We start from the raw sequence: 55,104 nt of genomic DNA, 5'->3' as shown, positions 1-55,104 counted from the left end.
GACCACGCTGCAGGAGTTCTTGCCCAGATCAATTCCAAGAATAGCAATAGACATTGGCTCGTTCCTTTCGCTTTCCGAATGCCAGCACTGTACTCGATGCTGGGTGAAAGGGCGGGCCATCCCATAAGTCCGCACATACATTGGAGCAGGATCGACCGGATGTCTTGAAGCGCCGGCGAGCCTGGTTTGATGGCCAGCTCGATCTCGATCCGGAGAAGCTGATCTTTATAGACGAGACCGGTCTGTCGACTAAAATGGCGCGCCTGCGAGGGCGTGCCATTCGAGGTGAGCGTTGTCGAGCAGGCGTGCCGCATGGCCATTGGAAAACAACGACATTTACAGGCGCTCTACGCCTCACGGGCATGACTGCCCCCTTCGTCTATGATAGGGCGATGAACGGCAATGTCTTCCTGGCATATGTCGAGCAGGTGTTGCTGCCAACCCTTCAGACCGGGGTCATCGTGGTGATGGATAATCTGCCGGCACACAAAACAGCCGGTGTGTGCGATGCCATCGAGCGCGCCGGCGCTAAACTCATGTTCCTGCCGCCCTACAGTCCTGACTTCAATCCCATTGAGAACGCATTCTCGAAATTGAAAGCCATGTTGCGGGCTCGCGCGGAGCGAAAGATCGATGCTTTGTGGGATGCGGTGGGCGCCTTGATGCCCCGCTTCACGACGGCAGAATGCGCCAACTACTTCAAGGCCGCAGGATATGACCCAGATTAAACAGGATCTGCTCTAGATCCGCGAATGCTTACGATCGGGCGAGCCCAAACGTCTTCCTGATTCCGCTATCCAATGCCTTGGCTGGAACAAACCGCTTCAGGCGGCTCAGAAGCGTGGCCTGTTTTCCAACCGGTCTGCGCATTTTGTGAGGACCTGTGATTGCTGCCATGATTTCGGCAGCAACGGTCTGCGGACTGCTTGCCGTCTTAATGGCGGAAAGAACGGCTTCATTGGATTTGGCAAATTGGTGAGCGTAATCGTCGATACGCGTCTCCGTCTGTTTCGCATTGACATCGAGACTTGTCCTCGTGAACGTTGGCTCGACCAGGACGGAGCGAATGTTGAATTGCCGAACTTCATGGTCAAGCGTTTCAGACAGTCCCTCCAGGGCATGCTTGCTGCTGGCATAAAGGCCCATATAAGGTGCGGGGAGGAAGCCGAGGACCGAACTGACGTTGACGATCAGACCGGAGTTCTGCTGCCGCATCGCGGGCAATACCGCTCGTATCATGCGCAGTGGGCCAAAGAAATTGGTTTCAAAAAGGGCCTTCGCCTCATCGTTCGACGTGCTTTCGACCGGCCCGACAAGAGAGACGCCTGCATTGTTCACCACGACATCAATCCGGCCTGAACGGGACAGAACCCAATCGACGAATTGCCTCACCGACTCGTCGTTGTCCACATCGAGACGTCCGTACTCGACACCGGGAACCGATCCACTTTTGTCCGGATTGCGCGATCCTGCAAACACCGTGAACCCGTTCTGTGACAGCAACCTCACGGTGGCCTGCCCTATGCCGGAGGATGCTCCGGTCACTACAACAATCTTGTCTGTCGACATCTACGCTCTCCAAAAGTAGCGTTGGATTAGGAATCAATATAGATTTCATATGTAATCTATAATTGCGTTAGATTGCAAGCGAAATAAAACGTATTTGCAGAAACTGAGGAGGCAGATAGTCAGCCCACACGACACTTGGGGTGAGTCGTCTCGACGCAGGAAACATCGGTCGAATTAATGCGGCGGTTCTTGCCTGAGGAGTGACAGGTGTGACGGATGCTTATGCCGTCAAGTCACGCCGTTCGCCTGTCCGCTGGTGGATTGCCCAGCGCACGCTGGAACGCGGATCGTTTCTCGCCTCTTTCAACGTAATCCTGCAAGCCAGGACTATCCAGCAGAATATCAGAGTGCTTGAGCGGCCGCAGTACGCTCACCATCATGAGATCACCGGCGCTGAACTGAGCCCCCTCAAGCCACTCTTTCCCTCCAAGCGTATCGCCCAGTTGCTGGAGCCGCTGACTGAGATGACCCACGCTGCCGGAGGCGATACAGGGTTCGATCGTATTAACCGCTGCAAACATCCACATGATGGAACGCGAGCGCGCATTCGCTTCATCGGGAAGGAGGCTGGCGAAACGCTGTGCTATGTGAAGCACAATAGCACCGGATTCGAAAAGAATGAGATCGCCCTCCTGGTAGACCGGCATCTGGCCGAACGGCTGCATTCCCAGATATTCGGAGCGGCGCATCTCGGAAAAAGTCAGGTGCCGTAGAGTGTAAGGCTGGCCGACTTCCTCGAGAGCCCACCTGACGCGCATATCCCGGTGATATCCTCTACCCCCGTCCGGAGGATGTTTGAAAATGGATACGACGGGGTTCATGTAAAGACTCCTCATTGGCAGGATTGAAGCGGGGGGCTTCCGAAACGGCCCTGTGGGCACACAAAACACACGCCACTCTCGCCAAAGCAGTATGACCCCTCCGCAGCATCATCTGCTGCGGAGGTGCGGGTTGGCTATTCCGCAGCAAGCGAATGTTGAGCTGTTTCCATATTCCCGTGCTCCGTTGGATGCATTTCTGCCTTGGGCGGCTTGACGCGGAACCATGCAGCATAGAGTGCCGGCAGGAAGAGCAGGATGATGAGCGTGCCCACCGCCGTTCCGCCGATAAGCGTGTAGGCCATAGAACCCCAGAAAACCGAATGCGTCAGGGGAATGAAGGCAAGGACCGCGGCAAGCGCCGTCAGGATGACGGGCCTCGTTCGCTGCACCGTAGCCTCAATCACGGCATGATAGTCGTCCAGACCCGCAGCCTTGTTCTCCTTGATCTGCTCGGTGAGGATCAACGTGTTGCGCATGAGGATGCCCGCCAGGCCGATAAGACCCAGGATCGCGTTAAACCCGAAAGGCTGGTTGAACAGGATCAGGGTCGGCACGACGCCTGCAAGACCGAGCGGTGCTGTCAGCATCACCATCGTCATCGTCGACAGGCTGCGTACCTGAAGGATGATGACGATCAGGGTCGCTGCGATCATCAGTGGGAACACCTTCACCAGAGCAGTATTCGCCTTGAGGGACTCCTCGATATTGCCGCCCATCTCGATTGTGTAGCCAGCAGGCAGAGATGCAACGAGTGGCTGAAGAGCGGTCATCACCTGTTGCGAGACCTCCGGTGGTTGTGTCGCCTCGTTAATATCGGATCGGACCGTCACCACAGGCGTTCTGTCACGACGCTTGAGGATCGGCTCTTCGAAGCGCACCTCCGTGTGGCCGATCTGATCGAGCGGGATCGCACGACCGTCTCTCGTCACGAGCGAGAAGTCCCCGAGTCTGGCAGGATCGAGGCGGATTTCGCCCGCACTTCTGGCCACGACAGGAACGTTTCGGATGTTCTCACGGACTTGCGTGACGGGAACACCACTCAGCAGGAGCTGTATCTGCTGGGCAGCCTCGGCGGACGACATGCCTATGAGGTTCAGGCGATCCTGATCAGGAACGAACCGGACAACGGGTGTGCGGCTACCCCAATCACGGTTGGCATTTCTGACGTCAGGTACCGAGCTCATGAGGGCAAGGGCCTGTTCGGAGATTTTGTACAGTTCTTCGGCGTCCGGTCCTTTGATCCGAAACTCGACGGGGAATGGCGTGTAGGGGCCAAAGACGAGTTGCGTCACGCGGACGAATGCCTCGGGCGCCAGCCCCTGCGCAATGGCTTCCCGCAGACGCAGTTTCAGTACCTCACGCTCATGCGCGTCAGATGTCAGCACAACAATTTTCGCGAAGGCAGGATCGGGCAGTTCGGGCGACATGGCGAAGAAGAAGCGGGGGGCGCCCTGGCCGATGTAGCTGGTGGCTATCTTCGCTTCGGGTTGCTGCTTCAACCAGGCCTCAAGTTTTTTGACCGTAGCTGTCGTGGTTTCGATGCTTGTGCCTTCAGGCATGCGCACTTCCACCAGCACTTCGGGACGATCCGATGTCGGGAAGAACTGCTGCTTCACCGCACCCATCCCGACGACCGAGAGCGCCATGACGACGCCGACAATGGCGCAGGTCAGGAATTTGTGCTTGACGGTGAATTCGATCGCACCGCGCAGGCGTCTGTAGTTCGGCGTATCGTAAATCGCGTGATGCCCGCCTTCCACCGGCTTGATATCGGGCAACAGCTTCACGCCGAGATAGGGCGTAAAGATCACCGCCACGAACCAGGACACAATCAGTGCGAAACCGACGATCCAGAAGATGTTGCCCGCATATTCACCCGCCGCAGAGGCGGCAAAACCGACCGGCATCAGGCCGATAATGGTCACAAGCGTGCCCGACAGCATGGGTGCAGCGGTGTGGCTCCATGCATAGGCGGCCGCCTTGATGCGGTCCATGCCCTCTTCCATTTTCACGACCATCACCTCGATGGCGATGATTGCGTCATCGACAAGCAGGCCAAGTGCCAGGATCAATGCACCGAGCGTGATGCGGTCAAAGAAGCGCCCCGTCTCGAGCATGATGAGAAAGACGACAGCGAGCGTCAGCGGAACGGCCAGAGCCACGACGATGCCCACCCGCCAACCGAGCGCAATGAGGCTGACGAAGAGCACCACGCCGAGGGCCATGGCGAACTTCACCATGAATTCACCCACCGCCGCGTCAATGTTGACGGCCTGATCGCTGACCTTCGTCAGTGTTATGCCAAGGGGTAACGACTGTGCGATCCGGCCGGAGCGTTCCTCAAGAGCCTTGCCAAGCTCCAGGCCATTCCACCCCTGCTGCATGACAACACCGAGCATGATGGCCGGCTCGCCGTCATGACGGATGACATAGCTTGCCGGCTCCTGATAACCCCGGCGTACCTCAGCAATGTCGGAAAGCTTCAACGAACGGCCGGAAGCGACGATGGGCGTATCAGCGATAGACTGAATACTGTCATAGGCACCGTCGAGACGAATGAAGACCTGCGGACCCTGGGTATCTATCGAGCCAGCGGGCGTAACGGTATTGCGCCGTTGAAGAGCTGCGGCAATGTCCTGAGAAGATATGCCGAGGGTGGCGAGCTTCTCATAGGAGAACTCTACGAATATCTGCTCGGGCTGTTCGCCGAGAATGTTGATCTTCTTCACGCCGGGAACATGAAGCATGTCCTGCCTGATCTTTTCGGCTTCCCGGACGAGATCGCGCATCGGCATGCCCTTCGCCTTGAGAGCGTAAAGGCCGAAGCTGACGTCGGAATATTCGTCGTTCACGAATGGTCCCAGAACACCCTGCGGCAGGTTTCTGGCTTCATCGCCGAGCTTCTTACGCGCCTGATAAAATTCTTCGGCGACCGCGTGTGGCGGCGTATTGTCCTTGAGCGTGACGGTAAGATAGGCAAAGCCGGGGCGCGTCGTTGTCTCGACCCGGTCGTACCAGGCCAATTCCTGAATACGCTTCTCCAGCGGCTCGGCAACGAGATCCTGCATCTCGCGTGCGGTTGCACCCGGCCAGACAGTCGTAACCGTCAATGTCTTGATGGTAAAGGAGGGGTCCTCAGCGCGTCCCAGCTTGACGAAGGCATAGACGCCGGCAAGCGACAGAAGGACGATAAAGAACAGCGTAACGGCGCGTTCGCGAACCGCAAGGGCGGACAGATTGAGGTTCATCAGTTTGCCGCCTCTTTTGTCCCAACGCTGGTGCGAACTTGCGCTCCGTCCTTGAGAAGATGTGCGCCAAGCGCAACGACCTCTTCTCCCGGCTTGACGTTAGTGACGACCACATTCTCTTCGCTCACCCGCTCCACGTTCACATCACGAAACTTCACGAGGGACGATTGCTGATCGATCACCCAGACGCCTGTCCGCGTCCCGTCATCCAACAGCGCGCCTATCGGCAGTTCGGCATGATTCTGCGCATCCCTGTTCTCCATTTCGATGGTGACGGTCGCCCCCAGGGGCGCATTTGCAGCGCCCCCTTCAAGCACCCAGCGCGTTTCATAGGTGCGGGTCTGCTGATCGGCAGAATCGGAGATCTGGCGAAGCCTGGCCTTTTCCGCATTGTTTCTGCCATAGACAGATGCGGAAGCCTGAGCTCCAATGGCAGGACGCATGGTTTCGGGAAGCCAGACAATCGCTTCGCGCGGACCAGACTTCGCAAGCCGCACAACCGGCTGCCCGGCGGTTACCACCTGGCCCGGCTCCCCGAGCGTCTCGACAATGGTTCCATCTGCATCGGCGACAAGAACCGCATATTTTGCTTCGTTTTCCGCGACATCTGCGTCGGCCTGAGCGGCGGCCAACTGTGCCGTCGCCGTATCCAGCAGGGCTTTCGATCGTTCATATTGCTGCGTCGAGGCAGCAGAGGTCTTCACCAGCACGGCAAAGCGTTTCTCATCGGCTTTCGCTTGGACAAACGTCGCCTGTGCCGCAATGACGGCGTTTCGCTTGGCGGTCAGAGCAAGGCGAAGATCAGTCTCGTCAAGCCTCATCAGTGGCTGCCCAGCGCTTACCTGCTCCCCGACATCGACAAAACGTTCAACGATCTTGCCGGGAACGCGAAAGCCGAGATTGCTCTGGACCCGGGCACCAACGGTTCCGGTGAAGCTGCTGCTCGAATTGCCAGGAAGCCTGGCCGTCGCGAGATTGACCAATGGCGCCAAGGTCCGGGGGTCGGCCGCCTTTGCCTCGGGCGCCTGCGCCGGAAGCAGCAGTGCCGCGGCTCCGCCCGCGGCCAGCGCCAGCACTGCTGCTGCAGTGACAACAAGTTTCCGTTTCATTTCATCGCCCCTTCTTGACGGCAAGTTCAAAAATATTAGATTGTACTCTAACTCTAAAAGACATATAGATGTCAAATGAAATCTAATTGGAGGTCCCACATGAGAGTGAGCCGCGTACAGGCAGAGGAAAACCGCGAGAGGGTGATAAACGTCGCCAGCCGGTTGTTTCGAGAGCATGGGTTCGACGGGATCGGTCTGAAAGACCTGATGAAGGGTGCAGGCCTCACCCAGGGTGGATTCTACAAACAGTTCGCATCGAAAGACGATCTTGCGGCGCTCGCATCACGGCGTGCTCTCGAGAGCGCCACGAGGAGGTGGTCTGATGCCGCAGCAGACACGTCAGATCCCCTGGAGTCGATCATCAGCTTCTACCTCTCCAAAGACCATAGCGGCGAAAAGGCAGAAGGATGCCCGCTTGTTGCTCTCGGCTCCGACGCTGCGCGTCAAACTGCCGAAGTTCGGCGCCCGTTTGAGGATGGTATCCGGGCGCATTTCCAGGTGCTCGAAGAACTCATCGGAGATGGTGACGATAGGGCTCGAAGCGGAAAGGCCATGGCAATATTGTCGATGATGATCGGTGCGGTGACGCTGTCCAGGATTATCGAGGATGAACTGCTGTCGACGAGCGTACTCGATGCGGCAGCGAGCGAGGTCCGGCGCATTGCTGGCCGCGATGGCAGCGACTAACGGACAGTTTTTGGATATTCGTCGCCGGTAGCTGGCAGAGTTCAGCCGAATCCGAACGCCTATCAAAAGAGAATAGCGCGAACCGCATGTCCCAAGTTCACGACCAGTCATTCGGTCGGACGCCGAAGGCATGCCAAATTTTTGATCGTAAACAGGTGGAAATGCAAATGCGTCGTGTCGTTGTCACAGGAATGGGGGCCGTCAGCCCCCTTGGTACAAATGTCGATATCTCCTGGTCCCGGCTCCTGGCTGGCAAAAGCGGGATCCGGCGACTGGGTGATGACATTGTCGGGGATTTGCCTTCAAAAATCGGAGGCGTGGTCCCTTCCCGGGCTGAAGATCCTGAAGGAGGATTTGATCCTGACAGGACTCTGCCCTCGAAGGATCAACGTAAGGTCGACCGCTTCATCATCTTTGCGCTGGCAGCGGCGGAAGAGGCTCTGGCGCAGGCGAACTGGAAGCCAGCTTCTGAAGAAGAAAAACTGAGAACGGCGACAATCATCGCATCGGGCATCGGTGGCTTTCCCGCGATAACGGAGGCGGTGCGTACCGTCGACCAACGCGGCGTCCGCCGCCTTTCGCCCTTCACCATTCCATCCTTTCTTGTCAATCTCGCCGCCGGACAAGTCTCCATCCGACATGGCTTCAAAGGTCCGCTTGGCGCGCCTGTAACGGCATGTGCCGCAGGCGTTCAGGCGATCGGCGATGCCGCACGGCTCATCAGGTCCAATGAAGCTGACATTGCGGTTTGCGGCGGAACGGAAGCCTGTATGAACATCGTCAGCCTCGGCGGTTTCGCTGCAGCAAGATCGCTCTCCACCGGTTTCAACGACACGCCCAGCAAAGCATCGCGCCCCTTCGATACGGCGCGTGACGGCCTCGTCATGGGCGAAGGCGCAGGCATCCTCGTCATTGAAGCGTTGAGCCACGCCCTTGCTCGTGGTGCGACGCCGATAGCAGAACTCGTTGGATATGGAACGACCGCCGACGCCCATCATATTACCTCCGGGCCGGAAGATGGAAGCGGCGCCCGCAGGGCAATGCAAATCGCCATCGCGCAGGCGGGTATCGCGCCGCACGAAATCGGCCATCTGAACGCGCATGCGACTTCGACCCCGGTTGGAGATCTCGGAGAGCTCAGAGCAATCAAGAGCCTGTTCGGCCAAAAGAAGTCGATCGCTGTCAGCGGGACGAAGTCGGCGACGGGACACCTGCTGGGGGCCGCCGGCGGCCTTGAGGCTATTTTTACGATCCTGGCGCTCCAGCACCAGATCGCGCCCCCGACCTTGAATCTCAGTTCACCGGACCTTGAGGCCAATGGCATCGACTTTGTCGCAAACGATGCCCGACCCCTCGATGTTGAATATGCGATATCCAATGGCTTCGGCTTCGGTGGCGTCAATGCCAGCGCAGTGTTTCGACGCTGGCCGAGGAGAGGCAATCGTACGCCATTAGCTGATTAACCCCCGCGCGTGGTCCCCTTTGAACAAAGTCTCCACCAGGACGCTCCCCACTATGCAACCAACGACTGTCGTTTCACCGCCCGGCATAACGCTCCTCAAGCCAAGGATTGCCGTCATCGGCGTCGGCGGTGGCGGCGGCAATGCTGTCAACAACATGATCATGCAGGATCTCGAGGGCGCGGAGTTTATCGTTGCGAACACCGATGCCCAGGCTTTGTCCATGTCAAAAGCGCCACGCCTTATCCAGCTTGGCCCGACCGTCACAGAGGGGCTTGGCGCCGGATCATTGGCCGATATTGGACAGGCGGCAGCCGAAGAGTCGATCGGCGAGATCATGGACCATCTCCACGGAACGCACATGTGTTTCGTGACGGCGGGCATGGGAGGTGGAACGGGAACAGGTGCCGCACCCGTTATCGCCCATGCTGCGCGCAAGGCAGGCATACTGACGGTCGGCGTCGTCACGATGCCCTTCACATTCGAAGGTACCCAGCGAATGCGAACGGCGCGGCAGGGAATCGAGCGTCTCAGCGAATGCGCAGACACGGTGATCGTCATCCCCAATCAGAACCTGTTCCGGGTTGCCGATGCGAAGACGACCGTCGCGGATGCATTCAAAATGGCAGATCATGTGCTGCATGCCGGGGTCAGTTCCGTCATCGATCTGATCGTCAAGGAAGGATTGATCAATCTCGACTTCGCCGACGTAAGGTCAGTCATGCATGACATGGGCCGTGCTGTCATGGGCACGGGTGAGGCAACGGGAGACGCCCGCGCCCGACATGCCGCCGAGGCAGCGATTGCCAATCCGCTGTTCGATGAGGCACCCGTCAGGGGAGCGAAAGGCCTTCTCGTCTCGATCTCCGGCGGACCGGACATGACCCTTTTTGATGTCGACGAAGCTGCAACATGTGTTCGCGAGGAAGTCGATGACGACGCCAATATCGTCGTCGGCGCGACATTCAATGACGCGCTTGAGGGGCGGCTGAGAGTCTCTGTTGTCGCCACCGGATTGAGACAACCGGCAGAGGTGATCCACCTTTCGGAGCGAATGGCGTGATGCTCGCTCATACTGTGGGGCCTGCAAGCGCCGATTTGTAAAATTGATGGCCATGGAGATTTGAAATGTTAAAGCGTTTTCGAGAAAAATGGCGATCGTGGGAAGATGCCGTCCTGGGTATCGACGATCCGCAGGGGGACTACCTCGCCGCGCTGGAAAAACGGCTGGCCCGGCTGGAGACCGAAGTGGCTGGATTAAGCGCTCAGACCCGCGGAAAGGTCGTGCGTGAAGAAGGTTCCGAAAATAGAGGGTGATGGCTGTATCCTTGCAGTCAGTTGCCGGTGTCGGCTGCGCGCGGCCTAGGTCAAGCGCACGCTGTTGATAACTCGCCAAGCATCCGGCACAGGCCAAGAGTATTCTGCGCCCCGCCAACCTTCTTCACCAGCGCATCTTCAAGTTCCTGAAGACGTTCAGATGCCATTCCAAGCCGCGCTCTCCCGTTGGCGGTGAGCAGAAGTCTTCGCGCCCTGCGATCATCGACATCCATGGACATCCTTACCCAGTTCTTCCTCACGAGGGGTTTGAGATTTGAAACGACGGTTGAATGGTCAAGACCAAGAAGACGCGAAACCTCCGATATGCGAGGGGAACCTGCCTCGCCAATCGCTGCCAGAAGAAATATCTGCTCTGCGGTTAGTCCTATCGAACACAATGCATCGTTGACCTGGCGGGAAATGATGCGGTTTGTCCGCTGCACGGCAAAGCATAGATCCCCGGCAAGCGGGTTTTCCACTATTTGAGCATTTAGCGATCCTTGAGCGGAAACATGGGGTTTGAACACCTGGTAAGGGCTCCGGTCTCACGCTGAGATGAGATATTTTTAGATTGCGTTTGAACTCTATATAATTTAGATTTCAAAAACAATCTTTTTTCAAATTCTGTGAACCGGTCGCGAGCCCGTGGCTTTGGGATCGGAGCAGCCTCGGAAAACTTTTTAGGATCATCCATGGCTGAGATGCCTGACAGCAAAAATTCTCATGTCTCAACAGTTTGGCAGAAGACACCACATGGAATTCTTTATGGACCAATCACACCCACGCTGTTCCGGCTTGCCTTGCCCACGGTCGTCGTTCTCGTGGTCCAAACCTTTGTCGGGGTCGCGGAAACCTACTTCATCAGTTTCCTTGGGACCGAGGCTTTAGCGGGTGTGACCCTCGTCTTTCCGGTCCTGATGCTGATGCAAATGATGTCGAATGGCGGGATTGGAGGCGGAGTTTCCTCGGCTGTGGCGCGAGCGCTGGGTGCCAACCGCCACGCTGATGCGGATGGGATTGTCTGGCATTCGATTGTTTTGGGTACGGCATGCGGAGCCATTTTCTCAGTCGCTGCAATCTTCTTTGGACCTCTGCTCTACCGCTCAATGGGAGGGACAGGAGAAACTCTAAGGGCCGCCCTCATCTATTCAGGAATTGTATTTGCAGGCTCCATTCCGATCTGGATCACGGCTTTGCTTTCGGCAGCCCTGCGGGGCGCAAGCAACGTGAACGTGCCTGCCCTCGTCATCATCTCAGGCGCGGTCCTTCTCCTCGTCCTGTCGCCGCCGTTGATTTTCGGCTGGGGCCCCTTCCCGGAACTCGGCGTGGCAGGCGGAGGCGCTGCGGTGTTCATTTACTATCTGATCGCGGCACTGGTGCTTGGCCTTTATCTGCGCTCGTCTAGCAGCCCGCTAAAGTTCAAAATTGTTCCGCTGCAAGGTCGACTGTTCAAGGACATTCTGGGTGTCGGCCTGCCTTCCGCTGTCGGCACGATCCAGGTCAATCTGACGGTTACTTTCGTAACGGCATCCGTCGGCCACTTCGGCGCTGATGCCATTGCGGGGTTCGGCATCGCATCGCGGCTTGATTATCTCCAAATTCCCATCATCTTCGGTCTTGGAACCGCTATAGTCACCATGGTCGGGGTTAATATCGGAGCGGGCCAGATTGAGCGCGCGCGCCGGGTCGCCTGGGTTGGAGCAGCCATTGCTTTTGGCATCACACAGACCATCGGCATTCTCGCCACTCTGTTCCCCATGCTTTGGATGAGATTGTTCACGGCGGACCCGGACGTGCAACAGCTAGGCTCGCAGTATCTGCAAATTGTCGCACCGGCCTATGGTGCGGTTGGATTGGGACTGGCACTTTATTTTGCGAGCCAGGGACTGAAGCGTGTTCTTCTCCCGGTTCTTGCCGGAACAGTAAGGATGATCCTGGCAGCTTTCGTCGGGTGGGCTTCGGTGATCTGGTTTGAGGCGAGCCTCAATTCCCTGTTCCAGATCTTGGCGGTGGCGGCCACCGCATACGGGGGATTAACGGCCGTCGCCGTCCTCCCCCGCCGGATGTTCCATCCTGGCAGGCAACAGGGCGTTCAAACTGCCCGGTAGAGACGTCGAGTGCCCGTCCAGAAGATCGCTTTCGCACAGGCCTCAACCGGTTGGTTCTCACCGCTGGCTTCGAAAATCGTATCAAGATAAACGGAATTTCACCGCCGATGAACTGTCGACGACACGTGCCACCCCAGTCAACGAGCTTGCCTGTACTGCTCCGCCTGCGACAGGCAAGCCGTTATGTAGTTGTAGTTCAGAAAGACGATCGCACGATAAGCGCGAAACTGTTCTGGAACGAGTTGCAAGCGCTTTTGGCAATGGGGATACCCAACGAACTCTGGCCATACGTCCGAACGGAGGTGCTCTCAATGGTTCACCACAGCGACCTACCGCCTGGAACGGTCTTCTTTGCCAGAAAAAACAGGCGTGGGGACATCCTAAGCGTCGTCTCGTGGCTCGCTGAAGGCATCGATACTGAGATCTACACGTCGATTGAACAGGCTTTGGCTGCCGTGAATGCCAAAGATGCCTCGAAGAGGCCCTACGCTCAGACTTTGGCCGGCGAACAAAACGGACGCGAATGACGCCGACGGGTCGGCACGCCTGGCGGAAGTAGGATTCTTTCGAGAGGTGCGCGTGAAAGGCTTCGACAGCATGTTTGCCCGCACACTTGTTGCGGCCCGCACTCGGCTAGTCCATATGACCACCGAACTCTCCCAATCAGATCCGCGGCATCATGAAGACGTTCGGCCTCGTCGTTCCGGCCGGCAAAGGAAGCGTGTTCGAGAAGAACGTTCGAAATCTTCTTTCCAACAATGATGGTCTTGCTCACATCGTGCTACCGCTTCTCGATGCCTGGAAAGGTCTCCGCGCTCGTGCTGCGGACCTCGGTCGCCATCTGGTCGCTGATGCCCGTCAGAACCAGGCCTGCCGCATCCTCATGTCCATCCCCGGCGTGGGAGCAATCACGGCAAGCTCCTTCGCTACTGCCATTGAAGAGCCGGGAAACTTCAGGAAGTCCCGGTCCGTGGGCGCGTGGATCGGCCTCGCCACGCGCCGCTACCAATCCGGCGAAGTCAATTATGACGGACATATATCCCGACGCGGAGACCGCCATCTGCGTGGGCTTCTCTACGAAGCGGCGTCGGTCATTCTCACACGCAGCTCCGCGCAGAGTTCCTTGCGAACATGGGGGCTTCAGCTCCGGGAGAGGATCGGCTTCAAAAGAGCTGCCGTGGCTGTTGCGCGAAAGCTGGCTGTCATCATGCACACCATGCTGAAAACCGGAGTTCTTTAATCTGACTGCGGGACTGGCGGCATAGTATCTGATAGCGCTCAACAGCCGAGCGCAAGAAGCGTCCCTGCCGGGACGTGAGCCGAGCCCATTCCGTTGATGGGGTTGCATCGCTGTCTCAGCTGAATGCGTCGTCCACAATGAAGGCTCGTGCTGCGAAGCTCCATCATGCGGCGCCTGATGTCGACCGCGAAGACAACCATGCACCCGGCAGCGATCTTCAGGGAAATTCTCTTGACGCCCCAGTTGGGATTAGACAACCCCATCAGTACATATTGCCGATTCAACGACTTCAAATGCACCTTTCAAACCACTGCAATTGATTAGTTGCCAAACCTGCAGAACAGGTCCACTGTAATCGCTCCAGCAGCCATTTTACGGGCGCTGCTGTTTAAGGGTTGAATACCCTGGCCCTGACAAAGGAGGACGCCATGTCTTCCATATTTCACCAACCCACGAAACATGATCTCGCAACTGTGGCTGGCTACGTCTTGTCTGCGGCAAGCCTTGCGCTGATCGTTTACATCCTCTTCGGAGCATAGTTGCGATAACCGGCTGCAACTGCCGGTCTACAACGCAGCGGAAAACGGTGTTCGAAATGATCGAAAAAACAACAGAGACCGAAATCACATTCAAGCATCCGTTCCGTCTGGAGGCCCTTACGGAACTCTTGGGAGCGGGCACATATCGCCTGGTCGTAGACGAGGAATTGATAGAAGGGTTGAGCTTCACGGCATATCGCCGGGTGGCAACCCATCTGGAGATACCCGCGATTTCCATCGCGGTGGGCCGGCGCCAGTTCCTGCAGGTATCATCAGCCGAGATTGATGAGGCATTGGCGCTTGACGGCGCGAGCGAAGACGTCAGCCCGCGCGTTGTTCCGTAACGACGCCACAATCGAGCATTGCCAGCGCGTTCTGGATTGCGGCGCCGGAGGCCGTGTTGTCGAACACGCACCAGGAGCCGGCGGAAAGGCGTTTTTCAAAAGAGTGGATTTCTTCCGCGCTGTAGTCCGAATAGTACATCCTGGGCGCACCGTGCAGACGGACATATCTTGGCGGCTCTGAAAAATCACTTGCGCACCAGACCGGTGCCGGATCGGCGAGAACGCGATCAACGGCATATCGTGTTAAAACCTCTTCCGCCGGGGGCGTGGCCCAGCTTGTGTGGCGCGGCTCGATCACCAGCATGCCTGGAAAAACCTCGCGCATGGCTTCGAACGCGGCTGTGGCCTCATTGCCATCGAACTCAAGGGTGGATGGCAATTGGCACAATAATGGGCCGAGCTTGCCATTCAGCGCCACGAGCTCTTCAACGAATGTCTTGAAAATTTGGCCGACGGCATGCAGCCGATGCTCGTGCGTTATCTCGCGGGGCAGTTTCACGGCGAAGCGGAAGTCATCCGGCACCGAGTTTGCCCAGCGCTCGAACGTCGTCATCCGGTGGGGGCGATAGAAGGTGGAATTGATCTCGACACCGTTGAAAACAGCGGCATAACGGCTGAGCCCGCTTCCCGTTTCGGGAAAAAGGTGGGCCACGGTCCTGGGGATGGACCATCCAGCTGTTGCAATGACCGGCACTCTCGTCCGCCCTCTTGGATTTGAAAGAAAGGCCGGCATATGCCGGCCTTTCTTCGTTGCGAGATCTAGCGTCTGTAGCGCAGACGCTCCTGTTCGATTTCAGCTGGTTCATAAGGATCCAGCGTGTCGTCAAAACGTGACCAGCCTTCTTTGGCATAGGCCTCACGGCGCTGATCGGGATCGACCCAGTTGGACTGGCGCAGTATGTCCTGCGCGTCCGCATAAAGGCTGTCTTCCACTTTCGCGGTTACCAGCGTGCCGCCGCGGCGAACGCCTTCCGCATAGACATGGGCATGGTCTTCCGGCACGCCGGACTCCGTCAGCGCGCCGATAAGCCCGCCAGCGGTACCGCCTGCCACGGCACCGGCCACTGCGCCCGCCGCCGTTGCGGCAAGCCAGCCTGCGGCAACCACCGGCCCGACGCCGGGAATTGCCATGATGCCAAGGCCGGTCAGCAGACCGCCCACGCCACCGACGGCGGCGCCGATGCCGGCACCTGTGCCGGCGCCTTCAGCGGCATTTGTAGACTTGCCGTGGCGTTCATCTGCATTGTTGGACACGATGCTGATATCCGAGGATGGCACACCGCGAACTTCGAGCGCGCTGACGGCCGCGCTGGCATCGGAGTAGTCGTCGAAAAGTCCTGTAACGGTCTTCATAGGATTCTCCCAAAGATTGAATTAGTTAGCGATAATGTTGCCCTGATAGTCGAGCGCCAGGCTTACGGGCTTGCCATCTTTCGAGGCCTTGGCCCGCCAGACGCCCTTGTCATCCTTCATAAGGCCGGTGACATCGGTATATCCGGCCTCCGTGAGGCGCGTTTTCGCCTGTTCCTCGGTGAAGCTGTTGGCGCCTTCGACAGGCGCTGTCGGATTCTTGGTCTCGGGCGTGGCCACGGCGGGCATTTTCCCATCAGTCGCCGGGGCGGGGGTGGTCTGTGCGAAGGCGGCAAGCGTCGACGCGCCGACAAGCGCTGCGGCTAAGAGAAGTTTTTTCATGATTTTTTCCTCGTTGTAGCCTTTCGAGCAGGCTCCCACAGCAAACACTATGCTCGCCGCATGGTTCCGCCGTCTTGCAAATAGAATTGGATGGTACCCACGTCATCGTGACGGTGGATGGCTTCCCGACGTATTGCGCGGGCAGGCATTGCGGCGGAATGAAAATTATTTTGCCGCCGCAGGAACGTCGCCACGGTTCGAGGGTTCTCCAAGTCCAGCACTCAAAATTTGATCGGATTCCCAGATGCCTGCGCAAAAGTCATTGCACGACGTCTTGCCTGACAGGCTCGAGGACATCGGCTTTTCCGCACTGAAGGCCCGGTCGAAAATGGCGTGAGCCGCCCACTCTGTTCGGGCCGCCTTTCAGGGCTGCTTTTTCGTTTCCGGGCCGCGATAGGCCCCTTCCAGTTCAGGAGCCACACCATGGCCAAGACCAGAACCCCGGCCTTCGTGAGGTTCTCGACTGTTGCCGGCAACAAGGGCTCGGCCGACCTTGCGCGGGATGTGCGCGGTTTTGCCCTCCCCGGGGAGGAGGGTCTCGCCTGCTTCGTATCGAACCTCGGCAAGCTGCGTATCTGGGGTCGGGAACCTTCGGTAAAGCTCGGAAAGGCTTCACCACCAGTGAAATGAAATCACCAGCGGGCGCGGCAGCGATGCCGCGCTTGGTGGCGCAGGTACTTTCGGGAAAGGAATATCCGCAGCGACAGGTTAGCCAAGGTCGGAGGCTGTCAGGATATTCATATTGCGACGCGATTTGGCGTAGACCTTCTGTGCCGCGGCATAGATGGCCGTGCGCATCGTGTCGAAAGAGGATAGGCACTGGGCTTCCGACATGCTCATTGCGTGTCCCCGGCCCTTGGCGAGCGCCTCGGCCTCGACAAAAAACCGGATTTCGAACATGCCGTCATGGCCGAAAAAGCGAACCGCTTTGCGTACCTCGTCAAAACTGCGGGCCGTGTTGGGGAAAGCGAGCGTCATGACTTGCTCCCCGTGCGCTCTTTCCTGCGCAAGGCGTTACGCCGGTTGAGGGACAGCATGCCGTCGGTCGCTTCCGCTATGCTGAGATGGGTCAGCCTGCGGCCGCCGATACGCACAGGCACGCCGGTGAAGACATGGTATATCGTCCAGCTCTGATCCCTCTCGATCCGTCTTCCATATTGGGTCTCGAGCGTATCGGAGACGGGAGCTCCGCCTTCGTTCTCCCAGGTCTCTATCCTGAGCGCCTGGCGCCGGTGTTCGTTACACGTTTCCATGGTGTTGCCTTTCATATGGAACTCGCACGCGGATGTCGTCCCCGTGGAGCCCGTTTCATTCTACGCCGCTATTGCCATGTTCCGCCGGACGAACGTTACGCGGAGGCATAAAGAAATGGCTGATGGTGTATGATCGCCCGCTATCCGGCACGCGCCTGCGCAATGGGTAAAACTTCACGGCATCGTCAAAAATGACACCGAAACGCTTGCGCAAACATTTGCAATCGGACGAAGAAAAGAAGACGGCGCCTCTCTGACACCGCAGCGCCATGCGGCCAGCATGACGAAGCCTGATCATGCGCCCGGATTGCGCGGAAAACAAGGCGATGAGCGGCCACACGCCGTATAGGAGAGCACAACTTTTTGACGATGTTAAGTGTCGTCAAAAACCAATAGTTGACACTACGGCAGAGGCAGGATATAAGGGGCAATCGAATTTGCTTGCTTAGCTTTGCTTGTCACGCGTCTGGCACCGCGTTCTGAACGAACCTTTCCTTTCAAAATCGCTATCATCATCCGCAGCGCACGAGTGCTGTGGTTTCTCTATTGCTATGAAAGGGTTCATCATGACCACTGGCACAGTTAAATGGTTCAATTCCACCAAGGGCTTCGGCTTCATTCAGCCTGACAATGGCGGCGCCGATGCGTTCGTCCACATCTCCGCCGTTGAGCGCGCAGGCATGCGCGAACTCGTCGAAGGTCAGAAGGTCGGCTTCGAGCTTGAGCGCGACAACAAGTCGGGAAAAATGTCGGCCTGCAATCTGCAGGCTGCCTGAGGGTCTGTGCTTCCCTTTGACCACGGATGTACTGGCACTGCCGGAAGCACGCCAACCCAATCAAGGCCAGGCAAATTGCCTGGCCTTTTGTTTTTTTCGCTCGCTCTTCGAGCATCATCACCGGAACACCCATGACAGAAAAATACAGTATTTCCCGCCAGAAGGCCGAACTCGCCTTCAGCCACATCCAGACACCGTTCTTCGCCAAGGAAAAAGCGCTTGAAGAGCTCGATTCCATTGCGCAATCCCGCGATGCAAAGACCCTGCGCCTTCGGGAAGCCCGTCTTGCCAAGGAATTGTCGGATCGTACCGCCGCAACATCCGCTCTCCTTGCCAAACGCGCCCGCGCGCGCTGATCGATATCCGCGCCGTGATAGACCTGCCTTGACAACCTGATCACCGGCCGGAACGTCGCGAGCGTTAAAGCGTTGCAGACTGAAGGACATGACGATGGCTCTTTCAGGGACAGTGCTGCATGAAGATACGCGCCGGGTTCGATATTGCCTATGAATGCGAAAATGAGACGGCGATGCTGCTGGTTCTCAACATCCATCCCGGCCGGCGCGCGGATTTGCTCACCGAACAGGTCCTGACCTTCGACCGGCCGATCGAGGCCTGGGGTTATCTCGACATCTTCGGCAATGCTTGCAGCCGCATATCCGCACCGCCCGGATTGACGACGATCTCCACGCGCTTCGACATATATGACGGCGGCCTGCCGGATCCCGTTCCTGAAAACGCCTTCCAGCACGATATCAAGGATTTACCAGACGATGTTCTGGTGTTTCTGCTGGGCAGTCGCTACTGCGACACCGACCGGCTGGCGGGCTTTGCCTGGAAAAACTTCTCCGCTACACCGCTCGGCTGGCCTCGTGTTCAGGCGATCGTCGATTTTGTCCATTCCCGTATTGTCTTCAACTACGAGAAAGCCGATCCGCTCAGGACGGCTTTCAGCGGTTTCAACGACAGGACCGGCGTCTGTCGCGATTTCGCGCATCTTGCCATCACCCTCTGCCGCTGCATGAATATTCCGGCCCGCTATTGCACCGGTTATCTTGGTGATATCGGCGTGCCCAAAGACCCCAACCCGATGGATTTCAGCGCCTGGTGCGAAGTCTATCTCAGCGGCCGCTGGTATACGGTCGACGCCCGTCACAACACGCCCCGCATCGGACGCATATTGATGGCGACAGGACGTGATGCCACAGACGTCGCGCTGTCCACCGCATTTGGACCGGCCATACTTAAGCGGTTCGAGGTGATCACAGACGAACTGGTTGGATAACGACCAATACGGGGGGAATCGCAACGTTTTCGCTTTGACCTCAACAGACGCGACCTGAATGACCTCGGGAGCCGACCCGTATCTCGACTTGTTCTGCCGGTGAAAGACGATGAATTCTTCGGCGGGAAGCGGTCTGGAAAAGAGCCAGCCCTGACCGAAGTCGATACCATGTTCCCGCAGACAGACAGCCTGCTCTTCCTTCTCGATGCCTTCCGCAACGGAAAACAGCCAAGCTCGCGCACCATCAGGACGCTATGGCCGCTCTGTCGATATGGTCAGGGTCGTACGACGTCGAATCGGACTATTGTTCACTTTGTCGGCGGGATGAAATATTTCCATTCAGACGGGAAAACACGAATGAGGATCAAGAATTTGAAGGTCATCACAGGAACCGGATTTGCCGTTGCTGCCCTGCCTTGGTGGAACCTGCAAGACGATCTCGCGCACGCAGAGCGGCTTTGAAGAACAATGCCGGTCTGGACAGGAGCCAGTATCGAGACCTCCGCACAGGGAGCTGACGGCACGGCGCATCTATGGCGCCTTGGCGAAGCGTTCCAGTTTGCCCAGCGTTTGCTGACCCAGCTCCACGGCACCGAAGCCCTTTGCTTGCTGGAACTCGGCCTCCGTGCTGAACACCATGCCCAGCACGACTTTCGTCGCGCCGTCCTGATCTTCGAAGGAGGCCCAGGCGTCGGCATGTTTCGACCCGTTCTCGCCCCATAGCAGCGTATAGCCGATCCTCTCTTCGGGCCGGACCTCGACATAACGATGATGGTTCGGGAAGACTGTGCCGTCAGGACCGATCATGTCAAAAACCCATTCCCCGCCGGTTCGCAGATCAATCCTCTTCGTGCGGCAAGAAAACCCTTCAGGTCCCCACCATTGCGGCAGCGTCTTTTCGTTCATCCAGGCTTTCCAGACAATGGTTCGCGGTACCTTTATCGTTCGCTCCAGCACCATGCTCCGCCTGGCCACGTTGGCCAGATTGTTGAGACCGGCGCTGAAACCTTGTTGATAGCCATCGCGCATATCCTCGGCCAGGGAGGAAAGCTGCACCGTTACAGTCAAGCGGCTACGCTCTTCCGTGGCCTGAAAATCGGCAGTTACCAGCGCTGCCGACCGCGTTACGCCGTTGGATGAGACCACCTCGTAATTCACGCTGCGGCGGGGTGGCTGCAGCTCCAGCCATCCGCATTCACAGCGAATATCCGGTTGGCCGGCGACCTTGCAGAGCGAAACTTCGCGACCGCCCAGCCTGCTGTCCGCCTCCAGGAACTCCACTGTCACCGAGGGCGAGGGAGAGGCCCACACCGCCCGGGCGGCGGGTGAGAGCCAGACCTGCCAGAGAGCCGATAGCGGAACGGCAATCTCCCGTTCGAAGCTGAGCGTTGCAAAACGCTCTTGCGGCTGATGCGGTTCAGCGTGTGCGCTTTTTTGGCCGGGTTTCGTTGTCATTCTGAATCCTCCTTCATGGCCTGCATTGCAAATGCCTCCAGCCGGTCAAGCCGGCTCTCCCACACGGCCCGTTGCTCATCGAGCCACGTGCTGACCGGCTCCAGCGCTTCGGGCACGATGGCGCAGGTGCGCACCCGCCCATCCTTGGCGGTGATGATCAGCCCAGCCTCCTCCAGCACGGAAAGATGCCGCATCACCGTGGGCAGACGCAGCCCCGTGGGAGCGGACAACTCCATGACCGGCGCGGGCCCGCCGCCAAGGCGCGCCAGAATCGCCCGTCGCGTCGGATCGGCCAGAGCCTGGAAGATCAGTGAAAGTTCCTGATGATGCTTAGTCATGTTGCTAACTATCATGTTTCACCATGACCGAGCAAGGAAAACTTAGCAGATTAACTAAGTTTTATGAGGAATGGCCTTGGGGATGAATTGCCAATGCGTCGCCCGACCGTTTCGTTTGGGTGACGGAACCCTTCCCCTTCATACGCCTGGCGTTCGGCAACGGGCGGCGGATGCAATTGCCGGGCCGGAAACGGGCCATCAAAAGTTGCAGAAAAAGATTGACTCTCGCTGCCGCCTGAGTGAGCTTCGCCGGGAAAAGACGGGGAAAAAATCAAATCATCATGTCACCAGAACGCTTTAATCAATGCCTGCGGGTGATCCGCTGGACGCCGATCAATATTGCGTCCGCGCTGCAATGCGAACTTTCATGGATCGAGGCGCTGGAAGCGGGCAACGAGGAGGTTCCCGCTGGCCTGGCGACATGGCTGGAAACGCTGGCGCAAGCCCATGAGGCTCTTCCGCCTCCGTCCACCTACAGAGGAAAACGGTCGACATTCTGACGCGGCCGGCAGCTTTCAGCCTTTACCAACGATTGGATTATTTGAAATGAAATATGTCATAGCAGCTCTTGGCCTGATCGCCTTCTCAAGCCCCGCCCTCGCGGCATCCTGCGAAAAGAACTTCACCGTCTCAGGCGTACCGATGGTGACGGCTGTCTCCTACAAGTCCTGGCAGGAACTGCCCAAGGCGAAAGCGCCCGCTGTGCTTCAAAAGCTCGCTCAGGCCGTGGCGGCGGAAGGTTTCTCCGGCATCCAGATCAACAAGGCGCTGTCTTCCATCGACGCGCACCAGGAGACCAGCGGCAGCGGCAGAATTCAGACGCTGCGGGTCGTGGCCCGGCAGAAAGGCGCCGCGGTGCGAATTGATGCTGTCTTCAACATTCAGGCAGGACAGATCGCGGACAAGAACGTCATCCGCGGGGGCATCTGCAATATCATCAATGGCGCGTGACGCACGGTGAATAAACTGCCCCTTCGCAGTCTCGACGCCGGCGCAAGCTGACATCGAAAAAGGGAGCGGCAGAGCGGGTGCGGCGCATCTGTGGCGGAACGACCGCGCCGGCTGGCCCGGCAGGGGCGGCGGACATATGCGGGCTCATGCCGTTGATGGCGGTGCTTATGGCATGGCGGGCGACCCCGGAATCTGCGATGGGTGCAGGCAGGGATAGTATCCGCGGCCGGTGCAGGCTGTGAATCGACGGGGAAAACATGCCGATCTATGAACTGGCTGCCGTGGGCGCCGCGACGTGCTGGGCGATAACCGGGCTTCTTGCCGCAGGCCCGGCGGGGCGGCTTGGAGCGCTGGCCTTCAACAGGACGCGGCAGCTTTTTGTCGCCGCTTTGCTGGGGGTCTATGTGCTCGCGTCAGGCTCCTGGCGGGAGCTTCAGCCCGAGGCATTGTCGTCGCTTCTCCTTTCCGGCTTCATCGGCATTTTTGTTGGCGACACACTTCTCTTTACCTGCCTCAACCGGCTGGGGCCGCGCCGTTCGGGAATCCTGTTTGCGCTGAATGCCCCGATCGCCGCACTGCTGGCATGGGCGGTGCTTGGCGAGCAGCTTACCGCAAGCGCCATTGCCGGCATAGGCCTGACACTCAGCGGCGTACTGCTGGCAATCCTCTTTGGCAAGCGCAAGGCGCAGTTGCATGAGTGGGAGAGCGTGAAGGGGCCTCTCTGGCTCGGCGTGCTCTTCGGGCTTCTGGCAGCGCTCAGCCAGGCGGTCGGCTCGCTCATCGCACGGCCCGTGATGGCGACCGGGATCGATCCTCTTGCCGCTTCGATGCTGCGTGTCGGGGTGGCCGCCCTTTGCCTGACTGCGCTTACCATGCTGCCTATCGACGCGGTTCGGCCCAAGCGCCCGATGACCCGAAGCCTGTTCCTCCAGACGGCGTTCACGGGCATCATCGCCCTGGCTTTCGGCATGACGCTGCTTCTTTTTGCCCTTTCCGGCGGCAAGGTCGGCATTGTCTCGACACTGTCGGCAACCACGCCGGTGATTATCCTGCCGCTGCTGTGGCTGAGAACGCGGGAAGTGCCGGCGCCCGGCGCATGGGCCGGCGCCGCACTTGTCGTGACCGGTATGGCGCTCATGTTCTGGAGATAAGTTCAACCCGATGGGAAACGGGTGCGGAAATACCTCATCCACGTCGAGACTTTTCACGCCGGGATTCAGACAGCAATGACCACTTGCTAAGCAACTTTTGCGTGCTTAAAAGGCGGCTAATATCAGTTCGTTAGAGAGGACCAACTTCGTGGAACAGGAAAACATCCAGACCGGCAAGGGTCGGCGCCGGGCGCTTTGGGCGGCGGTGGCAATTATTGCCGTTGCTGCCGCAGGCGTCATCGGCGGCAAGACCTTCTACGAAGCAAAGGTCAAGGAACTCGTTGCCCGCAGCGGCGCGACCGCCACTTCCATCGAGGTCGATTTTCTCGGGAAAATTCATGTTCGCGATCTGACGCTGCCGCTTGAAGACGACAAGCATTTCAAGATCGCGGCTATCGACGGACGTCCGAAACTTCCGTTTCTGGACGGCGCACTTGATATGACGACCATCGATATCGATGTGCCCACCGGAAAGATTTCGATGGCGCAGGCCCGCGTCGAGAATGCCGCTTTCGAGGAGCCGGGACAGTCGAAAGAAAACGGCAACTCCCTGCCCCGGCGCATCGAGCGCTTCGCAGCGGCGCGTATTTCCACGCCGGAGGTGACGTTTACCCAGTCCGTCGCGACCACCGAGCAGAAGACAGTTTACAAGAACGTCGCTCTCTCCGACATCGCCGGCGGTCGCATTGCCCGCTATTCGATCGACAATGGCGGCTACGATATCAAGATGCAGCTTCCCGACAGCGACGGGGCGATGAAGGACAAACATATGGTCGTCTCGACCGGCGTTATCGCCGGCGAGAACATCGATGTCGCTTATCTCGCCCGGCTGTATACGGAAAAGGCCGGTCCTGAAGACAAAGAAGAAAAACCGCTTTACGGGCCGCTCTCCGTCAAGGCTGTCTCCTTTTCTGACGGAGACGGTCATTTCAGCTATGATGAAATCCGCAGCGACGGCTTTACCGCCCGCATGCCGTCTGAACCGCTGCTGGAGACCCTGAAAGCGCTGACGACCACGCAAAATCCTGACGAGCTTTCACCGGAAGCGCGCCAGGCGCTTTTCGCAAAGGTCGTGTCCATTCTCGACATGATCGGCAAAAGCAACATGCAGCTCATCGGCTTCAAGGTCGACGCGCCGGATGAAAAGGAAGGGGCGGCTGGCAAAAGGGTCAAGGCCACCATCGACCGCATCGACATGCAGATGGACAGCCGCAAGCTCGACTTCGGCTTGAATGGCATGTCGATCGGAGACGGCGACGGCAAGATCGAAGTCGCGGAAGCAAGCCTCAAGGGCTTTGACTGGAGTTCGACGATCAAGGGAATTTCCGAGATCATCGCGCTCGACGAGACGCAGATCGAGACCTTCCAGTTTAACCGCCTGATACCGGAACTTGGCCGGGTGCGCGTCGGCGGCATCAACGTCGATATGGCCGCGCCGGAAAAGCCGGAGGAAGAAACGACGGGAACGCCTGAGCGTATCAAGTTCTCACTCAAGAATTTCGAGATGGGGCTGACCAAGCCCTTCAACGGCATCCCCACCGATATCGAGATCAGGCAGGACGAGCTCACGCTTCCGATCCCCGCCGACTCGGAAGAGGAGGTTTTCGTCGAAGCCCGCAAACTGGGTCTTGAAACGCTCGCCTTCTCTTATGGCCTTGCGGCCGGCTGGGACGAACCGAACAGCAACCTGGTGATCCGTGACATCTCGCTCAGCAGCAAGGATTTCGGCAGCGTCAATTTTGCCGGTCTGGTAAGCGGCTTTACCGAAGAGTTCTTCTCTTTTGACGTCAATCGCGCGCAGGCCGCGCTCTTCGGCCTCGCCGGCCGCGAGGTGAAGCTCACGATCAAGGACGAAGGTTTGATGGCCAAGGCGATCAAGCTTTATGCCCTGCAGAACGATATGACGGAAGATCAGGTGCGCGCCACTTTGACACTGGTGGCGAGCATGATGCTGCCGCAGGTGGCAGTTGAACAGCCCAAGCTGCAAAACGCGGTGGAAGCGCTCGTCCAGTTCATCAGCAAACCCGGGACCCTGACGGTAACGGTCAAATCTACGGGCGCAAATGGCCTCGGTATTTTTGACCTGGTTGCCGCCTCCGACAATCCGATGGGTCTCCTCGACAAGGTCGACATTCAGGCGACGGCCGAATAAACCGGCCACTCCTCCGGCAGTCTCAAGCTTGGTTTTCCGAGTTTGAGACCGCCGGAACTGATATTCTCATGAGATTATGACCTGAACCTCTGAGAAGCCCGCCCTCCCGCGACCAAGGCCATGAGGAGCATCAACATGAAAACCGAGCAACTCACTTTCGGCCCCGGCGAGCAGGTTCCCAACAATCAGACCTTTGCCGTCGTCATTTATCGAAATGTCGGCACAGACTTTCATTCCGCGGATTTCGAAGCGATATTTTCCCGCAACGGATGGAGCGGCATCTGGCGCAATGGCGTGTTCGACTACCACCACTACCACAGCGGCGCACACGAGGTTCTGGGCGTGGGGCGTGGTGAGGCGACATTGCAGATCGGCGGGCCGGAGGGGCAAGTCCTTGATGTCACGAAGGGTGACTGCCTGATACTGCCCGCCGGAACCGGCCATATGAAGCTGACGTCCTCTGCGGATTTTCAAGTGGTCGGTGCTTATCCGCCCGGTCAAAAAGCCGATATTCAGACATCTGCACCAAGCGCGGAAATGCTTGAGCGGATAAAATCCCTACCAAAACCTGAGACAGACCCAGTGCATGGCGCCTCAGGCGGCCTGATGGAAATATGGCGCTGAGGGCCAGCCCGCCGATCTACCCTTATACCCGGCAGGCATGGGCTTTCAGCCCAAGATTTTACCCAAGGGCGGCGTGCCGTAGCTAATGCAGCCACTCGCAACTATAAGCGAGGACGGGCTCGGCAAAGCCCTTCAGCCTGTAACGATCGCCATGCACGAGGACATCAGCGTCGCCATATTCCTGGAAGGTCTTGTCCGATATCAGGATCTGATCGCTCCCAGCGGCCGCGCAAAGCCTTGCAGCCAATTGCACGGTCGTGCCGAAGAAGTCATTGCTGTCTTCGATTGGCTCACCACAATCCAGTCCAATGCGGATGTGGATGGGCTCCCCTTTGTCACTGTTGTAACGATGGAACTCGCGCTGGATATCAATGGCGCAGTCCACGGCAAACGGCGCGGAGGAGAACACCGCCATTATGCCATCACCGGTATGTTTGACCTCCCGTCCCGATCGTCGCCCCAGACAACCACGTACGAGAGCATCGTGCGCCCGGACGAGTTCCGCCGCCATACGATCACCGAGGCGGGCCGTCATCTCGGTTGAACCGACAATGTCAGTGAACAGGATCGCACGGTGGCCGGCATCCATATCTTTCGAGACAGCCCCAACCGCCACCGGATCCTGTATTCGCCCGAGAAATGCTTCCACCGCCGACAGCGCCACTTCCACCACTTCACTGGCGACAAACCCGTGCGCTTCGCGATGCACGCACTGCGCGGTTGCGGCGTCCGGGGCATCCATAAGGCAAAAGGCCGTGCCACGTCTTTCATCAAACCAGTAGGTCAAGAACCTGACTCCATACTGATCCTGGATATTGAGATCTTTAAGGTGTGCCGCGGCAATATCCGCGGCGGAAACGCCAGCGAGCTCGTGCCGGTCCATGAAGATAGGCATTGGTTCCTCCCAAGAGTATTTCGTTGCCTCCTCTGCAAGCCATTCTATGACGTCACCGCATGGTCGTCTATCGTTCTTACGGGTGACTCCGGACAAGGCGGGAGCACCGGAAAGGGCGATATTCATTCGCGTTAGAATTTCGGGCACTGACGACCTCTTACCTGCGCTTGACCATACGCCGCAGCAGCGAGCCGGATCGCGCCTTGCGGGGGATGAGGTGGACGTCGCTGACCAGCTTTGCGCCGCCTTCCCGACGTTCCAGCGTTATCTTTCGGCTATGGAAGGCCTCGAGCTCGGCACGATGCGCCACGCTGATGATCGTGGCGTCTGGCAATTCATCGATCACCGTCTGCATCATCCTGTCCTGGCTTTTTTCGTCGAGAGCTGCTGTCGCCTCGTCCATGACGATGATGTCAGGATTATTCAGCAACAGGCGGGCAAAGGTCAGCCGCTGTTTTTCACCGCCTGACAGCGTCTGGTCCCAGGGCGCTTCCTCTTCCACTTTGTCCTTGAGATGGCCAAGACCGACCTTGTCGAGAGCCTCCCCTATCTCTTCGAAAGTCCAGCTCTCGGCCGCCTGCGGGTAGCAGACCGCCCGGCGAAGGGTGCCAGAGGGGATATATGGCCGCTGCGGTAACATGAAAAGCCGGCTGTCGGCGCGAAAACTGACGCTGCCCCCGCCCCATGGCCACAGCCCCGCGATTGCCCGCACAAGCGTGCTTTTGCCGGATCCGGATTCGCCTGCGACGAGCACTCTTTCTCCCCGCCCGATTTCGACATCGGTCTCTTTGACGACAGCCGTACCGTCGCCGAGCGAAACCGAAACATCCTTGAGGCTCAGCATCGTTTCGCCTTCCGTTTCACCACGGACGATCCGGCCAAGCTTTTCGCTCTGTTCGGCCCGCTCGAGCCCGTCAAGCGACATCATCAGGGAGGCGACGCGGCGTGCGCAGGCATTCCAGTCCGCCAGCCGGGGATAGTTGTCGACCAGCCAGCCGAAGGCGGATTGAACGATGGTGAAAGCGGATGCCGCCTGCATAACTTGACCGAGTGACATGCTGCCGTCGAGAAATTTGGGCGCGCAGAGAAGAAGCGGAACAACGGGCGCAATCAACATCGATCCATGCGACACGACAGTGGTGCGCATATATTGCTGCGCCATCTGCTTCCACTGCTGCCGGACATTGCGGAACCTCCTGTCGAGGTCGCTTCGCTCCTCCTCTTCGCCGCCGAGCAGGGCGATACTTTCCCCGTTTTCTCGGACGCGGGTCAGCGTGTAGCGGAATTCCGCCTCCAGCTGGTTCTTGACCTCGGAAACCCTGACGAAGTTCCGGCCGATCAACGCGATGGAACTCGATGTGATGAGCGCATAGATCACCGCCGCAATCACGAGAAAGCCGGGTATCGTGATCCATGCCCCGCCGATCGGCAGCGTCAGGGCACCGCCGATCGTCCACAGGACAACGATAAAGGTGGAAGCCGACACGAAGGCGGCAATGACGCCCGCCACGAAATCCACGGGTGCTTCGGTGGCGATCCGCATATCCTCCGACAGCCTCGCCTCCGGATTTTGATGGTCACCATCGATCAGGTTGAGCTGGTAATAGCGACCATGGCCAATCCATCGGGAGACCAGCACCTTGGTCAGCCAGGAGCGCCAGCGCCGCTGGATGCGCATTCTGACGTAGACCTGTGAGGTCACGATCATAACGCTTCCGAGAACCAGCGGTGGGAAAATGGAAGCGAGAAAATAAACCGTGGATGCATCCCGCTTTTCAATCGCGTCGAAAATCCCGCGATTCCAGACGTTGATGCCATATTGGAAACCGACATTTATGCCGATCATCGCCAGGAGCCCGATGGAGAAAGGCCATGCCAATGCATCGCCACGACGGCTCCAGAAACCCCGCGCGCTGATCCAGAAACGTTTCAGAAGATATTTCTTGCGGGCCTCTTCGGCCTCCTCTGGTGTCAGACCCGAAGCAGGTTCCATTTCCTCCGGCGGGAGGGGATCATCCGGGGTATTGTTAGCATGGATATTTTCTGCACCATTCTGGCCGGTGCCATCGACTGGTTGTGGTTTTGGTTCAGCATCGGTCATGGACGCTTAAACGGATGGCGGTTTGAAAGGTTGCCGATCCTGAATGATTTGCCTTTGGCCCAAGGCGGCCGTGCTAGCGACCTCTGGTTTTTCTCCACTTCAGCAGATATCCAAATCCCGGTCCGAGCAGAGCGCCGGCAATGATCCATTCCATCAGGCCTAGTGGGCTTTCATCGGGATCGTGCCCGGTCAGATAGAGAAAGAGGAAAAAAGCCGCCAGGCCGCCGATGATGAGTGTGGCGGCGATAATCAGGTCCCGCGAAGAATTCGACATGGCAGTCGTCTCCAAAATGGCTGTATCTGCAGTTCATGTAGCACACTCAGGCCGAGTTGATTCACGCCTTTGACTTTGAAGCGAATATTTTCGCTTCACTCGGCAGGACCGTCGGCTTCAATATCGGGATCATAGCGCTCGAGAACCGTCATGACAGCCTTGTTCCCACTATACTGCCGCTTGAGGCGTGCCAACCCGGCGTCGCTTCCGCGGCACAGCCGGTTCAGTGCTTCTTCTATCTGGGCACGGCGATCACTGTCAGTGGCTTCCTCACCACGGAAATGATCACAGCCATCGCGGCGGATGACGAAAGCGCTGACATCATCAGGAAGTGAGGGTTGCTGAGCAAATGACGGCGCTGCCAAACCTATCAGCGCCAATGCGACGCCGGCACGTTTCCCCCGATGACACCCCATCATCATTCGACTTGATCCTCCAGTCGCTTCGCAACGGCTTCGTAGTGCCGCGCCGAGGCGGCATTGCCATCCCGGGCATAACGCCCGGCCACTTCCCGCGCAGCTTCGGCCGCCAGCCGGAAGGCGTCCAGCCCGACCTGTGGTTCCTGCTGCGTATCACCGCCGATATCGCCATTGCTGAACGCGCCGACGCGATAACCTTCATCATCGATAACGCCAATTACCGGCACACCTGCCTGCATTCGCCCATAAAAAGCAGGACCGGCCCGGTCACCGTCTCGACGGCGAAGCATGCCGAGGCCGGACGCCTTGTTCCCGGGACACGCGCCGGTCCAGTATGTCGGACCCACGGTGAGCGACACGGGTGACACAAATTCGCAATGGCTGGCGGGATCCCCGGTCCATATCAATCCACTCACCGGTTCATGCGCATGAGCAATCGATGCGAAGGCGATCCACGCCACGACTGCGGCCTTCAGTGGTTTCGAGTGCTGCAACGTCATGTCTTCTCTCCAGCCCGGTGCACGTCCGTTTTTGTGAACGGTTTTAGCCGAGCCGTGTAGCGAACAACAGTCGCATTTTGCTGATGCCGGGATCTATGACGGTGTGGCCCATGCCCGATATCGGAACCATTTGTCCCGTTCTGCGCTCTTATCCCTGAGGGAGCAGTTTAATGGACACGCGCGTCACACATCGCAGAACCTCTATTGCCGGGGTGGAGACTTTCTACAGGGAGGCTGGCCTGCGGGATGCGCCGGTCATTCTGCTGCCGCACGGCTACCCCTGTTCATCCTTCGAGTTCCGGAACCTCATGCCCAGATTGGCCGACAGGTGGCGGCTGGTCGCACCGGATTTTCCAGGCTTCGGCTACAGCGGCAATCCCGAAACCTTTTCCTGTACCTTTGACGGTTATGCCGCTTGGCTCAATGCTTTTGTTGAGACGCTTGGTCTCGATCGTTTTGTTCTTTACCTGCACGACTTCGGCTCTCCGATCGGAGCACGGCTTGCAATCATGAATCCGGATCGGATCGTGGGTCAGATCATCCAGAATGGCGACATTCCCTATGAAGACGCGCTGGGGCCGAAATATGCCGACATCGAGAAGTTCTGGTCGCTGCCCGCAGACCGGATGCGCGCCGCATTTCGCGATGCCGTCACCCAAGAGAATTTCCGCGACGAGTTTCTGAATGACGTCCGTCCTGAGCTTGCCACACTCATTTCTCCTGACCTCTGGCAATTGCATTGGAGTCTTGTGACCGAAAGGAGAAAGGATATTGCGGCGGAACTGCTTTCCGACCTGAAGGCAAATCGCGACTGGTTTCCGATCCACCGCCGCTACCTGCAAACCTATCGGCCGCCGACTATCATCATCTGGGGACCGCAGGATCATTACATGCCCGAGCGCTCCGCCCGCGCCTATCTCCGCGATCTGCCGGATGCCGAGGTTCATCTGCTGGACGCAGGACACTGGCTGTTAGAAACGAACCTCGACGACGCTGTTCCGCTCATCAGGAGCTTCCTGGAACGAATCAGCTGGTAAATCAATTATTATCAGATGCTTACGTCTGTTTTCTTATCAACATTGGAAGAGAAGGTGGCGCTATGCGGCTTTCGCTTTCCGGTAATTTTTTGTTTCGCGTATTATCCAATCACGAAACGCAACCACGCTTGGGTGATGGGCTTTTCTCTCCGGATAGACAGCGTAATAAGAGTCCCCCGAAAGGATCGGCTGCCCGAACGGCAAGTGCAATTCGCCGCGCTCGAGTTCGCCTTCCACATAACAGATCGGTACAACAGCAATGCCGGCTCCATGCAGGGCCGCATTGATGATCATGTCGTTATGAGCAAATCGGGTCCCGGAAATTCGTCCCCTGTAGTCGAGGCCCGAAAGCCTGAGCCAGTTCAGCCACATGCTGGGACGGCTGGCATTCTGCAACATGGGAAAAAGGGCGAAATCCGTGGGGCGCAATTGCGCCCCGGCCTGTATCAGCCGCGGAGACGCAATCACTGCGATCTCTTCCGCAATCAACTCCACCGATCTGGCATGTTGCCATGTTCCAACGCCGCGCAGAATCGCAACATCAAGCCGTGTGGTTTCGAAGTCGACATCCGGGGTCGCGAGCATCACCTCAACCGGCGCTTCCGGATTGGCGCGAATAAATCGGTCGAGACGCGGCGGCAGCCATCGCGTACCCATGGCCGGATGCGTGCCGATCATTAACGAACTGTCGATCGTCCGCCCCCTGACCGCGTCGATTGAAATCTCCTGGAGCTTGTCGAGCGTGAGCGCGAGTTCGCGGTAATAGTTCGCGCCGATTTCAGTCAGCACCAGACGTGGCCCGGAGCGGTGAAACAGCGATACGCCGAGAAACTCTTCCAGGTTCCGTATCTGCCGGCTGATGCCGCTTTGAGTAAGGCCCAGATCTTCCGCCGCGCGGGTGAAATTCATATAACGCGCAGCGGCTTCGAAGGCGTGAAGCGCAGACAGCGATGGCAAATAACGTCTCATATCGTCCCCTTGTTCATCATGAATAAAAGTCATGAAAGAGGAAGATTTCAACGTTTTTGTTTTGGTGCGCTGTCGTTAAACAATTGGCGATCCGGCAAACGCCAAAAGCCGACCTCATGAAGCCGGAGAATGCCGGTGGGGCAAGCCATCGGAAAACCTGGAATGCGCGGATAAAACCTCGCGATCTGGCGAAGACAGATCGCTTCATAATAAAGGGGAACTTCATGAAAAGACGTGATTTCAACAGACTGCTGGGGTTGGCAGCCGCCGCAGGGGGCACATCCCTCATTTCCGGGAAGATGGCATTCGCCGCCGGCAGCCTGGAGCGTATCAAATCGTCCGGTGTTCTTCGTATCGGCGGCGTCGCCGACGGTGCGCCCTATTATCAAAAAAGCCTGACCGACGGAACATGGCGCGGATTCTATATCGATATCTGTCAGAAACTGGCCGAAGATCTGGGCGTCAAACTTTCGATCCTCGAAACGACCTGGGGTAACTCGGTTCTGGATTTGCAGGCAGACAAGATCGACGTGTTTTTCGGTCTGAACCCAACACCGGAGCGCCAGAAAGTCATCGACTTCTCCGGCCCGGTGTTCAAGAACGCTTTCACCCTTGTAACGCGCAAGGGCCTGGGAGGGAAAAACTGGGAGGATTTCAACAAGCCCGATATTCGCATCGCCGTCGATGCCGGCTCGTCACACGATGCGGCGGTCTCCCGACATACGCCGCAGGCGACGATATCGCGCCTGAAGACGGCAAGTGATGCGACCGCCGCCCTGCAGGCAAAGCGCGCCGACGCCCAGTGCCTTGTCATGGTTCTCGCCCTTTCGCTGCGTGCGAAGAACGCCTCGATCGGCGATATCGTGATGCCCTCACCCGCGGACTTCACGACGTCCAATGCCGGTTTCAGGCGGGAGGAGGATCATTCCTGGCGCGACTATGCCAATAGCTGGATCACCTCCCATCGGGAAAACAACTTCATCAGGGACGCGATCATTAGCAACATGGCTCTGGTGGGCGTCAAGGAAAGCGACTTCCCAAGTGGATTTGAAATCTGATTGATTAGCGGCGGGGCTTCAGGCCCCGCATCCTTCAACTCGGATTATCGGACATCGATTATATGTATGAATGGGATTTCTCCATCCTGTGGGGCTATCGCTGGCTCCTTCTACAGGGGCTTGGAGTTACGATCAGCTTCACGATTGCAACCGTCATCGGCGGACTGACGGCAGGCCTTGCCGGCGCCATCTGCCTGCTTTCGAGATTTGCGGTTCTGCGTGGATTATCGCTCGGCTTCATTGAAATCTTTCGGTGTACGCCAGTGCTCGTGCAGTTGATCTGGTGTTATTACGCGCTGCCCATGATCGCCGGCGTGGAGATGACGCCGATTGCGGCGTCGCTGCTCGCGCTCTCGTGTTATGGCGGTTCATTTTACGCCGAAATCATCCGCGGCGGTATCGTGTCGATCGATCCCGGACAATCGGAAGCGGCGGCGGCGCTTGGCATGACACCCGCACTTTCCATGCGCAGGATCATCCTGCCGCAAGCACTGCGCCGGATGGTCCCGGCCCTGATGAACCAGTCCATTCTCCAGTTCAAGAACACATCCCTTGTATCCGTTCTGGCCGTTCCGGATCTGGTTTACCAAGGACAGATGGCTGCACATGACAGCTTCCGACCGCTGGAGACATACACTGCGGTTGCCGTTGCCTATTTCATCATCCTCTTCCCGCTGACGCTTTTCGTGCGCAGCCGTGAACGCAAGCTTGGAGAAGGGCGATGACGACATCAAACCCCATGATCGATATTGCTCGACTTCGCAAAAGCTTCGGACCGCTTGAAGTCCTCAAGGACATCAATATCCATGTCGAACAAGGAGGTGTCGTTGCCCTTCTCGGCCCGTCCGGTTCCGGCAAATCGACACTGCTGCGCTGTATGAACCTCCTCGTCGTCCCGGATGCCGGGAGCATTCGTGTCGGGGAAACGAGCTTCCAGTTCGGCATGTCGGCGCCGCGTCCGAGCGTCAGATCGCTGGCGTCATTTCGCGCCCGAACCGGCATGGTATTCCAGAATTTCAATCTCTTTCCGCATATGACCGTTCTTGAGAATGTTATCGAGGCACCGATCCATGTCCGGCGTCTCGAGCGCAGGGCCGCGACCGATCTTGCCATGTTCCAGCTTGAGAAGGTGGGATTGGCGGACCGGGCAAACCAGATGCCGCAGACGCTTTCGGGCGGCCAGAAGCAGCGTGTCGCCATCGCCCGTGCGCTCGCAATGGAACCAGAGGTGATGCTCTTTGACGAGGCGACGTCGGCTCTCGACCCCGAACTGGTGGGCGAAGTGCTACAAACAATCCGGAAACTTGCATCGGACGGAATGACGATGGTGATCGTGACACACGAAATCGCCTTCGCACGCGACGTCGCCGGGCGGGTGGTCTTCATGCGGGATGGCTACGTGGTCGAAGAAGGACCGGCGCAACAGGTCATCGAAGCGCCGACGATGGAAGCGACCAAAACATTCCTGAGCCATTTCCACAAGGGCATGGCCCCGCGTTCCAGTCTCTAAAGCAGGACACATATGATGGAAACTATCAGCAATCTTCGCGTCTTTCTTATCGAAAGCCCGATCAAGATGACCCGGCTGCAGGGTGTAGGAAACGTCAAGGGAACGGTGAAGCGCGTGCTGGTCGAATTGACCTCGTCATCCGGCATCGTCGGATGGGGTGAGGCAGCCCCCTGGGAAGTCTTCACCGGCACCGCCGAAGCGGCTTTTGCCGCGATCGACGTCTATCTCCGTCCGCTCGTGACAGGTGCGCCGGTTAACCGGATTAGGTCCCTGTCTCTCAGGATGAAAAAGGCTCTGGTCGGACACGGCGAAGCGAAGCTTGCCATCGAAACGGCGATGTTCGATATCCTCGGTAAATCCGCGGGGCTGTCCATGGCCGACCTCATCGGAGGACGGTTTCGCGACAGGATACCCCTTTCCTTCTCAATCGCCGATCCCGATTTCGCTGCCGACATGGAGCGGATGCAACAGATGGTTCCCCAGGGAAACTGCATCTTCAAGGTCAAGACCGGCGTGAAATCCCATCGCGAAGACCTCGCACACCTCGAGGCGATGCGGAACGCCTTCGGGGACACGATCGATCTCCGCCTCGACTACAACCAGGCGCTCGAACCCTTTGGAGCGATCAGCGTGCTGCGTGATGTCGAAGGTTTCAGCCCGACCTTCATAGAGCAGCCAGTCCCTCGGGAATGCCTTGCAGCAATGGCCTCGTTTACCGCCGGTCTGGATACGCCGATCCTTGCCGACGAAAGCTGCTTCAATGCCCAGGACCTGATGCAGATCATTCCCTTGAAGGCCGCGGATGCCATTTCCGTAAAGCTGATGAAGGCCGGCGGCATATTCGAGGCGCAAACGCTGATGGGTATAGCCGATCTCATCCACATGCCCGGCTATGGAGGCACCTTGTGGGAAGGAGGCGTCGCCCTTGCGGCCGGAACGCAGTTCATTGCGGCGATGCCGGGAATTTCACTGGGTTGCGAATTCTACATGCCGCACCACGTTCTTACCGAGGATGTACTGGAAGAAAAAATCGCAAACAGTGACGGGCACGTTATCGTCCCTGACGGACCGGGATTGGGAATAACGGTTTCGGAGCATTCGCTGCGGAGCAACGCCCGCGTACTCGCCGAAGCCTGATCATACGCCAGACCACAAGACCTTCTTCGACTTCGGCACCGCGTGGCCGGAGAGGGAAAAATCTGTCCGAGGAAACAGAAATGACGGAAGCGGCAAAGAAAAATATTGTCGTCATCGGAAGCGGAATTGTTGGCGCCTGCAGCGCTCTGGAGCTGGTTCGCGACGGCCATCAGGTCACTTTGCTCGACATTGGTGAGGCAGGCGGGAGGCAGGCGGCAAGCTACGGCCATGGTTGCTGGATAAGCCCTGCCTCCGTCGTCCCCATGTCCACGCCCGGGCTCTGGAAGAAGATACCCGGATTCCTGCTGGATCGCCGCGGTCCTCTCGTTATCCGCTGGCGTAACCTCATCCAACTTCTGCCATGGCTCCTGCGGTTTCTCGTTGCGGGGTCATCGTTAAGGCGTGTCGAGGCGACGGCTCTTGCACTTGATAAACTTCTTCATGACAGCCCGGAACGCCACGAGGCGCTTGCTCTCGAGGTCGGGTCACCTGCCCTCATCCGCAAGGAGGGCCTGCTTTACGTCTATCCAGACCGGCAGGCTTTCGAAGAGGAAAAAATCTCGTGGCGGCTGCGCAAGTTGACCGGGCTTCGCTGGCAGGAACTCGATAAGCCGGCATTAAAAGCACGCGAGCCCGGCCTTGATAACCGATATGGCTTCGGCATTCTGGCTGAGCGCGGCGCACACTGCGTAGATCCCGGCGCCTATGTGGCAAAGATCGTTGACAAGGTCCGGGAGCGGGGTGGCCAAATAATTCATACGAAAGCGACCGGCTTCCATCTGAAGGATGGTTGCCTGCAGGGTGTCGAAACAGAATTCGGCATCCTCGCCTGCAACGCGGCAGTCGTATCGGCCGGAGCATGGTCAAAGCCCCTCGCTCTTGATGCCGGTGACCATGTGTTTTTGGAAAGCGAGCGCGGTTATCACACGGTTCTCAAGATCGATGCTGAGGGACCTCGTCATCCGATCATGCCGAGCGACGGCAAGATGGCCAACACACCAACCCTGGCAGGCCTTCGACTGTCCGGGCAGGTGGAACTCGCGTCAATTAACGCTGAGCCGAACTGGGAAAGAGCCGATATTCTCGTTGAGCACGCCCGGACTTCATATCCTGCGCTCAATACCGCAGGACTGAGAATCCTCGACAGGTGGATGGGACATCGGCCCTCCACGCCGGACGGCCTGCCTGTCATTGGCCGCTCAACGGTCTCGCCAGATGTGTTTTACGCGTTCGGGCACGGACATGTCGGATTTGCATCGGGTCCGATGACCGGGAAGATAGTCGCCAACTACTTCGGCGGCAGAAGAATGGCTCTTGACCTCAGCGCCTATTCCCCACGACGATTTAGCCGCAAAAGAAGGAAACTTGAGCGCGCATTATCCTGAACATCCGCACAAGCTGCGTCGAAACGTATTTTATGGCGATATTCAAGGCGTAGACCTGCTTACGCCGGAGAGCCCATGAAAGAATGTTTTGTCCGTATTCACAAAGGCAGAACAGACCGTGCTGCCGATTTCGTACAAATCTCGCGAACAAGCGAGCGAAGCCATCTGTGGGTGGGGTCGGCATCGAAACGCGGGTGCCATGCCTGGGAGATGGCGAGCGCGTCCGTCTCCACCGGCATGGTAAAGGAGGCCAGATCGCGCCGTGCGACCTTTGTCAGGCGATCCGGCATGGTGGTGATGTGGTCACTCGCTCGAACGATTTCCAACGCATCGGCAAAGCTTGCCACGGCCAGGCTAACGGTGCGGGCATGACCGAGGGCGGCGAGCGCCTTGTCGATCGGGCCCTCGAAGCGACCCCGTCGCGAGATGGAAATATGCGGATAGGTCGTAAAACCGGCCAGCGTCACAGCGCTTGCAATGATGGGGTGGTCTTTTCGAACAACCGCAACATAGCGATCGTGAAATAGCGCCTGCAGCCGAACCTCCGGCCCCATCGCGCCGATCACGCCGATGTCGAGATCGACCCTACCCTCGCGCAGGGATTCCACATCCTCCTCGCCCTGCGGGGCAAAACGCATCCGGGCTTTGGGCGCATCGGCAGAAACTGCAGTGGCAATTGCGGCGCCGTAAGTTGCGACAAAGCCGTCATTGGCGCGAATGACGAAGGTCCGGTCGATCTGTGCGGGATCGATCTCGCCTTCGCCGCGCACGATCTCTTCCGCGTCCACCACGACCCGGCGCAGACGTTCCCTTAGGGCTTCGGCCCTTGGCGTCGGCACGAGGCCGCGTCCCGCCCGCACCAGAACCGGATCGCCGAGCAGGTGGCGGATACGGCCCAGCTGTCGGCTCATCGCCGGAGCGGAGAGGTTCAGACGCTGGGCGGCCCCCGCAACACTTCCCTCTGACAGAAGCGTGTCGAGGGTGACCAGAAGATTCATGTCGATCGGGGTTCTGATCTTCTCGCTCATATCCGTATCCGCAGCCCACCATGGAGTGCACCTTATGCACTTATAACTTAGCTACATTGCACTGTATGCAACAAATGTCGGAGGCTATCAACGATCGAAAATCAACGGCTCCAAGGAGCATTTTTCGATTGGAATGAACATGTCATCACACACCATCGCCCTAACCGCTTCAGGCCATGCGGCCCATCACCGGCCGGTCAGATCCGGCCTTGTCCTTGCCGGCCTTTCATTGGCCATCCTCCTTTCACAGCTCGGCACCAACATCGTCAACGTCGCCTTGCCGACACTGGTCACGAGCTTTTCGACAAGCTTCGGCGCGGTCCAATGGGTGGTCGTCAGCTATCTGCTTGTCGTCACCGCGCTCATCGTCGGCGTCGGCCGCTTCGGGGATCAGCTCGGCAAAAAGCGGCTCTATCTCTGGGGATTGGCCATCTTCATGGTCGCATCGATCATTTGCGCCCTCTCATCCACACTCCCGCTGCTGATCGCCGGGCGCGTGGCGCAGGGGCTTGGCGGCGCGATCATCATGGCTCTGTCCTTTGCCTTTATCGGCGAGGTCTTTCCGAGGGAACGCACCGGCTTTGCCATGGGTGTGCTCTCGACTATGGTGTCCTTCGGTATAGCGCTGGGGCCGTCGCTTGGCTCGCTGGCGCTTGCCGCCTTCGGCTGGCAGGCGATGTTCTGGCTGAACCTTCCTTTCGGCATCCTCGCCTACCTGCTGGTGAGCCGCTACCTGCCGGCGTCCGTTGATACGCCAAAACATTCCGCTCCCGCTGCGCGCTTCGACTGGCTGGGTACGGTGCTGCTGGCGGCGACGCTCGGTGCCTATTCGCTGGCGATGACCTTTTCCGGCACGCGGGGATTTGGCGATACGCTGGTTATCCAGCTGGCCTTCGGCGCCCTCATTGGTCTTTCGTTGTTCCTCGGCGTTCAGGTGAAGGCGAAAGCACCGCTTTTGGGGCTCTCCATGTTTCGCAACCTTCTTCTTTCCACCAGCATGACCATGAGTGTTCTGGTTTATGCGGTGATGATGGCGACGCTGGTGCTGGGACCGTTTTTCCTGTCGAAGGCGCTTGGGCTGAATACTCGATCTGTCGGCCTGGTCATGACCGCCGGTCCGCTCGCTGCGGCTCTGATGGGCGTTCCTGCAGGTTTCATCGCTGACCGGATCGGCGCGAAGATTACGATGGTGATCGGGCTTGCTCTCTTCACCATTGGCAGCTTCGTGATGTCGTGGGTGACTGCAACAGGCGGCGTAACGACCTATATCGCCGCGATCCTGATGATCAGCATTGGCCTTGCCTTCTTCCAGACGCCAAACAACGTGGCAGTGATGGCCAATGCACGGCCCGAGCAACGCGGGTTCGTCTCCGGCCTGCTGGCGCTCGCCCGAAATCTCGGCCTCATCACCGGCGCTTCTTTGATGGGGGCAATCTTTTCATACGCAGTTGGCGACGCCGCCACGGCCAGCCCGGAGGCGATCACATCAGGCATGCGCCTCTCATTCCAGATCGCCACGCTGATGGCCGCAGCAGCTTTCCTTCTGGCTCTGTCCACTCTTCGTCGCCGCAGCGCCGCCTGAACGACTCCGCGAAAGAAAAGAAAATGAAACACGACAATAACAACCTTGGACGTCCAATCCCGCCCGAACGCAGATTGCTTGTTGCGGCGGTGCGCGAGGTGCATCTCGTTACCCCGCATATGAAGCGGATAACCGTGGGATCAAACGCGCTAGAAGGTTTCCCGGTCCGCCGGCCGGCGCAATGGGTCAAACTGTTTGTCCCGACACCTGAAAGCGAAAAGCCAAGCGGTAGGGCCTATACGATCCGCTATTATTACAAAGGCGATGCCGAGATGGATATCGACTTCGTTCTGCATGGTGATGGTCCGTGTTCTTCCTGGGCGGAGCGGGTCCGGATCGGGGATGTCATCCAGCTCGCCGGGCCGCGCGGCGGCTTCAGCCTTACCCCTGATGTGACCCACCTTCTGATCGGTGGTGACGAAACGGCGCTGCCCGCGATCGGCGCGATCCTTGAAGACTTGCCCGCCGGGATCAAGGTGATGGCCTTTATTGAAATCCCGGACAGGCGTGACATTCAAACGATCGTCACGATGGCGGATGCCGATATCACGTGGTTACCCCGCAATGGATCGCCTGCCGGAACAGGCACGGCTCTTCAGGAAGCGATGACGGCTGCCAGTCTGCCGCGGGGACAGAGCGAGGTCTGGTTCGCAGCAGAGTCTACGGTCGTGAGAACGGTGCGACGCCATTTCCAGATCGATCAGCAGTTCGATCGCAATCGAATCACCGTCTCAGGGTACTGGAAGAGCGGCGAGACAGATTTCCGTGATGCCGAAGGCGATGAGCGGTGACTGCCAATGAACCCCGACTGAATAATGCCTTCAGCTTCCGTTCCGACGGGACCGTCTAAAACAAAGACGTTCAACCGCGGTCTTATCCGCCTGAGGAGACACAGTCATGATCCGGAATTCTTTCATTGCAAGTGCACTCGTCGCTCTCGTCGGCATCGCCGCCACGGCACCCGCCATGGCCAATGATGTGCGCATTGAACAATATGGCTGGTCCAACTCTGCCGGTGGTGCACAGGAAGGCTATGGCAACCGGATCCGCACCTACCAGAACGGCGGCTACAACCGGATTGTCGGTCACCAGTATGGCCGGCATAATCTTTCGGCTGTCGGCCAGGAGGGGCACGACAATTACGGCTCCACCTATCAGAACGGCAGCCGCAACGTGGCCGGCATCGGCCAGTTCGGTTCAAACCACACCACCATCCTGACGCAGGACGGCAACGGCAATATCGCAGCCGGCGTGCAGGTGGGCCGCGGCTGCAGCGCCAATGTGAGCCAGGGCGGCAACGACAATGTCGCGGCCTTCGTTCAGGCCTGCCCCTAACGGGCCGAATGACGTGAAACCGGTCGAGATCGAAACATCAGATCATCAGGGAGACGAGCCATGCCCCATAGCGTCAGACATCCGCGCCGCCTGGCGGCGATCCTTGCACTGGCACTGCTTCCCGCCGGCGCCGTTGCGGCCATCTCGACCGCAAGGGAACCGGCAGAGGGAAAGGTCTGCGAGATCAGGGCAACGCCGCAGGCGGGCATGGTGAAGCTCGAGGCCTTTGTCGGGGTCGACACACCTGCCGACGGGACCTACGCCTTTCACGTCGAAACATCCGGAAGCCGCGGACGTTCGGTCATCAACCAGGGCGGCGACTTTGGTGCTGCCGCCGGACGTTCGCAACTGCTGAGCGCGGTGACGCTCGATGCCAAGGGAGCCCGCTACAAGGCGGTGCTCGATATGGTGATCGATGGCAGGAGCTTCAGCTGCACGAAGCAGGTTGGCAGCGACTAAGCTGCGGCATGCTTGTGAATTACCCCAGAAAGGGCGCCGCTTAGGGTGCCCTTTTCTTTTGATCGTGCCGAACGACTGAACGACATGTGAATGGGCAATTCCGGTCGGGTTCAGTTGCGGGATGCGATTATGGATCATCGGCAAGGCGCTGACAGATGGAGATCAGAATGACCCGCAACATATTGAAACTTCTTACCGTTACCCTGCTTGCTGGTGGGCTCGCACCCCTTGGATTTGCCGCACCCGCCCATGCCGGCGGCCGCATCTCCTTCGACCTCGCACCCGGCAATACCGCCGATGGCGATCTGCTTTCGACAGGTCTTCGCGCCTATTCGCTCTACCGTGGCCTGAAAGATGCCGATATCCGCCAACTCGGCCGCGGCAACGCCGCCGGCATCGCCCAGAACGGCGGCGGCAATCTCGGCTTTATCCGGCAACGCGGCACCGGCCATTCCGCAACGCTGCAGCAGAATGGCAACAACAATGCCTATGGCATCATCCAGTACGGCCGCAACACGGACACCAATGTGGTGCAGGATGGGAATAACGGCAGCGGACTGACCTTCAGCTATGGCTGGTAAGAAAGGCGGTCCGTCCGATCATGGGTCGATCGGAAAGGCGAATCCCGCCTTCACGCGGTCCATGACGACCATCGTCTTGAACCCCTTGATATCATGGTTCTCGTAGAAGAACCGGCGTGTGAAGGCTTCATAGTCTTCCATGTCCTTGGCCGTGATCACCAGGATGAAGTCGGCATCACCAGTCACATAATAACCGATCATGACCTCCCGCGTGGCGCGAATGGCGGCCTTGAAGCGATCGACAATATCGGCCCTTTCTCGCTCCAGCGAGACGAGAACGATCATGGTGATGCCACGCCCGACGGCCTTGGGCGAAATAATTGCCACGTCGGCTTCGATCACCCCCTCATCACGCAGGCGCTTTAACCGACGCTGGCAGGCGGTTGGTGACAGGTTGACGATTTTGGCCAGCTCTTCCGATGTCAGGCGATTGTTTTTCTGCACGGCGTCAAGCAGCGCTCGGTCGGCTCGGTCAATCTCATTCATGCGGGATCCCTGCGTTTTTATATAAAACTAAGCATTATTCCTGCGTCAAAGCGCGCTTAAACGCTGCCGGTCAATCATGCAGCGCAGTTAAGCTTCTGCCAAATAAAAAGGGAACCTGCTCATGAAAGCTATCGCCAGCGCAGCGCTGAAAAATCTTCAACGACCGGAGCTGATCGAGCATCGTGCCTTTCTTGGCGGTCAATGGGTGGCGCACCAGAAGACTCTGGGCGTTGTCGATCCGGCAAGTGGTGATCATCTGCTTGATGTGTCCTCCTGCACAATTGACGATGTCGATACCGCAGTGGAAGCAGCCGGCAGCGCCTTTTTGGCGTGGCGGGACATGCTGCCCGTCGAACGCGGCGATATTCTGCGCGCATGGGGCCGCCTGATGCGCGACAATCTCCGTGACCTCGCCACCATCATCAGCGCCGAACAGGGAAAGCCGCTGTCGGAATCGCTCGGCGAAATTTCCTACGCCGCCGGTTTTCTCGACTGGTTTGCGAGCGAAGGCGAGAGATCCTATGGCGAAACAATTCCAAGCCACCTTAAAGGCGGCAATCTTTCCGTGCGGATGCAGCCGATCGGCGTCACGGTGGCCATCACACCGTGGAATTTCCCCTCAGCCATGATCACCCGCAAAGCGGGCGCGGCGCTTGCTGCCGGCTGCACGATGATCGTCAAACCGGCGCCCGAAACACCGCTTTCGGCGCTGGCCCTGGCAAGGCTGGCGCAGGAAGCGGGCATGCCGGCAGGCGTGTTGCAGGTTCTGCCCGGTGAAGCCGCGCCGCTTGCTCGTCGGTTGCTGGAACACACGCAGGTGCGGGCTTTTTCCTTCACCGGCTCCACCGAGGTTGGACGCCTGCTCCTCACGCAATCGGCGGCGACCATCAAGAAAGCCTCGCTGGAACTCGGCGGTCATGCGCCCTTCATCGTCTTCGGCGATGCGAATCTCGCTCAAGCCGTGAAGGGCTGCCTTGCCGCCAAATTCGCCACATCGGGACAGGACTGCCTCGCGGCGAACCGCATCTATGTTCAACGCGGGCTTTATGACCGTTTCATTGATCGCTTTGCCAGCGCAACCGCCAAACTGACGGTTGGCCATGGCCTTGAACCCGGTATCGACATTGGTCCGATGACACGCCCCTCTGTCGCCGAAAAGTGCCGACAGCAGATCGCGCAGGCTCAGTCTGCCGGCGCGCGCCTCGTCTGCGGCGGACAGGACAGTCCGCTCGGCGGCAATTTTGTCACGCCCACCGTGCTCGCCGACGTGACTGACGACATGCTGATCGCCTGCGAAGAAACTTTCGGTCCGGTCGCCGCCATATTGCCCTTCGATGAGGAGCAGGAGGTGATCCGCCGCGCCAATGCGACGGAGATGGGGCTTGCAGCCTACGTCTACACCAACGATCTCGGGCGGGCGATGCGCCTGACCGACCAGCTCGAATACGGCATGGTGGCGGTCAACACACCGAAATTCACCGGCGCGCCCATTCCATTCGGCGGCTGGAAACAATCAGGCCTCGGCCGCGAGGGCTCGCGCCACGGCCTCATGGAATATCTCGAACCCAAATATGTCTGCTTCGGTAATCTGGCTGCATGAAAGGAACTCGCCTATGACCATCGACATCAAGACTATCTCGGAAATGGATCGAAATGCGGTTCTGCATCCCTTTACGCAGTTGAAGGATTTCGCCAGCGGCAAACTCGGCGAACCGACCATCGTTGAAACCGGCAAGGGCATCCGCATTCAGGACGCCCATGGCCGGCAGCTTATCGATGGCTTTGCGGGGCTTTATTGCGTCAATGTCGGTTATGGCCGCACCGAGGTGGCCGAGGCCATTTCCCGTCAGGCCTACCGGCTTGCATATTACCATTCCTACGCCGCCCATACGACGGACGAACTGGCCATTCTTTCCGACCGGTTGGTGAAGATGGCGCCCGGCAAGATGAGCAAGGTGTTTTATGGCATGTCCGGTTCCGATGCCAACGAGACCCAGGCCAAACTCGTCTGGTATTACAACAATCTGCGCGGCAAGCCGCAGAAGAAGAAAATCATCTCCCGCGAACGGGGATATCACGGCTGCAGCGTGGTCTCGGGCTCCATGACCGGCATGAGTTTTTATCATGACCATATGGACCTTCCGCGCGCAGGCATCCTCCATACCGGTGTTCCGCATCACTATTGGGGCGCGGAAGCCGGCGAAACGGAACTCGAATTTTCCAGGCGGCGCGCCGAAGAGCTGGAAGAGCTCATTCTACGCGAAGACCCGGACACGATCGGCGCCTTCATTGCCGAACCTGTCCTCGGCACCGGCGGCATCACGCCGCCGCCGGAAGGTTACTGGCCGGCGATACAGGCCGTCCTCAAAAAATACGATGTCCTGCTGATTGCCGATGAGGTCATCACCGGCTTCGGCCGGACCGGCTCCATGTTCGGTTCACAACATTACGGGATCGAGCCAGACCTGATCACGGTCGCCAAAGGGTTGACCTCGGCCTACTTCCCCCTTTCAGGCGCGATTGTCGGCGAGAAGGTCTACAAGGTGATGGAGGAAGGGGCGGATCGCGTCGGCGCATTTTCCCATGGCTACACCTATTCCGGCCACCCGATCGGTGCGGCTGCGGCGAATGCCGTGCTCGACATCGTGGAAAAAGAAAACCTGCCGGGCAATGCGCGGGCCGTCGGCAGCTATTTCCAGGAGCAGCTGAAGGCGAAATTCGCGCAGCTTCCAATCGTTGGAGAGGTGCGTGGTGTCGGCCTGATGGGCGCAATCGAATTCGTCGCTGATCGGGAAAAGAAGGCCCGTTTCGCCCCCCATCTCACGGTGGGCGCTCGCGTTTCCAAGGCAGCGCGCAACGGCGGTCTCATCGCACGGGCCATGCCACATGGCGACATTCTGGGTTTTGCGCCGCCGCTGGTCACGACCCGGGAAGAGGTGGACGAGATCATCGCCATAGCCGAAGCAGCCGTCCGCAGCGTCATGGATGATCTGGTTCAGGCCGGCGAGAAAATCTGACCCTCAGACGTCGCGTTCACGGGCACTACCGCTGCTCATCTGCACGGCAAAGAGATGACAGTTGCGCCTATTTGCGGTGCAAGTGTCATCTCCTCTGCATAAGGCTTCATCTTTTTGCAGAAGCGTGCATAATGTCATGAAATTACCCCTCTAAAAACGAGACAATTTCATGCGTCGTCAAGCCAATCCGCTTAGCCCCGATCCGGCGCCATCAACCAGGCCGGTGGCGTGGCGGCCGATGCTGACCAAGCAGAAAGGCGAAACGAAACATTCCGTGCTGACGGAACGCATCATTGCCGATATCGACGCCGGCGTCCTGAAGCCGATGGATCGCATGCCGACCCACCGGGATCTGGCGCGCGAGCTTGGCCTTTCAGTACAGACCGTCAGCCTGTCCTACAAGGAGGCTGAGCGGCTCGGTTATCTCAGCGGCGAAATCGGCCGCGGCACGTTCGTCAAGGCGCGCGTCACGGATCGTGCCGGCCGCATGATGCTTGATCACAGCCCGACCGAAGTGCTTGATCTCTCCATCATCCGCGGCGTTTATCTGGAGGAACACGAAGCCGCCTCGCGCGCCATCCTTCGTGAGTTGGCCGACGGTGACAATTCAGGCTTCATGCGCCCATGCCGGCCGGTCGCGGGTCTCGACAGCCATCGTGAAACCGCACGGACATGGCTTGAAATGATGGGCGTGACTGCGAGGGCCGAACGCATCCTTGTCACCAACGGCGCAGCACACGGTATTTTCCTTGCCTTGAGCTGCATTGTCCGCTCGAACGACGTGGTTCTCTGCGAAAACCTCACCGATCACGGCATTATCGGCCTGTCGAACATCCTGGGGTTCAGCCTCAAGGGCCTGCCCACCGACGAGGAGGGCATTCTGCCGGACGCACTGGAGGCTGCCTGTGAAGCAGGCGGCGTCAGGGCTCTCGTGCTTATTCCAACGCTCAATAATCCGACCGGACATGTCTCAGGCGCAGAGCGCAGACGGGCCATAGCCGCAGTTGCGGAGCGGCATGGGGTCTTTGTCATCGAAGACGAGGTCTATCGACCGATGATAGAGGATGATCTGCCATCCATCGCGGAAATGCTGCCCGATCTCGGCTTTTTCGTCACCAGCTTTACCAAGACGGTGCTGACCGGGCTGCGCGTCGGTTATCTCGTCGTGCCTCCTGCCTACTCCATCCGCGCCGCCTCGATCCTTCGTGTGTCGAGCTGGAGCGGAACCTATCTGACGGCCGAAATCGCCACCCGCTGGGTGGAAAACGGCACCGCGCGGCGTCTGCTGGACGTGCAGCGCACCGAAGCACGCGCACGGCAGAAGATTGCGACGGAGATATTGGGCGACCATATCGCCTCGACCCATCCCCTCTCCTTTTGCGCCTGGCTGAAGGTTCCCACACGCTGGACAGAGGATGGACTGGTGCGCTCGCTGACAAACCAGAACGTCGCAGTCACCCCTTCGGAACCGTTCGTTGCCGGCCCGGGCCATGGCGGCGGCATCCGCATTTGCCTCGGTGGCCGTCTCAATCATCCCGCCCTTGTCAAGGCGTTGACGACCGTGCGCCAGGCCTTCGAGCAATTGCCGCCCGTCTACGATATCGGTTCAATCGGCTGAAGCGGCCGGTTGAAAATCATTGAATCATTACAATATAATAATTGACATGATTTTAGTTCGCTCTCAACATGACAATCATGAAGAGCGAAAACCTGTCCATATCCGCTGGAAAAAATCCGCTTCCGGTCTCGCTGGCCGCGATCAGGCAGGCTGCATCGCGGCTTGCAGGACAGGTGGAACGCACCCCGCTGGTTTACTCGGACAATCTGTCGGAACGCTGCGGTCACCCCGTTCATCTCAAGCTGGAGACGCTGCAGCCCATCGGCGCCTTCAAACTGCGCGGCGCAATGAACGCCGTCCTTTCGCTTGATGACGGTGCGCGCAGACGCGGCCTCGTCACCGCCTCCACCGGCAATCATGGCCGCGCGGTTGCTTTTGCGGCGCGCAAGCTCGAAATTCCCGCCACGATCTGCATGTCGGCACTCGTGCCGGCGAACAAGGTCGAAGCCATCCGTGCGCTCGGCGCAGATATCCGGATCATCGGCATGTCCCAGGATAACGCGCAGGAGGAAGTGGAGCGCCTGACCGCAAGCAACGGCCTGACTGCGATCCCGCCTTTTGATGATCCAGACGTCGTGGCAGGCCAAGGGACGATCGGCATCGAGATTATCGAGGATATGCCCGATCTGTCCGCTGTACTCATCCCTCTCTCAGGCGGAGGCCTTGCGGGCGGCATTGCCGTTGCTGTCAAGGCGCTGAAACCGCAGGCCCGGGTCATCGGCATCTCCATGGAGCGGGGCGCAGCCATGCACGCGTCGGTCGCCGCCGGCCGACCGATCTCTGTCAAGGAAGAAGAAACCCTGGCGGATTCGCTTGGCGGCGGGATTGGTCTGGCGAACCGCGTGACCTTCGCGCTGTGCCGCGAACTGCTCGATGACATCGTGCTGGTCTCGGAGGACGAAATCGCGGCCGGCATTTGCCACGCCGCACAGAAAGAAGGGTTGACGGTGGAGGGCGCGGCGGCCGTTGGTTTCGCAGCCATCCTCTCCGGCAAGATCGACATCACCGGCCCGACCGCCATCATCGTTTCGGGCGGGAACATCGATCCGGCGGTTCACAAGAGGATCATCGACGGGGGAGCCGCATGAGCCACGTTACCATCCTGACGGAAAAAGACCTGCGCGCCATCGTCAAGCTGGATCTTTCCGCAGTCGATTGCGTGGAGCGGGCCTTTGCGGCTCTCGCCACGGGGACTGTCGCCATGCCGCCGATCCTGCGCCTCGATATTCCTGAGTTTCGCGGCGAGGTGGATGTCAAGACGGCTTATGTGCCGGGCTTTGACGGTTTCGCCATCAAGGTCAGCCCCGGTTTCTTCGATAATCCGAAGCTTGGTCTGCCAAGCCTGAACGGCCTGATGATCCTCTTCAGCGCGAAAACCGGGCTGGTGCAGGCCCTTCTCCTCGACAATGGCTATCTCACCGATGTGCGCACCGCAGCAGCAGGCGCAGTCGCGGCACGACATCTCGCCCGCAAAGATGCTTCCGTCGTCGCCCTCTTCGGAGCCGGCATGCAGGCCCGTCTGCAACTCGAAGCCCTGATGCTGGTGCGCCCGATCCGGTCTGCGCGAATCTGGGCGCGCGACCATGACAAGGCTGGGAGACTTTCGGGCGATTTGGCCCGGGAATACGGCATTGAGGTGACCGCCGTGGCCGATCCGCAGACAGCCATTCGCGGCGCCGATATCATCGTGACCACCACACCGGCCGAAAAGCCGATCCTTCTTGCCGACTGGCTGGAAGAAGGTCAGCATCTGACCGCCATGGGGTCGGACGCCGAACACAAGAACGAGATCGATCCGACCGTATTCGGCAGGGCGCGATACGTCGCGGACCGGCTCTCGCAAACCCGTATTCTCGGTGAGTTGCATCACGCCATCGCCGCCGGGCGCGCCGCGTCGGATCAGCACTTCGCCGAACTTGGGGACGTCATTGCCGGCAGGCTGCCGGGTCGTGTTTCGACCAAAGACATCACCTTTGCCGATCTCACGGGCACCGGGGTGCAGGACACGGCCATCGCCAATCTCGCCTTTGCACGCGCAAAGGAGGCCAAGAGCGGCCAAATCATCGAAAACGCCATAAAAATGGGAGACGCAGCGTGAGCGTAACGCTGAACTTTACGCGCGAGGAATATGCCGCGCGCCTGTCTAAAACCCGCAATGCCATGGACAAGGCCGGGATCGATCTTCTCATTGTGACCGACCCGTCCAACATGCATTGGCTGACCGGTTATGACGGCTGGTCCTTCTACGTGCATCAATGCGTGCTGGTGCCGCCGGATGGCGAGCCGATCTGGTACGGACGCAAGCAGGACGCCAATGGCGCCAGGCGCACGGCGTATCTCGCCCATGACAACATCATCGGTTACCCGGACCACTACGTTCAATCCACAGAACGGCACCCGATGGACCTGCTGTCCGAGATCATCCAGGAGAGGGGATGGTCCGGCCTGACGGTCGGCGTCGAGATGGACAATTATTATTTCTCGGCCGCCGCCTTCGCATCGCTGCAGAAACATCTGCCGAACGCCCGTTTCAGGGATGCCGCCGGTCTCGCAAACTGGCAGCGCGCGGTCAAAAGCCCGACCGAACTCGATTATATGCGCAAGGCAGGCAAGATCGTCGAACTGATGCACAAACGTATCGTCGACGTGGTTGAACCGGGCATGCGCAAATGCGACCTCGTGGCCGAAATATACGATGCCGGCATTCGTGGCACCGCCGAGTTCGGTGGAGACTATCCCGCCATCGTGCCCCTCCTTCCCTCGGGCGCAGACGCATCCGCACCGCATCTGACATGGGACGACAAGCCGATGCGCTTGGGAGAAGGCACCTTCTTCGAAATCGCCGGCGCTTACCGGCGTTACCACTGCCCGCTATCGCGCACCGTCTTTCTCGGCAAGCCGACGCAGGCGTTTCTCGATGCGGAGAAGGCAACGCTTGAGGGCATGGAGGCCGGTCTTTCCGCAGCGAAGCCGGGCAACACCTGCGAAGACATCGCCAATGCGTTTTTCGCCGTGCTGAAAAAATACGGGATCATCAAGGACAACCGCACCGGTTATCCGATCGGCCTTTCCTATCCGCCCGATTGGGGCGAGCGCACCATGAGCCTGCGGCCGGGCGACCGCACCGAGCTGAAGCCCGGCATGACGTTCCATTTCATGACCGGCCTCTGGCTGGAGGACATGGGACTCGAAATCACCGAAAGCATCGCAATCACCGAAACCGGTGTCGAATGCCTTTCCAATGTGCCGCGGCAACTCTTCGTGAAAGGCTGAGACGATGTTGAGCACCGCGCTACGCCCCTCACCCATCACACCCTCCGTCGATTTCGATGCGAAGGGCGTGCAGCACGGTCATCTGCGCCTGCCATACAGCCGCGATGACAGCGCCTGGGGTTCGGTGATGATCCCGATCTGCGTCATCGCCAATGGCGAGGGGCCGACGGCGCTTTTGACCGGAGCCAATCATGGCGACGAATATGAGGGGCCGGCCGCCCTGTTCGAACTCGCCCATAAACTCGATCCGGAAGAGGTAAGCGGCCGCATCATCATCGTGCCGGCACTCAACTATCCCGCCTTTCGCGCGGGAACGCGCACCTCGCCGATCGACCGGGGAAACCTGAACCGCAGCTTTCCCGGCCGCCCTGACGGCACGGTGACGGAGAAGATTGCCGATTATGTCACCCGCCATCTGATACCGCTTGCGGATATCGTTCTCGATTTTCATTCCGGCGGCAGGACGCTTGATTTCCTGCCCTATGCCGCAGCTCACGAATTATCCGACAAAACGCAGGAGGCCCGGTGTTTTGAAGCGGTGGCGGCTTTTGCCGCGCCCTATTCGATGAAGATGCTGGAGATTGACGCCGTCGGCATGCTCGACACGACCGTTGAGGAATTGGGCAAGGTCTTTGTCACCACCGAGCTCGGCGGCGCGGGGACGGCGAGCGCGAAATCGATCGACATCGCCCGCAAAGGCATTGTCAATCTGCTCTGCCATGCCGGCATCCTCGCCGGCGCACCGGTGGCGACGCCAAGCCGCTGGCTGGACATGCCCTCCAGCGATTGTTTCACCTTTGCCGAGGACGACGGGCTCGTCGCCTTTGTCCGCGATCTGGGAGACGCGGTTATGGCAGGTGAAACGGTCGCCCTGGTTTATCCCATTGGAAAAACCGGTCTTGCGCCGGTTGATTACCGCGCTTCCATCAATGGCGTGCTTGCCGCCCGTCACGTTCCCGGCCTCATCAAGGCCGGAGACTGCCTTTCCGTCATCGCCACGGTCACGGAGAATACCTAACCAGAAGAACCATCGTGAGATCCGAAAACGGACCACGCAACCCAACCAGAGGAGTAAGAACATGCGTATGACCAGAATTGCCGGGCTTTCCGCCCTCGCTCTCACCATTGGCATGACGGCGGCCAGCGCCTTGACTGTCGAAGACGTCAAGAGCCAGGGCTATATCCGTGCCGCAACGGCCAATGAAGTGCCCTATTCCTACATGCAGCCCGACGGCACCTCCGCCGGCATCGGCCCGGATGTGGCGAATGCTGTCCTGAAATCGATGGGCATCGAAGAGGTCAACTGGACGGTGACGCCATTCGGCACGCTGATCCCCGGCCTGAAGGCACGTCGCTTCGATTTTGCCGCCGCCGAACAGAACATCTCACCCGAGCGCTGCAAGCAGGTTGCCTTCACCGAACCGAACTCGTCCTATGGCGAAGGCCTGCTGGTGAAGAAAGGAAATCCGAAAAAGCTTACCACCTACGCCGATATCGCCAAGGACCCCTCATTGAAGGTCGCCGTTGTTTCCGGCGCAAACAACGTCGATTTCCTGCGCGCAGTCGGCGTCAAGGAAGAGCAGATCGTGTTCATCCCTGCCAACGCCGACGCCATTCCGACCGTACAGAGCCGCGCCGACGCCTATGCCGCCACGGAGCTCACGGTTTCGGAACTCGCCAAGGGTCAGGCCAATGTCGAGCAGGTCAAGCCCTTCGTCGATCCCGTTGTGAAGGATGCGCCGGTGCGCAATTACGGCGGCTTTGCTTTCCGGCCGGAAGACAAGGAGTTGCGTGACGCCTTCAACGCGGCGCTCGTCGAATTCCGCAAGACCGAGGACTACAAGAAAATCCTCGCCAAATACGGCCTCTCCGAACAGAGTATCGCTGCAGCGGCCGAAAAGAAGGTCGCCGATCTCTGCGCCGGCAAATAATGCCAGCCGGCGCCCGGGGCATATCCGGGCGCCGTTCATCAAGAACTCGGGAAAACTCCAGATGGACATGACCGCTTACCTGCCGATGTTGTGGCAAGGCGCCGTCGTCACCATGACGATCACGCTGGCAGCCCTTGTCGTCGGCACGGCTCTCGCCTTCTTCTTTGGCATTCTGCGCGTCGAGGGAGGACCGATCCTGTCGGCCATCGCGCTCTGTTACACGGAAGTGTTTCGCGGCACCTCGCTGCTGGTGCAGCTTTTCTGGTTCTATTACGCCCTGCCGCTGGTTGGGTTGAGTTTTGATCCGATCACCACGGGTGTGCTGGTGCTTGCCGCCCACGCCGGCGGTTATGGCGCGGAAATCGTTCGCGGCGCGCTGTCTTCAGGCTCAGTGCAGCAGCTGGAGGCAGCAAGAGCGCTGAATTTTACACGCCTGCAGACGCTCTTTCGCATCTCGCTGCCGCAGGCCGTTGTTGAGATGATGCCGGCATTCGGCAATCTGGCGATCGAGACGCTGAAGCTTTCCTCGCTCGTGTCACTGATCTCCATTGCCGACCTCACCTTCGCGGCGCAGTCGATCCGCAACCTGACGCTGGATAGCGCCAGCATCTATTCGATCACGCTGCTTTGCTATTTCGCGATGTCCCTGATCCTCATGGTCGTCATCCGGGTGATCGAGCACTTCGTGCGGCGCGGCAACGTCTTCCCGCGCACCCGCCATTCGTAAGGATATCCTGTCATGATGTATGGTTACGAATGGGACACGACCACCTGGCTCACCTACACAACCTCGATCCTGCCCATCATCCTGATTGGCCTGACGGTAACGCTGAAAGCGGCCGCCGCAGGCTTTGCGATCGCGCTGGTTCTGGGGCTTGTCTTTGCGCTGCTGCGCCGCAGCCGCGTCAAGACGATCTCCTGGCCCACCGCGCTGATTGTCGAGTTCCTTCGCGATACGCCGCTTCTGGTGCAGCTCTTCTTCCTTTATTACGTGCTTCCGGATTTCGGCATCGTTCTGCCCGCTTTTCTGACCGGCGCGTTAGCACTTGGCCTGCAATATGCCGCCTATACTTCCGAGGTCTATCGCGGCGGCATAGAGGCGGTGCACCACGGCCAGTGGGAAGCGGCAACGGCGCTGAACCTGACGCCTATGCAGACCTATCGCGACATCATCATTCCCCAGGCGATCCCGCGCATCGTTCCGGCGATGGGCAACTATCTTGTCGCCATGATCAAGGAAACGCCGGTGCTTTCCGTCGTCACCGTTCTCGAGATGATGGGGCTTGCCAATATGATCGGCGAACGCACCTTCGAATATCTGGTGCCGCTGACGCTTGTCGGCCTGATCTTCCTCCTTCTGACAATAATCTGCTCGGCAGGCCTCAGCCGCCTGCAAAGGGCGCTTCCAAAAGCAGGAATACCCTTGCGATGACAAACAACACCAATCAGCCACTGATCGAATTTTCCGATGTCACGAAGCGCTTCGGCATTTTGACGGTACTCGACCAGTTCAATTTCAACGTGGCAAAGGGCGAAAAAGTCACCCTCATCGGTCCGTCCGGCTCCGGCAAGTCGACGGTTCTGCGTATTCTCATGACGCTGGAACCGTTCCAGGAGGGAAGGCTGACCCTTGCCGACATGTCCTACCATGAGCAAGGAGGCAAAGGCCCTTTCAAGGCCTCGGAAAAGCATCTGCGGCAGATCCGAAATCATGTCGGCATGGTTTTCCAGAGCTTCAATCTCTTTCCGCATATGACGGTGCTCCGCAACATCGTGGAGGCGCCGGTTCGGGTTTTGGGCATCGGCCGCGCGGAGGCGGAAGCGCGCGCAATCGACTTGCTGAAGATGGTCGGGCTGGCGGACAAGAAGGACCATTATCCGGTGCAGCTTTCCGGTGGGCAACAGCAGCGTGTCGCCATTGCCCGCTCGCTCGCCATGCGTCCGCGTGTCCTGCTTTTCGATGAGCCGACCTCGGCGCTGGATCCGCAACTGGTGGGGGAAGTCCTGTCCGTCATCCGCGATCTGGCCCATGAGCATGATCTGACGATGCTTCTCGTCACCCACGAAATGCGCTTTGCCCGGGAAGTATCGGACCGCGTCTGTTTCTTTGACAAAGGCCGTATCTGCGAACAGGGAAAACCGGACGAGATTTTTGGCCAGCCGAAAGAAGACCGTACACGCGAATTTCTCGCTTCCGTCTTGCGATGAATTTTGGTTGCCCCTCCCTCATGCAATCAATCCGCAGAGGTGGACAGAACCTTTCCGTCCCTGCCCTGCACAATATCATGCGACGGAACCGGTAGAGCATCGGGGGCAGGCAGAAGCGGGATTATCAACCATGCGCCGGGATAGCCGTTGCGAAGATGCCGGGCATTATAACGAATATTGGT

59 protein-coding genes and 3 pseudogenes (1 of these 62 running past the window's edge) are annotated in these 55,104 nt (G+C 58.7%); 41 read left to right on the top strand and 21 right to left on the bottom strand.

All coding sequences use genetic code 11. The features are described 5' to 3' along the window. Positions 1-125: 125 nt before the first annotated feature. Positions 126-728 (top strand): annotated as a pseudogene (locus ASB65_RS24915) (IS630 family transposase); the annotation flags it as partial. Between the two features lie 28 nt (positions 729-756). Here ASB65_RS24915 and ASB65_RS24910 read toward each other — a convergent pair. From ASB65_RS24910 to ASB65_RS24895, 4 genes are all read right to left on the bottom strand, one after another. Continuing rightward, positions 757-1,569 carry an oxidoreductase gene (locus tag ASB65_RS24910; RefSeq protein ID WP_060725707.1) on the bottom strand — a complete coding sequence of 271 codons (813 nt, stop codon included), beginning with the start codon at positions 1,567-1,569 and terminating at the stop codon, positions 757-759. Between the two features lie 233 nt (positions 1,570-1,802). Further along, positions 1,803-2,390 (bottom strand): glutathione S-transferase family protein, encoded by a 588-nt coding sequence (locus ASB65_RS24905; RefSeq protein ID WP_060725706.1) that lies wholly within the window; start codon positions 2,388-2,390, stop codon positions 1,803-1,805. Positions 2,391-2,524: 134 nt separating this feature from the next. Then, positions 2,525-5,638, bottom strand: coding sequence for an efflux RND transporter permease subunit (locus ASB65_RS24900; RefSeq protein ID WP_060725705.1), 3,114 nt, complete (start codon positions 5,636-5,638; stop codon positions 2,525-2,527). Beyond that, positions 5,638-6,747, bottom strand: a complete 1,110-nt coding sequence (locus ASB65_RS24895) for an efflux RND transporter periplasmic adaptor subunit (RefSeq protein WP_060725704.1) — start codon at positions 6,745-6,747, stop codon at positions 5,638-5,640. The genes ASB65_RS24900 and ASB65_RS24895 overlap by 1 nt, the downstream gene beginning before the upstream one ends. 99 nt (positions 6,748-6,846) lie before the next feature. Between ASB65_RS24895 and ASB65_RS24890 the strand changes: the two genes are divergently transcribed. From ASB65_RS24890 to ASB65_RS24875, 4 genes are all read left to right on the top strand, one after another. Then, positions 6,847-7,434 (top strand): TetR/AcrR family transcriptional regulator, encoded by a 588-nt coding sequence (locus tag ASB65_RS24890; RefSeq protein ID WP_060725703.1) that lies wholly within the window; start codon positions 6,847-6,849, stop codon positions 7,432-7,434. Between the two features lie 167 nt (positions 7,435-7,601). Continuing rightward, the gene (gene fabF / locus ASB65_RS24885; protein ID WP_081088468.1) at positions 7,602-8,897 is read left to right on the top strand and encodes a beta-ketoacyl-ACP synthase II; all 1,296 of its coding nucleotides are present in this window, start codon (positions 7,602-7,604) and stop codon (positions 8,895-8,897) included. A gap of 52 nt (positions 8,898-8,949) precedes the next feature. Further along, positions 8,950-9,957: a cell division protein FtsZ gene (ftsZ, locus tag ASB65_RS24880; protein WP_060725701.1), complete on the top strand. Its 1,008-nt coding sequence runs from the start codon at positions 8,950-8,952 to the stop codon at positions 9,955-9,957. A 65-nt stretch (positions 9,958-10,022) separates the two neighbouring features. Next, the gene (locus tag ASB65_RS24875) at positions 10,023-10,211 is read left to right on the top strand and encodes a hypothetical protein (RefSeq protein ID WP_060725700.1); all 189 of its coding nucleotides are present in this window, start codon (positions 10,023-10,025) and stop codon (positions 10,209-10,211) included. A gap of 50 nt (positions 10,212-10,261) precedes the next feature. On the opposite strand, the gene ASB65_RS24870 is transcribed toward ASB65_RS24875, so the two are convergent. Further along, positions 10,262-10,738: a MarR family winged helix-turn-helix transcriptional regulator gene (locus tag ASB65_RS24870; RefSeq protein WP_080868649.1), complete on the bottom strand. Its 477-nt coding sequence runs from the start codon at positions 10,736-10,738 to the stop codon at positions 10,262-10,264. Between the two features lie 165 nt (positions 10,739-10,903). Between ASB65_RS24870 and ASB65_RS24865 the strand changes: the two genes are divergently transcribed. The 4 genes and pseudogenes from ASB65_RS24865 (at position 10,904) to ASB65_RS24855 (ending at position 14,442) form a co-directional block, all read left to right on the top strand. Then, positions 10,904-12,319 carry an MATE family efflux transporter gene (locus ASB65_RS24865; protein ID WP_060725698.1) on the top strand — a complete coding sequence of 472 codons (1,416 nt, stop codon included), beginning with the start codon at positions 10,904-10,906 and terminating at the stop codon, positions 12,317-12,319. Between the two features lie 311 nt (positions 12,320-12,630). After that, complete coding sequence (locus ASB65_RS28620) at positions 12,631-12,846, top strand: hypothetical protein (protein WP_162266797.1); 216 nt, start codon at positions 12,631-12,633, stop codon at positions 12,844-12,846. Beyond that, positions 12,824-13,559: pseudogene (locus ASB65_RS24860) on the top strand (IS110 family transposase); the annotation flags it as partial. The gene ASB65_RS28620 and the pseudogene ASB65_RS24860, both read left to right, overlap by 23 nt. A 595-nt stretch (positions 13,560-14,154) precedes the next feature. Next, positions 14,155-14,442: a hypothetical protein gene (locus tag ASB65_RS24855; RefSeq protein ID WP_060725697.1), complete on the top strand. Its 288-nt coding sequence runs from the start codon at positions 14,155-14,157 to the stop codon at positions 14,440-14,442. Here the strand turns inward: ASB65_RS24855 and ASB65_RS24850 are convergent. The 3 genes from ASB65_RS24850 to ASB65_RS24840 form a co-directional block, all read right to left on the bottom strand. After that, complete coding sequence (locus tag ASB65_RS24850; protein ID WP_060725696.1) at positions 14,420-15,136, bottom strand: DUF72 domain-containing protein; 717 nt, start codon at positions 15,134-15,136, stop codon at positions 14,420-14,422. The genes ASB65_RS24855 and ASB65_RS24850 overlap by 23 nt on opposite strands. A 65-nt stretch (positions 15,137-15,201) precedes the next feature. Continuing rightward, a complete protein-coding gene (locus tag ASB65_RS24845) occupies positions 15,202-15,795 on the bottom strand; it encodes a general stress protein (protein WP_060725695.1) in 594 nt (197 codons plus the stop codon). A gap of 21 nt (positions 15,796-15,816) precedes the next feature. After that, complete coding sequence (locus ASB65_RS24840; RefSeq protein ID WP_060725694.1) at positions 15,817-16,134, bottom strand: hypothetical protein; 318 nt, start codon at positions 16,132-16,134, stop codon at positions 15,817-15,819. Between the two features lie 426 nt (positions 16,135-16,560). Between ASB65_RS24840 and ASB65_RS29035 the strand changes: the two are divergent. Beyond that, a pseudogene (locus tag ASB65_RS29035) lies at positions 16,561-16,656 on the top strand (catalase); the annotation flags it as partial. A 186-nt stretch (positions 16,657-16,842) separates the two neighbouring features. On the opposite strand, the gene ASB65_RS24830 reads toward ASB65_RS29035, so the two are convergent. Both ASB65_RS24830 and ASB65_RS24825 read right to left on the bottom strand, forming a co-directional pair. Further along, entirely contained in the window at positions 16,843-17,112 is a 270-nt protein-coding gene (locus ASB65_RS24830) for a DUF1488 domain-containing protein (RefSeq protein WP_060725692.1), read from the bottom strand. Continuing rightward, on the bottom strand, positions 17,109-17,402 hold the full coding sequence (locus tag ASB65_RS24825) for a hypothetical protein (protein WP_060725691.1): 294 nt from the start codon (positions 17,400-17,402) through the stop codon (positions 17,109-17,111). Before ASB65_RS24825 ends, ASB65_RS24830 begins: the two co-directional genes overlap by 4 nt. A gap of 551 nt (positions 17,403-17,953) precedes the next feature. On the opposite strand from ASB65_RS24825, the gene ASB65_RS24815 reads away from it, so the two are divergent. The 4 genes from ASB65_RS24815 to ASB65_RS29030 all read left to right on the top strand — a co-directional run bounded on the left by ASB65_RS24815 (position 17,954) and on the right by ASB65_RS29030 (position 19,910). After that, positions 17,954-18,163: a cold-shock protein gene (locus ASB65_RS24815; protein ID WP_060725689.1), complete on the top strand. Its 210-nt coding sequence runs from the start codon at positions 17,954-17,956 to the stop codon at positions 18,161-18,163. Positions 18,164-18,294: 131 nt separating this feature from the next. After that, on the top strand, positions 18,295-18,519 hold the full coding sequence (locus tag ASB65_RS24810; protein WP_003499608.1) for a hypothetical protein: 225 nt from the start codon (positions 18,295-18,297) through the stop codon (positions 18,517-18,519). A gap of 119 nt (positions 18,520-18,638) precedes the next feature. Continuing rightward, positions 18,639-19,448 carry a transglutaminase-like domain-containing protein gene (locus tag ASB65_RS24805; RefSeq protein WP_060725688.1) on the top strand — a complete coding sequence of 270 codons (810 nt, stop codon included), beginning with the start codon at positions 18,639-18,641 and terminating at the stop codon, positions 19,446-19,448. 99 nt (positions 19,449-19,547) lie between these two features. Next, entirely contained in the window at positions 19,548-19,910 is a 363-nt protein-coding gene (locus tag ASB65_RS29030) for a hypothetical protein (protein ID WP_233283025.1), read from the top strand. A 69-nt stretch (positions 19,911-19,979) separates the two neighbouring features. Here ASB65_RS29030 and ASB65_RS24795 read toward each other — a convergent pair whose 3' ends face one another. Next, positions 19,980-20,903, bottom strand: coding sequence for an SRPBCC family protein (locus ASB65_RS24795; protein WP_060725686.1), 924 nt, complete (start codon positions 20,901-20,903; stop codon positions 19,980-19,982). After that, complete coding sequence (locus tag ASB65_RS24790; RefSeq protein ID WP_060725685.1) at positions 20,900-21,241, bottom strand: ArsR/SmtB family transcription factor; 342 nt, start codon at positions 21,239-21,241, stop codon at positions 20,900-20,902. Before ASB65_RS24790 ends, ASB65_RS24795 begins: the two co-directional genes overlap by 4 nt. Before the next feature lie 281 nt (positions 21,242-21,522). On the opposite strand from ASB65_RS24790, the gene ASB65_RS24785 reads away from it, so the two are divergent. From ASB65_RS24785 to ASB65_RS24765, 5 genes are all read left to right on the top strand, one after another. Next, the gene (locus ASB65_RS24785) at positions 21,523-21,741 is read left to right on the top strand and encodes a hypothetical protein (RefSeq protein ID WP_003505772.1); all 219 of its coding nucleotides are present in this window, start codon (positions 21,523-21,525) and stop codon (positions 21,739-21,741) included. Between the two features lie 46 nt (positions 21,742-21,787). Then, positions 21,788-22,192 carry a hypothetical protein gene (locus ASB65_RS24780; RefSeq protein ID WP_060725684.1) on the top strand — a complete coding sequence of 135 codons (405 nt, stop codon included), beginning with the start codon at positions 21,788-21,790 and terminating at the stop codon, positions 22,190-22,192. Between the two features lie 257 nt (positions 22,193-22,449). After that, positions 22,450-23,343, top strand: coding sequence for a DMT family transporter (locus ASB65_RS24775; protein WP_060725683.1), 894 nt, complete (start codon positions 22,450-22,452; stop codon positions 23,341-23,343). A 148-nt stretch (positions 23,344-23,491) separates the two neighbouring features. Then, positions 23,492-25,495, top strand: coding sequence for a hypothetical protein (locus ASB65_RS24770; protein WP_060725682.1), 2,004 nt, complete (start codon positions 23,492-23,494; stop codon positions 25,493-25,495). 135 nt (positions 25,496-25,630) lie between these two features. Beyond that, positions 25,631-26,119, top strand: coding sequence for a cupin domain-containing protein (locus ASB65_RS24765; protein ID WP_060725719.1), 489 nt, complete (start codon positions 25,631-25,633; stop codon positions 26,117-26,119). 82 nt (positions 26,120-26,201) lie between these two features. Here ASB65_RS24765 and ASB65_RS24760 read toward each other — a convergent pair whose 3' ends face one another. The 5 genes from ASB65_RS24760 to ASB65_RS24740 form a co-directional block, all read right to left on the bottom strand. Next, complete coding sequence (locus ASB65_RS24760) at positions 26,202-27,014, bottom strand: nickel-binding protein (RefSeq protein ID WP_060725681.1); 813 nt, start codon at positions 27,012-27,014, stop codon at positions 26,202-26,204. A 157-nt stretch (positions 27,015-27,171) separates the two neighbouring features. Then, complete coding sequence (locus ASB65_RS24755; protein ID WP_060725680.1) at positions 27,172-29,115, bottom strand: ABC transporter ATP-binding protein/permease; 1,944 nt, start codon at positions 29,113-29,115, stop codon at positions 27,172-27,174. 73 nt (positions 29,116-29,188) lie between these two features. Beyond that, complete coding sequence (locus ASB65_RS24750) at positions 29,189-29,389, bottom strand: hypothetical protein (protein ID WP_060725679.1); 201 nt, start codon at positions 29,387-29,389, stop codon at positions 29,189-29,191. A 95-nt stretch (positions 29,390-29,484) separates the two neighbouring features. Then, the gene (locus ASB65_RS28420; protein ID WP_174014803.1) at positions 29,485-29,811 is read right to left on the bottom strand and encodes a hypothetical protein; all 327 of its coding nucleotides are present in this window, start codon (positions 29,809-29,811) and stop codon (positions 29,485-29,487) included. Then, on the bottom strand, positions 29,808-30,302 hold the full coding sequence (locus ASB65_RS24740; RefSeq protein WP_376905248.1) for a hypothetical protein: 495 nt from the start codon (positions 30,300-30,302) through the stop codon (positions 29,808-29,810). Before ASB65_RS24740 ends, ASB65_RS28420 begins: the two co-directional genes overlap by 4 nt. A 176-nt stretch (positions 30,303-30,478) precedes the next feature. Here ASB65_RS24740 and ASB65_RS24735 point away from each other — a divergent pair, with 176 nt between their 5' ends. Continuing rightward, complete coding sequence (locus ASB65_RS24735) at positions 30,479-31,345, top strand: alpha/beta fold hydrolase (RefSeq protein WP_060725676.1); 867 nt, start codon at positions 30,479-30,481, stop codon at positions 31,343-31,345. 60 nt (positions 31,346-31,405) lie between these two features. On the opposite strand, the gene ASB65_RS24730 is transcribed toward ASB65_RS24735, so the two are convergent. Further along, on the bottom strand, positions 31,406-32,347 hold the full coding sequence (locus ASB65_RS24730) for a LysR substrate-binding domain-containing protein (RefSeq protein ID WP_233283024.1): 942 nt from the start codon (positions 32,345-32,347) through the stop codon (positions 31,406-31,408). Between the two features lie 191 nt (positions 32,348-32,538). Here ASB65_RS24730 and ASB65_RS24725 point away from each other — a divergent pair, with 191 nt between their 5' ends. The 5 genes from ASB65_RS24725 to ASB65_RS24705 all read left to right on the top strand — a co-directional run bounded on the left by ASB65_RS24725 (position 32,539) and on the right by ASB65_RS24705 (position 37,404). After that, complete coding sequence (locus tag ASB65_RS24725) at positions 32,539-33,372, top strand: transporter substrate-binding domain-containing protein (RefSeq protein ID WP_060725718.1); 834 nt, start codon at positions 32,539-32,541, stop codon at positions 33,370-33,372. Positions 33,373-33,434: 62 nt separating this feature from the next. Next, the gene (locus ASB65_RS24720) at positions 33,435-34,097 is read left to right on the top strand and encodes an amino acid ABC transporter permease (RefSeq protein ID WP_060725674.1); all 663 of its coding nucleotides are present in this window, start codon (positions 33,435-33,437) and stop codon (positions 34,095-34,097) included. Then, positions 34,094-34,882 (top strand): amino acid ABC transporter ATP-binding protein, encoded by a 789-nt coding sequence (locus tag ASB65_RS24715; protein WP_060725673.1) that lies wholly within the window; start codon positions 34,094-34,096, stop codon positions 34,880-34,882. The genes ASB65_RS24720 and ASB65_RS24715 overlap by 4 nt, the downstream gene beginning before the upstream one ends. Positions 34,883-34,897: 15 nt before the next feature. Then, the gene (locus tag ASB65_RS24710; RefSeq protein ID WP_236734593.1) at positions 34,898-36,019 is read left to right on the top strand and encodes an enolase C-terminal domain-like protein; all 1,122 of its coding nucleotides are present in this window, start codon (positions 34,898-34,900) and stop codon (positions 36,017-36,019) included. A gap of 80 nt (positions 36,020-36,099) precedes the next feature. Further along, positions 36,100-37,404 carry an NAD(P)/FAD-dependent oxidoreductase gene (locus tag ASB65_RS24705; RefSeq protein WP_060725671.1) on the top strand — a complete coding sequence of 435 codons (1,305 nt, stop codon included), beginning with the start codon at positions 36,100-36,102 and terminating at the stop codon, positions 37,402-37,404. A gap of 98 nt (positions 37,405-37,502) precedes the next feature. Here ASB65_RS24705 and ASB65_RS24700 read toward each other — a convergent pair whose 3' ends face one another. After that, positions 37,503-38,432, bottom strand: a complete 930-nt coding sequence (locus ASB65_RS24700) for a LysR family transcriptional regulator (RefSeq protein ID WP_080868647.1) — start codon at positions 38,430-38,432, stop codon at positions 37,503-37,505. Positions 38,433-38,571: 139 nt separating this feature from the next. On the opposite strand from ASB65_RS24700, the gene ASB65_RS24695 reads away from it, so the two are divergent. The 5 genes from ASB65_RS24695 (at position 38,572) to ASB65_RS24675 (ending at position 42,389) form a co-directional block, all read left to right on the top strand. Then, complete coding sequence (locus ASB65_RS24695; RefSeq protein WP_060725716.1) at positions 38,572-40,014, top strand: MFS transporter; 1,443 nt, start codon at positions 38,572-38,574, stop codon at positions 40,012-40,014. A gap of 74 nt (positions 40,015-40,088) precedes the next feature. Then, entirely contained in the window at positions 40,089-40,805 is a 717-nt protein-coding gene (locus ASB65_RS24690; RefSeq protein ID WP_162266798.1) for a siderophore-interacting protein, read from the top strand. A gap of 106 nt (positions 40,806-40,911) precedes the next feature. Next, positions 40,912-41,349 carry a curlin gene (locus ASB65_RS24685; RefSeq protein ID WP_060725669.1) on the top strand — a complete coding sequence of 146 codons (438 nt, stop codon included), beginning with the start codon at positions 40,912-40,914 and terminating at the stop codon, positions 41,347-41,349. A 60-nt stretch (positions 41,350-41,409) separates the two neighbouring features. Next, complete coding sequence (gene csgH, locus ASB65_RS24680) at positions 41,410-41,808, top strand: curli-like amyloid fiber formation chaperone CsgH (RefSeq protein ID WP_060725668.1); 399 nt, start codon at positions 41,410-41,412, stop codon at positions 41,806-41,808. 167 nt (positions 41,809-41,975) lie between these two features. Then, entirely contained in the window at positions 41,976-42,389 is a 414-nt protein-coding gene (locus tag ASB65_RS24675; protein WP_060725667.1) for a curlin, read from the top strand. Between the two features lie 18 nt (positions 42,390-42,407). On the opposite strand, the gene ASB65_RS24670 is transcribed toward ASB65_RS24675, so the two are convergent. Then, on the bottom strand, positions 42,408-42,875 hold the full coding sequence (locus ASB65_RS24670) for an Lrp/AsnC family transcriptional regulator (RefSeq protein WP_060725666.1): 468 nt from the start codon (positions 42,873-42,875) through the stop codon (positions 42,408-42,410). 121 nt (positions 42,876-42,996) lie between these two features. Here ASB65_RS24670 and ASB65_RS24665 point away from each other — a divergent pair, with 121 nt between their 5' ends. The 11 genes from ASB65_RS24665 to ehuA all read left to right on the top strand — a co-directional run bounded on the left by ASB65_RS24665 (position 42,997) and on the right by ehuA (position 54,922). Then, a complete protein-coding gene (locus ASB65_RS24665; RefSeq protein ID WP_060725665.1) occupies positions 42,997-44,475 on the top strand; it encodes an NAD-dependent succinate-semialdehyde dehydrogenase in 1,479 nt (492 codons plus the stop codon). A gap of 13 nt (positions 44,476-44,488) precedes the next feature. Next, the gene (locus tag ASB65_RS24660) at positions 44,489-45,892 is read left to right on the top strand and encodes an aspartate aminotransferase family protein (RefSeq protein ID WP_060725664.1); all 1,404 of its coding nucleotides are present in this window, start codon (positions 44,489-44,491) and stop codon (positions 45,890-45,892) included. A 169-nt stretch (positions 45,893-46,061) separates the two neighbouring features. Continuing rightward, positions 46,062-47,510 carry a PLP-dependent aminotransferase family protein gene (locus tag ASB65_RS24655; protein WP_060725663.1) on the top strand — a complete coding sequence of 483 codons (1,449 nt, stop codon included), beginning with the start codon at positions 46,062-46,064 and terminating at the stop codon, positions 47,508-47,510. A 68-nt stretch (positions 47,511-47,578) separates the two neighbouring features. Beyond that, positions 47,579-48,598, top strand: a complete 1,020-nt coding sequence (gene eutB / locus ASB65_RS24650) for a hydroxyectoine utilization dehydratase EutB (protein WP_060725662.1) — start codon at positions 47,579-47,581, stop codon at positions 48,596-48,598. Then, on the top strand, positions 48,595-49,608 hold the full coding sequence (gene eutC, locus ASB65_RS24645) for an ectoine utilization protein EutC (protein ID WP_060725661.1): 1,014 nt from the start codon (positions 48,595-48,597) through the stop codon (positions 49,606-49,608). The genes eutB and eutC overlap by 4 nt, the downstream gene beginning before the upstream one ends. Then, entirely contained in the window at positions 49,605-50,783 is a 1,179-nt protein-coding gene (gene doeA, locus ASB65_RS24640) for an ectoine hydrolase DoeA (protein WP_060725660.1), read from the top strand. Before eutC ends, doeA begins: the two co-directional genes overlap by 4 nt. A 4-nt stretch (positions 50,784-50,787) precedes the next feature. Further along, positions 50,788-51,801: a N(2)-acetyl-L-2,4-diaminobutanoate deacetylase DoeB gene (gene doeB, locus ASB65_RS24635; RefSeq protein WP_060725659.1), complete on the top strand. Its 1,014-nt coding sequence runs from the start codon at positions 50,788-50,790 to the stop codon at positions 51,799-51,801. A 61-nt stretch (positions 51,802-51,862) separates the two neighbouring features. Beyond that, a complete protein-coding gene (gene ehuB, locus ASB65_RS24630; RefSeq protein WP_060725658.1) occupies positions 51,863-52,714 on the top strand; it encodes an ectoine/hydroxyectoine ABC transporter substrate-binding protein EhuB in 852 nt (283 codons plus the stop codon). Positions 52,715-52,775: 61 nt separating this feature from the next. Next, a complete protein-coding gene (gene ehuC, locus ASB65_RS24625) occupies positions 52,776-53,441 on the top strand; it encodes an ectoine/hydroxyectoine ABC transporter permease subunit EhuC (protein WP_060725657.1) in 666 nt (221 codons plus the stop codon). A 12-nt stretch (positions 53,442-53,453) separates the two neighbouring features. Then, positions 53,454-54,146, top strand: coding sequence for an ectoine/hydroxyectoine ABC transporter permease subunit EhuD (gene ehuD / locus ASB65_RS24620; RefSeq protein WP_060725656.1), 693 nt, complete (start codon positions 53,454-53,456; stop codon positions 54,144-54,146). Further along, the gene (gene ehuA / locus ASB65_RS24615) at positions 54,143-54,922 is read left to right on the top strand and encodes an ectoine/hydroxyectoine ABC transporter ATP-binding protein EhuA (protein ID WP_060725655.1); all 780 of its coding nucleotides are present in this window, start codon (positions 54,143-54,145) and stop codon (positions 54,920-54,922) included. Before ehuD ends, ehuA begins: the two co-directional genes overlap by 4 nt. A gap of 26 nt (positions 54,923-54,948) precedes the next feature. Here ehuA and ASB65_RS24610 read toward each other — a convergent pair whose 3' ends face one another. Then, positions 54,949-55,104, bottom strand: the 3' portion of a protein-coding gene (locus ASB65_RS24610; protein ID WP_060725654.1) for a hypothetical protein. The gene runs 840 nt beyond the window's last position; only the last 156 of its 996 coding nucleotides appear in the window; the start codon falls outside the window, past its right edge — the gene reads right to left on this strand; the stop codon is at positions 54,949-54,951.

Source organism: Agrobacterium tumefaciens str. B6, from assembly GCF_001541315.1.
GTDB lineage: Bacteria > Pseudomonadota > Alphaproteobacteria > Rhizobiales > Rhizobiaceae > Agrobacterium > Agrobacterium radiobacter.
This window is presented reverse-complemented; position numbering and strand designations above follow the sequence as displayed.

Coding starts and splice junctions, on each gene's coding strand:
- ASB65_RS24765 (WP_060725719.1), top strand. CDS start 25,631: ATGAAAACCGAGCAACTCACTTTCGGCCCCGGCGAGCAGGTTCCCAAC.
- ASB65_RS24695 (WP_060725716.1), top strand. CDS start 38,572: ATGTCATCACACACCATCGCCCTAACCGCTTCAGGCCATGCGGCCCAT.
- ASB65_RS28420 (WP_174014803.1), bottom strand. CDS start 29,811: ATGATGATGGGGTGTCATCGGGGGAAACGTGCCGGCGTCGCATTGGCG.
- ASB65_RS24675 (WP_060725667.1), top strand. CDS start 41,976: ATGACCCGCAACATATTGAAACTTCTTACCGTTACCCTGCTTGCTGGT.
- ASB65_RS24830 (WP_060725692.1), bottom strand. CDS start 17,112: ATGACGCTCGCTTTCCCCAACACGGCCCGCAGTTTTGACGAGGTACGC.
- ASB65_RS24660 (WP_060725664.1), top strand. CDS start 44,489: ATGACCATCGACATCAAGACTATCTCGGAAATGGATCGAAATGCGGTT.
- ASB65_RS24795 (WP_060725686.1), bottom strand. CDS start 20,903: ATGACAACGAAACCCGGCCAAAAAAGCGCACACGCTGAACCGCATCAG.
- ASB65_RS24790 (WP_060725685.1), bottom strand. CDS start 21,241: ATGACTAAGCATCATCAGGAACTTTCACTGATCTTCCAGGCTCTGGCC.
- ASB65_RS24665 (WP_060725665.1), top strand. CDS start 42,997: ATGAAAGCTATCGCCAGCGCAGCGCTGAAAAATCTTCAACGACCGGAG.
- ehuD (WP_060725656.1), top strand. CDS start 53,454: ATGATGTATGGTTACGAATGGGACACGACCACCTGGCTCACCTACACA.
- ASB65_RS24720 (WP_060725674.1), top strand. CDS start 33,435: ATGTATGAATGGGATTTCTCCATCCTGTGGGGCTATCGCTGGCTCCTT.
- ASB65_RS24865 (WP_060725698.1), top strand. CDS start 10,904: ATGGCTGAGATGCCTGACAGCAAAAATTCTCATGTCTCAACAGTTTGG.
- ehuA (WP_060725655.1), top strand. CDS start 54,143: ATGACAAACAACACCAATCAGCCACTGATCGAATTTTCCGATGTCACG.
- ehuB (WP_060725658.1), top strand. CDS start 51,863: ATGCGTATGACCAGAATTGCCGGGCTTTCCGCCCTCGCTCTCACCATT.
- ASB65_RS24905 (WP_060725706.1), bottom strand. CDS start 2,390: ATGAACCCCGTCGTATCCATTTTCAAACATCCTCCGGACGGGGGTAGA.
- ASB65_RS24725 (WP_060725718.1), top strand. CDS start 32,539: ATGAAAAGACGTGATTTCAACAGACTGCTGGGGTTGGCAGCCGCCGCA.
- eutB (WP_060725662.1), top strand. CDS start 47,579: ATGACAATCATGAAGAGCGAAAACCTGTCCATATCCGCTGGAAAAAAT.
- ASB65_RS24815 (WP_060725689.1), top strand. CDS start 17,954: ATGACCACTGGCACAGTTAAATGGTTCAATTCCACCAAGGGCTTCGGC.
- ASB65_RS28620 (WP_162266797.1), top strand. CDS start 12,631: ATGGTTCACCACAGCGACCTACCGCCTGGAACGGTCTTCTTTGCCAGA.
- ASB65_RS24825 (WP_060725691.1), bottom strand. CDS start 17,402: ATGAAAGGCAACACCATGGAAACGTGTAACGAACACCGGCGCCAGGCG.
- ASB65_RS24760 (WP_060725681.1), bottom strand. CDS start 27,014: ATGCCTATCTTCATGGACCGGCACGAGCTCGCTGGCGTTTCCGCCGCG.
- ASB65_RS24900 (WP_060725705.1), bottom strand. CDS start 5,638: ATGAACCTCAATCTGTCCGCCCTTGCGGTTCGCGAACGCGCCGTTACG.
- eutC (WP_060725661.1), top strand. CDS start 48,595: ATGAGCCACGTTACCATCCTGACGGAAAAAGACCTGCGCGCCATCGTC.
- fabF (WP_081088468.1), top strand. CDS start 7,602: ATGCGTCGTGTCGTTGTCACAGGAATGGGGGCCGTCAGCCCCCTTGGT.
- ehuC (WP_060725657.1), top strand. CDS start 52,776: ATGGACATGACCGCTTACCTGCCGATGTTGTGGCAAGGCGCCGTCGTC.
- ASB65_RS24655 (WP_060725663.1), top strand. CDS start 46,062: ATGCGTCGTCAAGCCAATCCGCTTAGCCCCGATCCGGCGCCATCAACC.
- ASB65_RS24755 (WP_060725680.1), bottom strand. CDS start 29,115: ATGACCGATGCTGAACCAAAACCACAACCAGTCGATGGCACCGGCCAG.
- ASB65_RS24890 (WP_060725703.1), top strand. CDS start 6,847: ATGAGAGTGAGCCGCGTACAGGCAGAGGAAAACCGCGAGAGGGTGATA.
- ASB65_RS24670 (WP_060725666.1), bottom strand. CDS start 42,875: ATGAATGAGATTGACCGAGCCGACCGAGCGCTGCTTGACGCCGTGCAG.
- ASB65_RS24775 (WP_060725683.1), top strand. CDS start 22,450: ATGCCGATCTATGAACTGGCTGCCGTGGGCGCCGCGACGTGCTGGGCG.
- ASB65_RS24730 (WP_233283024.1), bottom strand. CDS start 32,347: ATGACTTTTATTCATGATGAACAAGGGGACGATATGAGACGTTATTTG.
- ASB65_RS24875 (WP_060725700.1), top strand. CDS start 10,023: ATGTTAAAGCGTTTTCGAGAAAAATGGCGATCGTGGGAAGATGCCGTC.
- ASB65_RS24810 (WP_003499608.1), top strand. CDS start 18,295: ATGACAGAAAAATACAGTATTTCCCGCCAGAAGGCCGAACTCGCCTTC.
- ASB65_RS24840 (WP_060725694.1), bottom strand. CDS start 16,134: ATGAAAAAACTTCTCTTAGCCGCAGCGCTTGTCGGCGCGTCGACGCTT.
- ASB65_RS24785 (WP_003505772.1), top strand. CDS start 21,523: ATGTCACCAGAACGCTTTAATCAATGCCTGCGGGTGATCCGCTGGACG.
- ASB65_RS24895 (WP_060725704.1), bottom strand. CDS start 6,747: ATGAAACGGAAACTTGTTGTCACTGCAGCAGCAGTGCTGGCGCTGGCC.
- ASB65_RS24685 (WP_060725669.1), top strand. CDS start 40,912: ATGATCCGGAATTCTTTCATTGCAAGTGCACTCGTCGCTCTCGTCGGC.
- ASB65_RS24735 (WP_060725676.1), top strand. CDS start 30,479: ATGGACACGCGCGTCACACATCGCAGAACCTCTATTGCCGGGGTGGAG.
- ASB65_RS24750 (WP_060725679.1), bottom strand. CDS start 29,389: ATGTCGAATTCTTCGCGGGACCTGATTATCGCCGCCACACTCATCATC.
- ASB65_RS24705 (WP_060725671.1), top strand. CDS start 36,100: ATGACGGAAGCGGCAAAGAAAAATATTGTCGTCATCGGAAGCGGAATT.
- csgH (WP_060725668.1), top strand. CDS start 41,410: ATGCCCCATAGCGTCAGACATCCGCGCCGCCTGGCGGCGATCCTTGCA.
- ASB65_RS24910 (WP_060725707.1), bottom strand. CDS start 1,569: ATGTCGACAGACAAGATTGTTGTAGTGACCGGAGCATCCTCCGGCATA.
- doeB (WP_060725659.1), top strand. CDS start 50,788: ATGTTGAGCACCGCGCTACGCCCCTCACCCATCACACCCTCCGTCGAT.
- ASB65_RS24780 (WP_060725684.1), top strand. CDS start 21,788: ATGAAATATGTCATAGCAGCTCTTGGCCTGATCGCCTTCTCAAGCCCC.
- ASB65_RS24700 (WP_080868647.1), bottom strand. CDS start 38,432: ATGAGCGAGAAGATCAGAACCCCGATCGACATGAATCTTCTGGTCACC.
- ASB65_RS24855 (WP_060725697.1), top strand. CDS start 14,155: ATGATCGAAAAAACAACAGAGACCGAAATCACATTCAAGCATCCGTTC.
- ASB65_RS24710 (WP_236734593.1), top strand. CDS start 34,898: ATGGAAACTATCAGCAATCTTCGCGTCTTTCTTATCGAAAGCCCGATC.
- ASB65_RS24805 (WP_060725688.1), top strand. CDS start 18,639: ATGAAGATACGCGCCGGGTTCGATATTGCCTATGAATGCGAAAATGAG.
- ASB65_RS24715 (WP_060725673.1), top strand. CDS start 34,094: ATGACGACATCAAACCCCATGATCGATATTGCTCGACTTCGCAAAAGC.
- ASB65_RS24845 (WP_060725695.1), bottom strand. CDS start 15,795: ATGAAGACCGTTACAGGACTTTTCGACGACTACTCCGATGCCAGCGCG.
- ftsZ (WP_060725701.1), top strand. CDS start 8,950: ATGCAACCAACGACTGTCGTTTCACCGCCCGGCATAACGCTCCTCAAG.